The 57,671-nt window shown below is 60.0% G+C and carries 46 protein-coding genes and 2 pseudogenes (1 of these 48 running past the window's edge); 24 read left to right on the top strand and 24 right to left on the bottom strand.

The features are described 5' to 3' along the window. From NKJ46_RS22325 to NKJ46_RS22305, 5 genes and pseudogenes are all read right to left on the bottom strand, one after another. A protein-coding gene (locus NKJ46_RS22325) for a cytochrome P450 (RefSeq protein WP_352667665.1) crosses the window boundary here: on the bottom strand, positions 1-872 show its 5' portion. The gene continues 472 nt to the left of window position 1, outside the view; the window shows 872 of its 1,344 coding nt (coding positions 1-872); it begins with the start codon at positions 870-872; its stop codon lies off the left edge, out of view. Continuing rightward, on the bottom strand, positions 872-1,714 hold the full coding sequence (locus tag NKJ46_RS22320; RefSeq protein ID WP_352578896.1) for an SDR family oxidoreductase: 843 nt from the start codon (positions 1,712-1,714) through the stop codon (positions 872-874). The genes NKJ46_RS22325 and NKJ46_RS22320 overlap by 1 nt, the downstream gene beginning before the upstream one ends. Positions 1,715-1,882: 168 nt before the next feature. Next, positions 1,883-2,008: pseudogene (locus tag NKJ46_RS22315) on the bottom strand (ferredoxin); the annotation flags it as partial. A 1-nt stretch (position 2,009) separates the two neighbouring features. Next, on the bottom strand, positions 2,010-3,299 hold the full coding sequence (locus NKJ46_RS22310; RefSeq protein ID WP_352667662.1) for a cytochrome P450: 1,290 nt from the start codon (positions 3,297-3,299) through the stop codon (positions 2,010-2,012). A gap of 90 nt (positions 3,300-3,389) precedes the next feature. Then, positions 3,390-4,592 carry a cytochrome P450 gene (locus NKJ46_RS22305; RefSeq protein WP_352667660.1) on the bottom strand — a complete coding sequence of 401 codons (1,203 nt, stop codon included), beginning with the start codon at positions 4,590-4,592 and terminating at the stop codon, positions 3,390-3,392. Between the two features lie 202 nt (positions 4,593-4,794). Here NKJ46_RS22305 and NKJ46_RS22300 point away from each other — a divergent pair, with 202 nt between their 5' ends. From NKJ46_RS22300 to NKJ46_RS22285, 4 genes are all read left to right on the top strand, one after another. Beyond that, entirely contained in the window at positions 4,795-5,094 is a 300-nt protein-coding gene (locus tag NKJ46_RS22300) for a hypothetical protein (protein WP_352578881.1), read from the top strand. 1,143 nt (positions 5,095-6,237) lie between these two features. Continuing rightward, positions 6,238-6,771, top strand: a complete 534-nt coding sequence (locus NKJ46_RS22295) for a peroxiredoxin (RefSeq protein WP_352667657.1) — start codon at positions 6,238-6,240, stop codon at positions 6,769-6,771. Between the two features lie 69 nt (positions 6,772-6,840). After that, positions 6,841-8,277 (top strand): RNA polymerase factor sigma-54, encoded by a 1,437-nt coding sequence (rpoN, locus tag NKJ46_RS22290; protein ID WP_352667654.1) that lies wholly within the window; start codon positions 6,841-6,843, stop codon positions 8,275-8,277. Between the two features lie 57 nt (positions 8,278-8,334). Continuing rightward, the gene (locus NKJ46_RS22285) at positions 8,335-9,552 is read left to right on the top strand and encodes an MFS transporter (protein WP_352667651.1); all 1,218 of its coding nucleotides are present in this window, start codon (positions 8,335-8,337) and stop codon (positions 9,550-9,552) included. A 756-nt stretch (positions 9,553-10,308) separates the two neighbouring features. Here NKJ46_RS22285 and NKJ46_RS22280 read toward each other — a convergent pair. The 4 genes from NKJ46_RS22280 to NKJ46_RS22265 all read right to left on the bottom strand — a co-directional run bounded on the left by NKJ46_RS22280 (position 10,309) and on the right by NKJ46_RS22265 (position 21,819). After that, on the bottom strand, positions 10,309-10,557 hold the full coding sequence (locus NKJ46_RS22280; protein ID WP_352516041.1) for a hypothetical protein: 249 nt from the start codon (positions 10,555-10,557) through the stop codon (positions 10,309-10,311). Positions 10,558-11,433: 876 nt separating this feature from the next. Then, on the bottom strand, positions 11,434-14,904 hold the full coding sequence (locus tag NKJ46_RS22275; RefSeq protein ID WP_352667648.1) for an ATP-binding protein: 3,471 nt from the start codon (positions 14,902-14,904) through the stop codon (positions 11,434-11,436). Further along, on the bottom strand, positions 14,901-16,160 hold the full coding sequence (locus NKJ46_RS22270) for a metallophosphoesterase family protein (RefSeq protein ID WP_352667646.1): 1,260 nt from the start codon (positions 16,158-16,160) through the stop codon (positions 14,901-14,903). Before NKJ46_RS22270 ends, NKJ46_RS22275 begins: the two co-directional genes overlap by 4 nt. 70 nt (positions 16,161-16,230) lie before the next feature. After that, positions 16,231-21,819, bottom strand: coding sequence for a DUF3320 domain-containing protein (locus NKJ46_RS22265; RefSeq protein ID WP_352667643.1), 5,589 nt, complete (start codon positions 21,817-21,819; stop codon positions 16,231-16,233). A gap of 537 nt (positions 21,820-22,356) precedes the next feature. Between NKJ46_RS22265 and NKJ46_RS22260 the strand changes: the two genes are divergently transcribed. Further along, positions 22,357-23,184 carry a thermonuclease family protein gene (locus NKJ46_RS22260; protein ID WP_352667641.1) on the top strand — a complete coding sequence of 276 codons (828 nt, stop codon included), beginning with the start codon at positions 22,357-22,359 and terminating at the stop codon, positions 23,182-23,184. Between the two features lie 29 nt (positions 23,185-23,213). Here the strand turns inward: NKJ46_RS22260 and NKJ46_RS22255 are convergent, their stop codons facing one another. From NKJ46_RS22255 to hemP, 11 genes and pseudogenes are all read right to left on the bottom strand, one after another. Continuing rightward, complete coding sequence (locus tag NKJ46_RS22255; protein ID WP_352491527.1) at positions 23,214-24,095, bottom strand: hypothetical protein; 882 nt, start codon at positions 24,093-24,095, stop codon at positions 23,214-23,216. Between the two features lie 126 nt (positions 24,096-24,221). Then, positions 24,222-24,368 (bottom strand): annotated as a pseudogene (locus tag NKJ46_RS22250) (DUF4236 domain-containing protein); the annotation flags it as partial. A 58-nt stretch (positions 24,369-24,426) separates the two neighbouring features. Next, positions 24,427-25,467, bottom strand: a complete 1,041-nt coding sequence (locus tag NKJ46_RS22245) for an OmpA family protein (RefSeq protein ID WP_352491463.1) — start codon at positions 25,465-25,467, stop codon at positions 24,427-24,429. Further along, positions 25,464-26,777, bottom strand: a complete 1,314-nt coding sequence (locus NKJ46_RS22240) for a methyl-accepting chemotaxis protein (RefSeq protein WP_352516048.1) — start codon at positions 26,775-26,777, stop codon at positions 25,464-25,466. Before NKJ46_RS22240 ends, NKJ46_RS22245 begins: the two co-directional genes overlap by 4 nt. Next, complete coding sequence (locus NKJ46_RS22235) at positions 26,777-27,532, bottom strand: hypothetical protein (protein WP_352667638.1); 756 nt, start codon at positions 27,530-27,532, stop codon at positions 26,777-26,779. The genes NKJ46_RS22240 and NKJ46_RS22235 overlap by 1 nt, the downstream gene beginning before the upstream one ends. Before the next feature lie 55 nt (positions 27,533-27,587). Then, positions 27,588-29,021: a hypothetical protein gene (locus NKJ46_RS22230; RefSeq protein ID WP_352516062.1), complete on the bottom strand. Its 1,434-nt coding sequence runs from the start codon at positions 29,019-29,021 to the stop codon at positions 27,588-27,590. An 854-nt stretch (positions 29,022-29,875) separates the two neighbouring features. After that, entirely contained in the window at positions 29,876-30,487 is a 612-nt protein-coding gene (locus tag NKJ46_RS22225; RefSeq protein WP_352491520.1) for a nitrogen fixation protein NifQ, read from the bottom strand. Between the two features lie 323 nt (positions 30,488-30,810). Continuing rightward, positions 30,811-31,011 (bottom strand): ferredoxin, encoded by a 201-nt coding sequence (locus tag NKJ46_RS22220; RefSeq protein ID WP_352491466.1) that lies wholly within the window; start codon positions 31,009-31,011, stop codon positions 30,811-30,813. 40 nt (positions 31,012-31,051) lie between these two features. Further along, positions 31,052-32,269 carry a cytochrome P450 gene (locus tag NKJ46_RS22215; RefSeq protein WP_352667636.1) on the bottom strand — a complete coding sequence of 406 codons (1,218 nt, stop codon included), beginning with the start codon at positions 32,267-32,269 and terminating at the stop codon, positions 31,052-31,054. Positions 32,270-33,121: 852 nt separating this feature from the next. Beyond that, positions 33,122-34,189, bottom strand: coding sequence for a hemin-degrading factor (locus tag NKJ46_RS22210; RefSeq protein ID WP_352667633.1), 1,068 nt, complete (start codon positions 34,187-34,189; stop codon positions 33,122-33,124). A gap of 32 nt (positions 34,190-34,221) precedes the next feature. Continuing rightward, on the bottom strand, positions 34,222-34,326 hold the full coding sequence (gene hemP, locus NKJ46_RS22205) for a hemin uptake protein HemP (RefSeq protein ID WP_023678236.1): 105 nt from the start codon (positions 34,324-34,326) through the stop codon (positions 34,222-34,224). A gap of 587 nt (positions 34,327-34,913) precedes the next feature. Between hemP and NKJ46_RS22200 the strand changes: the two genes are divergently transcribed. Continuing rightward, positions 34,914-35,234: a HesB/IscA family protein gene (locus NKJ46_RS22200; RefSeq protein ID WP_352667630.1), complete on the top strand. Its 321-nt coding sequence runs from the start codon at positions 34,914-34,916 to the stop codon at positions 35,232-35,234. 69 nt (positions 35,235-35,303) lie between these two features. On the opposite strand, the gene NKJ46_RS22195 is transcribed toward NKJ46_RS22200, so the two are convergent. Then, entirely contained in the window at positions 35,304-35,552 is a 249-nt protein-coding gene (locus NKJ46_RS22195; RefSeq protein ID WP_352667743.1) for a hypothetical protein, read from the bottom strand. Between NKJ46_RS22195 and NKJ46_RS22190 the strand changes: the two genes are divergently transcribed. The 17 genes from NKJ46_RS22190 (at position 35,499) to NKJ46_RS22110 (ending at position 51,951) form a co-directional block, all read left to right on the top strand. Beyond that, on the top strand, positions 35,499-35,744 hold the full coding sequence (locus NKJ46_RS22190) for a NifU family protein (RefSeq protein WP_352667627.1): 246 nt from the start codon (positions 35,499-35,501) through the stop codon (positions 35,742-35,744). The two genes, NKJ46_RS22195 and NKJ46_RS22190, sit on opposite strands and share 54 nt — an antisense overlap. After that, complete coding sequence (nifS, locus tag NKJ46_RS22185) at positions 35,695-36,912, top strand: cysteine desulfurase NifS (RefSeq protein ID WP_352667625.1); 1,218 nt, start codon at positions 35,695-35,697, stop codon at positions 36,910-36,912. Before NKJ46_RS22190 ends, nifS begins: the two co-directional genes overlap by 50 nt. Then, complete coding sequence (nifV, locus tag NKJ46_RS22180; protein ID WP_352667622.1) at positions 36,909-38,117, top strand: homocitrate synthase; 1,209 nt, start codon at positions 36,909-36,911, stop codon at positions 38,115-38,117. The genes nifS and nifV overlap by 4 nt, the downstream gene beginning before the upstream one ends. Beyond that, positions 38,114-38,494 carry a nitrogenase stabilizing/protective protein NifW gene (gene nifW, locus NKJ46_RS22175; RefSeq protein ID WP_352503026.1) on the top strand — a complete coding sequence of 127 codons (381 nt, stop codon included), beginning with the start codon at positions 38,114-38,116 and terminating at the stop codon, positions 38,492-38,494. Before nifV ends, nifW begins: the two co-directional genes overlap by 4 nt. A gap of 189 nt (positions 38,495-38,683) precedes the next feature. Further along, positions 38,684-39,535 carry an electron transfer flavoprotein subunit beta/FixA family protein gene (locus NKJ46_RS22170; protein ID WP_352466656.1) on the top strand — a complete coding sequence of 284 codons (852 nt, stop codon included), beginning with the start codon at positions 38,684-38,686 and terminating at the stop codon, positions 39,533-39,535. An 18-nt stretch (positions 39,536-39,553) separates the two neighbouring features. Further along, positions 39,554-40,663 (top strand): electron transfer flavoprotein subunit alpha/FixB family protein, encoded by a 1,110-nt coding sequence (locus NKJ46_RS22165; RefSeq protein WP_352457019.1) that lies wholly within the window; start codon positions 39,554-39,556, stop codon positions 40,661-40,663. A 9-nt stretch (positions 40,664-40,672) separates the two neighbouring features. Further along, entirely contained in the window at positions 40,673-41,980 is a 1,308-nt protein-coding gene (locus NKJ46_RS22160; RefSeq protein ID WP_352667735.1) for an FAD-binding protein, read from the top strand. A gap of 11 nt (positions 41,981-41,991) precedes the next feature. Further along, positions 41,992-42,291: a ferredoxin family protein gene (locus tag NKJ46_RS22155; RefSeq protein WP_023678245.1), complete on the top strand. Its 300-nt coding sequence runs from the start codon at positions 41,992-41,994 to the stop codon at positions 42,289-42,291. A 181-nt stretch (positions 42,292-42,472) separates the two neighbouring features. After that, positions 42,473-44,236 carry a nif-specific transcriptional activator NifA gene (gene nifA, locus NKJ46_RS22150; protein ID WP_352667619.1) on the top strand — a complete coding sequence of 588 codons (1,764 nt, stop codon included), beginning with the start codon at positions 42,473-42,475 and terminating at the stop codon, positions 44,234-44,236. A 238-nt stretch (positions 44,237-44,474) separates the two neighbouring features. Continuing rightward, positions 44,475-45,953, top strand: a complete 1,479-nt coding sequence (gene nifB, locus NKJ46_RS22145) for a nitrogenase cofactor biosynthesis protein NifB (RefSeq protein ID WP_352667617.1) — start codon at positions 44,475-44,477, stop codon at positions 45,951-45,953. Continuing rightward, positions 45,869-46,180, top strand: coding sequence for a 4Fe-4S dicluster domain-containing protein (locus NKJ46_RS22140; protein WP_245274753.1), 312 nt, complete (start codon positions 45,869-45,871; stop codon positions 46,178-46,180). Before nifB ends, NKJ46_RS22140 begins: the two co-directional genes overlap by 85 nt. 99 nt (positions 46,181-46,279) lie before the next feature. Continuing rightward, positions 46,280-46,600 (top strand): nitrogen fixation protein NifZ, encoded by a 321-nt coding sequence (locus NKJ46_RS22135; RefSeq protein WP_352450751.1) that lies wholly within the window; start codon positions 46,280-46,282, stop codon positions 46,598-46,600. Then, positions 46,597-46,809 (top strand): putative nitrogen fixation protein NifT, encoded by a 213-nt coding sequence (nifT, locus tag NKJ46_RS22130; protein WP_352506796.1) that lies wholly within the window; start codon positions 46,597-46,599, stop codon positions 46,807-46,809. Before NKJ46_RS22135 ends, nifT begins: the two co-directional genes overlap by 4 nt. A gap of 36 nt (positions 46,810-46,845) precedes the next feature. Beyond that, a complete protein-coding gene (locus NKJ46_RS22125) occupies positions 46,846-47,751 on the top strand; it encodes an SIR2 family NAD-dependent protein deacylase (protein WP_352667614.1) in 906 nt (301 codons plus the stop codon). A gap of 73 nt (positions 47,752-47,824) precedes the next feature. After that, on the top strand, positions 47,825-49,693 hold the full coding sequence (locus tag NKJ46_RS22120; protein WP_352667611.1) for an ABC transporter ATP-binding protein: 1,869 nt from the start codon (positions 47,825-47,827) through the stop codon (positions 49,691-49,693). Next, positions 49,693-51,588 carry an ABC transporter ATP-binding protein gene (locus NKJ46_RS22115; RefSeq protein WP_352667608.1) on the top strand — a complete coding sequence of 632 codons (1,896 nt, stop codon included), beginning with the start codon at positions 49,693-49,695 and terminating at the stop codon, positions 51,586-51,588. Before NKJ46_RS22120 ends, NKJ46_RS22115 begins: the two co-directional genes overlap by 1 nt. 159 nt (positions 51,589-51,747) lie before the next feature. Next, on the top strand, positions 51,748-51,951 hold the full coding sequence (locus NKJ46_RS22110) for a hypothetical protein (RefSeq protein ID WP_352667606.1): 204 nt from the start codon (positions 51,748-51,750) through the stop codon (positions 51,949-51,951). 246 nt (positions 51,952-52,197) lie between these two features. Here the strand turns inward: NKJ46_RS22110 and NKJ46_RS22105 are convergent, their stop codons facing one another. The 3 genes from NKJ46_RS22105 to nifA (NKJ46_RS22095) form a co-directional block, all read right to left on the bottom strand. Further along, entirely contained in the window at positions 52,198-53,232 is a 1,035-nt protein-coding gene (locus NKJ46_RS22105; protein WP_352491479.1) for an LLM class flavin-dependent oxidoreductase, read from the bottom strand. Between the two features lie 91 nt (positions 53,233-53,323). Then, positions 53,324-54,463, bottom strand: a complete 1,140-nt coding sequence (gene hisC / locus NKJ46_RS22100; protein ID WP_352523374.1) for a histidinol-phosphate transaminase — start codon at positions 54,461-54,463, stop codon at positions 53,324-53,326. Between the two features lie 234 nt (positions 54,464-54,697). Then, positions 54,698-56,470, bottom strand: a complete 1,773-nt coding sequence (gene nifA / locus NKJ46_RS22095) for a nif-specific transcriptional activator NifA (protein ID WP_352853875.1) — start codon at positions 56,468-56,470, stop codon at positions 54,698-54,700. Positions 56,471-57,467: 997 nt separating this feature from the next. Between nifA (NKJ46_RS22095) and NKJ46_RS22090 the strand changes: the two genes are divergently transcribed. Continuing rightward, positions 57,468-57,671 (top strand): cation:dicarboxylate symporter family transporter (locus NKJ46_RS22090; protein ID WP_352667604.1); only part of this gene is annotated, 204 nt, incomplete at its 3' end.

Below are 57,671 nucleotides of genomic sequence, written 5' to 3'. Positions count from 1 at the left end.
ACGCGTTGCGCCTCCTCGACCAGGGCGTCCCACAGCACAGGCTGCCGCGCCAGTTCGATCACCATCCAGGCCATCGTCGAGGCAGTGGTGTCGTGACCGGCAAGCAGCAGCAATCGGATATTGGCGACTAGGACGTCATCGGAGAGCCCATCGTCGCTGCGGTCGAACGCGCTCACCATGTCGTTGATCAACCCGGTGCGCGCGGCATGCGCGCGCGCGTCGCGGACGAACTGGCGCAACTGCGCGTCGATCCAGTCGCGGGCGGCGCGGCCGCGCCGCAAGGGCAGTCCGGGCAGGTCGACCGGGGGCGCGACGATCAACTGCAGCAGTTGCCGGTATTTGCGATGCCATCCCGGCAGGTCCTGCGCGGGGATTCCCATGAGGCTGAAGATGAGCTTGAGCATCAGGTCGCCGGTTTCGCGCAGGATGGTTACCTCGCCGCAGTCGCGCCACGCCTGCACCCGCGCCCAGATGACGGGCGCGAACAGGTCGCCGATGCCGGCCTGGGTCAGCCCCTTGGGCAGGAACGCCGCCTTGATCGCATCGCGCGCCTGCCGGTGCGCGCCGCCGTCCTGGGCAACCAACGTTCCGCCAAGCAATTCGGGCGCGATCTCTTCGATCAGCGCCGAGGACACGTCCTTGTGCCGGAGCAGTGCGAACGCATCCGGATCCACGCAGGTCATCAGGTGTCCGGCAGGGCCGAAATCCAGCCAGAAGTGGCTGCCCAGCGTCCGTTCTGCGCGCTGCAGCAGGCGCGGCAGGTCGCAGACAATGGCGGGAAGATGCCCGACCAGGGGGAAAGCGCCAGGCATGACCGGGATGTCGCAGCGCAGCCGGTGGCGACGGTTGAGTGGGTTGAGCAGCATGTCCATCAGCAGCGCGCCGCCGCCGCCGATTCGGTGTCGCCGGCAGGGCGCGCGGCGCAGCTGTTGCCACCGTCGGCGTATGTCGGCACATGCGCCAGCATGCCGCCATCGATGCACACGACCTGGCCTGTGATAAACGCAGCATCGTCGGAGAGCAGGAACGCCACGAGCGCGGCCACGTCCTCGGGGCGGCCGACGCGCTGCAGGAGCTGGTGCCGGCGCAGATGCCGTTGCATGCACTCGTCCAGCTTGGCGAGGAGACGCTCGGTCATGACGAGACCCGGCGCAACGGCGTTGCAGCGGATCTGCGCATGACCGTATTGGGTGGCGAGCGAAGCCGAGAGCATGTTCATCGCCGCCTTCGACGCGGCGTAGGACGTCTGCGCCGTGTCACCGCTGAGCCCCTGGCACGACGACATGTTGACGATCGCGCCACCGCCGCGGGCGATCATCCGTGGGATGGCCTGCCGGCAGCAGAGCAGCGTGCCGCGCAGATTGGTCGCCATGGTCTGGTCCCAGACTGCCAGGTCCAGGTCGAGGATCGCGCGGTCGCGCGGGGTCAGATGCATGGCGCTCGCATTGTTCACCAGCAGGTCGACCCCCCCGAAGTGCCGCTCCGCCGTCTCGAACAGCGCTGCCACCGCCTGCTCATCGGCGATATCCATGGCTATGGGCAGCGCGTGGCCTGCTTCGGCCGCGATCTGCGCGGTGCAGGCGATGGCCGCCGAGCCATCAATGTCGGCCACCACCACTCTGCCGCCCCCGCGCGCGATGGCGAGAGCGCATGCCTTGCCGATGCCGGCGCCGGCGCCGGTCACCACGGCCACCTTGCCTTCAAACCGTCCCATCGTGTCTCCTGAATTGCATTGGTCTTTCGCAGCATGCCGCTCGGCCTCCGCCGGAGAAGGCGCAGGGTCGGCGCTGGCGCGCTCGTCATGGCCAGCGTCGCTTTCGATCACCCGAATGGCGGCGACCGGGCACTGGCTGGCCGCAAGCCGCACGGCGGCGTGCAGCGCCTGCGGGACCGTCGCCACGCACACTTCGGCCACGCCGTCCGGTTCGCGCTGGCGAAAGGTGCCCGGCAGCGTCAGCACGCACTGCCCGGTAGTTCCGCACAGATCCTGATCGACCAGGATGCGCATCTCAGCCCTCCTGCCCATGCAGCCGCACCGGCAGCGCGCGGAACGTCCTAAGGAACGCGGAGGGCTCCCGGGTCGGCTGCTCGGCCAATGCCAGCGTGGGGAAGCGCGCCTGGATCCGCGGCAGGCTCTCGGCTAACTGCACCCGGGCCAGTTGCGCACCAAGGCAGAAGTGGATGCCGTGGCCGAAGGTCAGCATGATCTTCCCGTCGATCGACATGCCAGGACTGGTGCCGTAGAACCGCACGGGATCGAAGCGGTCGGGATCGGCGAAGGCGTCCGGGTCGCGATTGCCGGCCGCGATCAGCACGCGCACGTCCGCGTTCTTCGGGATCACCACGCCGCCCAGTTCGATGTCGCGCTGGGCGATACGCGGAATGGAGCTGAACATGGCGGGCGCGTCGTAGCGCAGGGCTTCTTCGACGAATGCCTTCACCCCCACGGCATCTCCCTTCAGCCAGTGCCGCTGTTCGGGATGCGCCAGCATCGCCAGGACCGCATGGCCGATGGCCGCGGCAGTGGTGGCGAAGCCGCCCAGCAGCATGCCCCAGAGCATGCTGATCAATTCCGCATCCGACAGCATCTCGGCATCGTCGTCGTGTGCGCCGACCAGCATTGACACGATGTCGTGGCGGGCATCGGTGCGCTTGCGCTGTATGAGGTCGCCGAAGTAGGCCTGCACCCTGGCGCTGGCCGCGTCCCCCGCAGCGAGTTGGGGATCGCTGGCGTGCGGGCTCAGGCCTTCCAGAATGGCGCTGATGCCGGTGACGAGCCCGAGAATGTCGTCCGGGGGCATGCCGAACAGTTCGCCGAAAACCAGCATGGGCAAGGCCAGCGCGAATTCCTGATGCAGGTCCACTGCCTCCCCGCGCTCCAGTGCGGGCGCCATGCCGTCTAGGCGCGCTGTGACAATGCGAGCGATGGTCGGCCTCAGGTTGTCGATCCGGCCGATGGTGAAATCGCGCGAGATCAGCCGGCGCAGACGCGTATGCGTTGGAGGTTCCTTCATCGCTAAAGTGGACGCCAGCAAACTTAGCGACAGGCTGGTCGCCGCACGCGGGAAATAGCGCGCCAGTTCGCCTGGCGCCGGCCCCCGAAAAGCATCGCCCGTGGCCTTGAGCACCCAGTAGATGTCAGCGTGGCGGCTCAACAGAAAGAGGCCCGACGCCGCGCGATGTACCGGATTGTGCTCGCGCAACCATCGCATGAATGGGTACGGGTCCTGAATGCACGCTGGCGACGCCAGTTCGGCGAAGGCGTCCCGGCATGCTGCCGTGGTTTCTTGCACGTCCATCTTGGTCACCTGTAGGCTGGCTGATCTGATGGGCGCGCGGCAGGCGCGCCGGCAATTCGAGAACATCGCGTTCCTGGTGGCGTCCGCGCATCACCAGAGCACCGGGAACTCCTCGAACCCGCCAGTGATGATCTCGTTGCGCAACTTCAGTTCTTCGGGCGCCACGGCCAGGCGCAGCGCGGGAAAGCGCTGGAAGATCGAACCGAACACCGCCTTGAGTTCCAGCCTGGCCAGCGCCAAGCCGATGCAGTTGTGCGGCCCGTAGGAGAACGCCAGGTGCGGGTTTTCGTCGCGTCCGATGTCGAAGATTTCCGGGTCGTCGAAATGGCGCGGATCGAACGACGTCGCCGGCAGGCCGACCAGCACCTTGCTCTCCGCGGGAACATGCACGCCCGCGATGGTCACGTCGGTCCTCGGATAGCGCATGATGCCGTCCCAGCCGGCGCCCGGCGGGTACATGCGCAGGATTTCCTCCACCGCCTTGTCCACCAGGGATGGATCGCCGACCAGGCGTTCGCGCTGTTGCGGATGGCGGAACATGGCCAGCAGGCCGAATTCGATCTGCGCGACGGTGCTCTCGTGCCCCGCCACCAGCATGCCCGCCGCCAGGCCGATCGCCTCTTCCTCGGTCGCCTTGCCCTGGTCGACCGCCGCGAGCAGATCCGTCAGCACGTTGTCGCCCGGATCCTGGCGCTTGTCCCGCATCTTGCCGCGAATGTAGGCGCGGAGTTCTTCCCAGGCCAAGCGCGACGCGCTTCGCGGGCCGCTTTCATGCTGGTGCGTCATCACCTCGTCGGACAGCCCGGCGAAAAAGGCGTGATCCTCGTAGAGCACGCCCATCAGCGCGCCAATGACCATGGCCGGAAGCGGAAAGGAGAGGTGGCGCCGCAGATCGGCGGGCTGGGGCTGGGCCGCCAGCGTCTCGAACAACTGCGCGGCGATCGCCTCGACCTGCTGCGCGAGCTGCTTCACCCTGCCGTTGCTGAAGGCCGGCGCCACGATCGTGCGTAACCGCGCATGCTCGCCCCCCTCGTGCGAGACCAGCCACCCCGGCGAACCGAGAATCACCGAATCCGGGGTGAATGCCGCCGGCGGCATTCCGGAGGGCCGGAACGCCGCGTCGGACAACACCGCCTTGGCCTCGTCGTAGCCTGTGACCCACCAGCCTTCGTGCCCGGACGGGAAGCGCACGCGGTGGATCGGACCGTTGGCGCGTAGTGCCAACATCTCGGGCGAGGGCTCAATGTGATCGACGCGCCACATCGGCAGCGTCGGCAAAGGTTGTTCGGGCATGGTGGCACTTCACTCTATAGCGATGGAAGGGCGGAAGGTGACCGGCGGGCGCTGCGGCAGCGAATGACCTAAGACGGCATACAGATGACGTCCTCCGACGGCCGGCCTGATTATCAAGACCGGCCAACGTGTAACTGTCTAGGCACACCGCGCGGCGAGATGCAGAACTTTATCCTGCACCATCGATTTCAGGATAAGGTCGGTGTGGTGGGCCTTTGAGCCGCCGCCGGCCAAGATTTCCTGCGCAAGGGTCGACAAGGGCGGCGAGCTGTTGGGTAAGGGCGGTTTCGCCGAGGACCCCCTGCCCATAGACGCTATCCGACGCGGATTTGACATTTTGCTTTTCTTTCTTCGTTCCATTCGTGTCATCCACGAAATGAAAGTCGGTCGGCGGCTCCCGGCCCGCAACGAAGGTGCTTCAAATCTCGTGCCAATTTGGCCGCAGCAGAAAAAAATTGTGGCAGCTTCTCAGCGGCCTAGCCTGAGGCCAGAGAAGAGCTAGGCGAAATAGGCCGGTGTCGCGGGCCAACAAAGGCGACGGAACAGTGTCGGACAGAACGCCTCGGGCGACCTTTAGGTCGGGCTTGCGACATTCTGGTCCAGTTTCGAACATAAGAGGGCGGCAAACAGACACGATTGGGAATTCGATCCTCACGGCGCCAGGGCGCTTGCCCAAGAGCGCGCGCTCATGTTGCTGCGACAGGCGCGTGTTCGCGATAGCCGGGCCTGCGCACCCATGAACGCTAGCGGCACACGCTACGCAATGACTGGAGTGCCCGCCAGCCTCAGGTAGTGCATCGGCTCCGCTTCCGGTTCTTCTTTGCCCAGCCGGGGCTGAAGCGCCGAATATCCGCACCCTACAGCATCGTTGTTGCCTGTGTGACGAGGCGGTATAGCGCGCGCCCGATCTTCTAAGACACGGCCTCCGAGAAGAAGGGGGCGGTCCAACAGCACCTCTATTTGAAATGGCACGCCGCTTGCTGCTCCTGGTTAGAGCACCATCAAATCACGATGAAAGCGACTTGCACCATGCCCGACGCGCGAAGCTCTAGACAGTGGCCTGAGGAGACGATGCCCGTTCCCGCTGAACATCGGGACATCGTCTCCTCCGGAAGGCCGTTCTCGGTGGCCGCTTTGCGCATGGCTGGTCCGATGCCGGCACGCCAACACGGGCCGCTCGCGCAAATGCCGTTTACCGGTTCTGTTCAGCATGTGAGTGCCCAAGGGCCCCGTCAAAGGGTCACCCAAGCCAAGGCCGGCGGGTCACTGCCACATATCGACAACACGCTGAACCAGTCCAGTGACCCGAGTCTGCGTGAAGTGACATTTCAGGCCCCCACATGCTTGCGATATTGGCTACTTCCGGCCGCTATCCCTTTTCCAAACGCACGATCGCGAGTGACCGATCCCGCTTCCGGCGCCATAGCCGTGGGAACCAAGCGGCTCGACGGTGTCCAGCTCGCTCAGATCGATTGCGTCCGGGTGGCCAAGACCAGCCGCCAAGACGTTCCTATACGTCGGGAGGGAAAAAGGAGGTTGCGAGCCGCGAGGTCCTCATTCCGTGCCGGGCATACGAGCCTTTGCTCGGTATTGCGCCAGCCTCTGCCAGAATTCAGCGCCAGTTTTCTTCGTTAGGAGCAACTTGATGACAGTTCAAAAGAAAGTTCCCTTCGTCACCTTTCTCACGCGTGTTCACGATAAGTCAGTCCAGGGGCCAAATCCATATCGCTGGCAAGAAAAGACATCTGACGACTACTTTGCCGGCAAGCGGGTCATCCTGTTCTCGCTGCCTGGCGCCTTCACGCCGACCTGCTCGACCTACCAATTGCCCCAGTTCGAAGAGCTCTATGACGAGTTTGAGAAGGAGGGAATTGACGCGATTTACTGCCTCTCAGTCAACGACGCCTTCGTCATGAATGCGTGGGGGAAGTCCTTAGGTCTGAAGCAGGTCGAGCTCATCCCCGATGGCTCAGGCGAGTTCACACGCAAAATGGGCATGCTGGTCGCCAAGGACAATCTCGGCTTCGGGATGCGCTCCTGGCGCTACGCCGCCCTGATCAACAATCGCGTGGTGGAGCATTGGTTCGAGGAGGAAGGTTTCTCCGACAACTGCGAGGCCGACCCCTATGGCGTCTCGTCCCCGCAAAACGTTCTCGAAACGCTGAAAGCCGCCGCATGACCTAGAATACGTCTCAGTGGTGCCATTGCCGGCCCCAAGAGGCTCCTCGACAGGATTTTCGCGCTCACCATGCAATCCTCAGCAAGCCTGCTTCAGCGCCAGAAGCAATCCATGGTCGCATCGCCTCAACTCATTGAGTCGATTCGCCTGCTGCAACTGGCGCATACTGAACTGCATCAGTTCGTGGAGCGGGAAATCGAGAAGAACCCGCTTTTGGAATCTGCATCAAGCGATGGCGGGCCTTTTGACGACGTCTCGATTTCGGGAGCGGATCAGCCTGTCGGCCCTGGCGCAAACGCCGTTGAAGGACCGACCGGGGCAGGGTCGCCTGAACGGCTCGGGCAATGGAAATCACTCGGCAACACGACCAACAACCCGCCGGGCAATGGCCCTTCCCTCGACGAGTTTGCCACCCTCGCCGAAACATTGCACGACCATGTCGCTCGTCAGATCGCCCTCACTGCGTTCACACCACAGGAGCGGCTGATCGCTGGCCAGCTTGCCGCCGATCTGGAAGATACTGGCTATCTTCGGGCAAACCTTTTGGAGCTGGCCGAGAGCCTAAATGTCCATGAGGCTGTTGTGGAACGGGTTCTCGGAACCTTGCAGCAATTTGATCCACCGGGAGTTTTTGCGCGAAGTCTCAGAGAATGCCTCGAGATTCAGTTGCGCCAGCGAAATCGGCTCGACCCGGCAATGGCATCCTTGGTTGCCAATCTTGAAATGCTTGCGCGACGCGATTTTGAGGCACTGAAGCAGCATTGCGGCGTCGATGAAGAAGACCTTCTCGACATGATGCATGAGATTCGGGCGCTCGATCCCAAGCCTGGGAACCGATTCCAATCCGGTGCGTCTGAATCAATCATACCCGACGTCTGGGTCACGCCCTCGCCGCAAGGCGGGTGGCAGATCGAACTTGATCCTGCCACGCTGCCAAAGCTGCTGATCAACCAAAGCTACTATGCCGAAGTCTCGCGTCAAACTCCCCAAAATTCGAAAGATAAAGCATTTCTCGACGAATGCTTGCAAAACGCGACCTGGCTAATCCGCAGCCTCGATCAGCGCGCCAAGACCATTGTTAAGGTTGCGGCTGAAATCGTGCGTCAGCAGGATGCCTTTCTGGAACATGGCGTCGCCCACCTGCGCCCTCTCAATCTCAGAACCGTCGCTGACGCGATCGGCGTGCACGAGTCGACGGTAAGCCGGGTGACCTCGAACAAGTACATGCTTACCCCGCGCGGCGTCTTTGAACTGAAGTATTTTTTCACCGTCGCAATCGCGTCCTGCCAAGGCGGCGATGCGCACTCAGCCGAAGCTGTCCGCCATCGGATCAAAGCGATGATTGCCGCAGAATCTCACGGTGACGTGCTTTCCGACGAGGACATCGCTGCCCGGCTGAAGGAAACCGGCATCGATGTTGCGCGCCGCACCGTCACAAAATATCGCGAAGCAATGAACATCCCCTCCTCCGTGCAACGCCGCCGGGAAATGCGCTTGTGTTTTTAAATTTGGGTCAAGGCAGCCAACATCAGGTTGCATTGCATCAAAGTGGAGACTTCGTTCATGACCCAATCCGCGGCAGGCGTTGTGGACGCTGTTCTGCACGACCCAGAAAAGCCCGTCCCACCGTCTGGTCCCGCATGGGGTGCGGTCATTTCGCTTTCCTTGGGCACCTTCGGGCTGGTGACCGCAGAGTTTCTGCCTGTCAGCCTGCTCACGCCGCTCGCACATGATCTCGGCATCACCGAGGGAGCGGCTGGACAGGCGATGACGGCGACCGCTATCGTCGGGGCGATCTCGGCGCCGACAGTGGCTATCATCACAAAGCGCCTGGACCGCAGGCTCGTCATGTGGGCGATGACGCTGCTGCTGATCCTGTCGGACGTTCTGGCGGCCGGCGCGTGGTCGCTGGCGGTTCTCCTGACTGCACGCGTCGTGCTCGGCATAGCGCTCGGAGGCTTCTGGTCGATGTCGGCAGCACTGGCGATGCGGCTCGTTCCAAGCCACCTCCTGCCGCGCGCTATGGCGATCATCCTCACCGGCGTTTCCGTGGCTACCGTTTGCGCAGCTCCACTCGGCGCTTATGTCGGCGATATCTGGGGATGGCGAAGTGCCTTCATGCTCGCCGCAGTCGGCGGCGCGGCTACACTGCTGGTGCAACTCATAACCATTCCGAGACTGCCTCCGATTGGAGTGGCTAGCTTCCGCAGCCTGCTGAATGTGGCTAAGATTCCGATGGTCAAGGTCGCGCTTGTGGTCGTCCTGCTTGTCGGTTCCGGCCACTTCGCCGGAATCACTTATATCCGCGCCTTCCTCGAGAAGGTTCCCGCTCTGGACGTCGAAACGATTTCGCTTGTGTTGCTTGCTTTTGGCATCGGGGGATTCTTCGGCAATTTGGCCGGCGGGCTTCTGGCCGAGTACAGTCTCAAGGCAGTCGCGGCCCTTGCACCGCTGCTCATAGCGATAGCCGCTGTTTCGCTGCTGATGGCGGGAGCATCGGCCTTCGCCTCGGCGATTGCGGTTGCCGGGTGGGGCTTTGCCTTCGGCGCCGTGCCGGTGGGATTACAGACGTGGATGGTGCGGCGGGCCGTTCCCGAGCAGGCCGAAAGCGCCGGTGTGCTGATGGTCGTAGCATTCCAAGTGGCAATCGCAGCCGGCGCGATTTTCGGCGGAGTATTGGTGGACAATGCCGGGATTACCAGTGCCATTGCCTACAGTGCTGTTGCCACGTTCGCCGCCGCCCTGACAGTGTTCCTGCTCGGCCCGAAGCGCGAAACCTAGACCGCCTGACAGAAGAGGCCTCAGCAGCGCAAGCGGCACGAGAGATGCGAGGCACGGCGCGGCGCGGTCCTCCGCACGATTACTCATGGACCAGCGCAAGCGCCTCGCCGGCTTCACCTCCGGGCCATGGCGACCGACACCGGTTGTCGACAAAGCACCTCGGTGCGCGGCATCTGCCGCACCGTTAAAGCCAACGTACAGCGACCTTAGAGGCTCGCGCATACGCATCTGAGACACTCAAGGGGTAGAAATTTCTCAAAATGCAAGACGATAAGAAAGCCTCTCGGTTTGGCGTTGATCGTTGACACAAGTGCTATATCAGCGGTCTGCGTCACTGAGCTCCACGTCAGAAACATACTGTCGGATGCCAGACGTCCGAATCGACGGACGATGCAGTGTTCATCGAACTGCGCCGCAGACTGATTGAATCTACGGCGTGATATACGCTGAATTCAAGCAATCGTACAAAATTGGCCGCACTGAGCTGGCGCAAAACATCGATGTCGTACGTACGCGATACGATCTCTCCTAAGCAGGTTCGCGGAGGAAAACGAGTTCGTCACAGCTCTGCGCGCCGGCGAGTAAGGACTGATTGCACGATTGCGAAGCATGAGGGACCATTACTACCGACTTGAGCATCGTTTGGAGGACTGCGATATCCCCACATGAGAGATTGGGTTCGGCACCGAAAGCAGCAATGCCGATCCATCGCGACCCTGAGCTTTAGCCTCCGGACGTTCGGCGCTTGCTTGCCAATCAACCAGCGCCGTCGGGCCAGCGGATCTCGAATCCGCCGGTTCCAATGGGCCAGGCCAGGCCAAAGCCGTTGTCAAACGCCAGACTTAGATCGTTCTTGCTCGTCACCTTCGCACCGACGAGAATTACCTGTCGGCCAGTCCACCGCTGATGCTGGCGGTAGTCGAGCAACTGGCCGGTCGCGGCGCGAATCGCGAAGCGCATCGTAGCCGCATCAGCAGGCTTGATCTCGACCATCACTTCCGGCATTGCGTCAACCGCAACCGAAGGTCGTCGCGAAAACAAGCGGGAAAATCAATCCGCGGATATCGCTCGCTGAGAAACGCTACGAACTGTTTGTGCAGACTGTCATGCTGAGGATGGACATTGATCTCGTACTTCCGCACATACCGTTTGTAGACGTCGGACGCTGCCGCTCCAGCCGGTCGGCCACGACCTCCATCATGATCGGGCGATGCCCCGACGGGAGCGACTGGCTCGCCTTCGATAAATGCCTTTACTCTCTTGACGAATGCTCTGGCGGATCGATCTGTCGTATCGTTCGCATACCACCAGCTTGCCTGGCCACTCCACCCTTTGCCACGGTGCCTATCCTCCGGGGGCAGCACGAATGCATTTTCGGCGAGTGTCCTAGCCCTGAACGACCTGATCTTATCCTTGTAATGCTGGGCGGAAGGGTTACGCCCCTTGAAGTGCTGGCGGTGGCGATACAGTCGCGCACCGCGATACCACCCGACCACCACGCGCGGATCTTTGCCTTCCTCCGGAGCCGTCCAAACGATGTCGATCCCGTCGACAAATTCGTCGTGCTTGCCTGAACCCAGTTCTGGATGCGCACCTGCCGATCCAATTCGCCCTTAATCGTCTCGAAGAGCCGTAAACGTACCCGTCATCGGCTGCAACAAAGTTGCATTCCGCGCAATAACCCTGCTTACTCGGAAATGCCCCGCCACCGAGAGGCGGGTCATCCGCGCTCCGCCCGGCGTAGTCGTTCATCCACGCAACATTGCAGAACAAAATAGGCATTTCTCAACCTCTATGGGACGTCATGACGGATTCGATCGAAAGTTCCTATGTCAGACGAGTTGGTTAGTTGAACCGTTTTGAGGCGAATTCTAATCGAGCCTAATCCAGCTGGTGAATGGTAGATTGTGGCACAACAGCCTTGGCGATTTCACATAAGTGCTTGTGGTGCGTGAGATAGATGACCTGACCTGTGTTCGCCATCTCCCCAAACAATCTGAAAACCTCCTCCGAGCGAATATGGTCAAAGGTTTCCATGATGTCGTCGGCGATGAAGGGAACCGAGGGCCGGAATTGCGCGAACTCGTAATAACCGGCGAGCCTCAGTGCCAGGTAGAGCTGAAAGCGCGCGCCCTTCGAAAGCGCGTCAGCGAGCTTGGATTGCCCGTCGCGCTGCACCGCGATGAGAACCTCCCCGCCTTTCACGGGCTGGGTTGTAAGGCCTGAATACTGCCCACGGGTCATTAGCTTGAATGCGTCTGATGCACGCGCCATCATCCCCGAACGGTGGTTCTCACGGTAGATCCGCAAAGCATTTCCAGCCGACATGATGCCGAGCTTCAGCTCGATGTAACGAACGGCCTTCTCCTCGATTTTCAACAGGGTTGTGCGCCGTTCGGCATCCAGGTGTGCAACCGCGCTGTCGCCGCCGATGGCGTCCAGCTTATCGGCCGCGCGTGTCTGCCGGATCAGCTGTTGCTGGATCATCTCATCGAACTGGCGAAGCCGCTGCTCGCCCTCAGCCTTCTCGACCGTGAGGCTGTCGAAATCGATCGCGTCCAGGATCGAGCGTGCCTCCTCGAATCCGTCGACTGCAAGTTCCGTCACTACCCGTTCCTCAAGTTCAGCGACGGCAGCGCGCAATCCATCCCGCTCGCGCAGCAGCTCATCGCGTTCGACTACCTCGGACAAAGTGGCGACGCCAAAAACGCCCAGCACTTCGTTCTTGCGGCGTTCGTGCGCCGAAATCTCATTGTCGAGGATGTCGCGCGCCTCCTTCAGGCGCTTCAGGTCGTGGCCGAGGCTTGCCTTCGTTTCGCGTGTCCGCTCGGCGCGCTCCAGGCGCTCGGCAAGGCGGATGGCCAACTGCTCCGGCTCGCCATCCTCCGTCGGCTCGTCGGCTTCAACCGCTACGGCGATGACCTCGACCAGAAAATTAGCCCTGTCGGCCGCCATCTTGTCGATACGCAGCTGCAGATCGTCCCGTTCCTGCAGGCTTCTTGACAGTTCGGCCAATTGATCGAGCACAGTGCCGACGCCGGATGCTGAGAGCCCGCTTTCGAGCCAAGTTCCCTTGAGTGCTTCGACAATGCCGGCCAGCCATTCCTCCTCGCGACGCTCCGCCACGCCTACGGCAACCCGTCGGGCCGCTAGATCCTCTTCTTTGGAGCCCACCATTCTGAGCGCCTCGGCATACTCTGCGTCCACCTTGCGCTGCCGATCCAGAAACAGCTCAGCGATGGCCATGATTGCTTCGAGGGTGTCGCCGGGCTCTGATACTATGCCGACGCTTTCCAGCGCTGCTCTCATTTCCAAGCGTATCTGCTCGCCGGCGTCAGCGGCTCGCTCCGCCTTCCTGCGGAGAAGTTCGATCTGCTCCCAGGCAGCGAGCGCATCGCTGCGCGCCTCGATCTGATCCTCGATCCTTTCGATCAGGCGCTCAGACGAAGGTTCCACGGCGTCTCCGAGCAGGTCTCTGGCGGCCGCGCGGATTTCCAACAATTGGGTATCCACATCCTTGCCGAGCTGTGTGCGTTGGATGCCGTTGCGTGACAGGTTGGCCGCGACCTCGGCCAGTTCGCGAGTCGTTGCCCGGATCTCGGCAAGATCCGCCGCGCCGGCCAGCCGGCCCGCGCTGGCAATGTCATCGCGCGCCAGTGCCACGGCGAAATCGTCAGCGGTGTCACCGGTCAGCGCTGCGCGGTGTGTTGCCCACGCATCATCGCGGACACGGCGGATCGCGGCAGCCCCATCATCGTCGACAACGTCGACCGAGGCACGAAGGGCATCCAATCCAGCCTTGAGCATGGCACGGTTGCCCTCGTATTCGGCGAGGCGTTCGGCAAGTACGGCGGTGTTTCTTGCCAGTTCTGACGCTACTGTCTTCCAGGCGGCAATGTGCCCGGCGCTCGGAACCGCGACGTTGGCGAGAGCAAGGGCATCTCCTCTCCATGGACGCAAGCGCGCGAGCGACACCTCCCATCGAATTGTTCCCGCATCTTCTGCCTCGCGAGCCGTCCTGATCTCCGCCAGGTGTCCGCTTGCTCGCGCTTTCGACAAAGCCGAGCCCAGCCTTGCCCTGGCAGGTTCGGGCACTGCCCTTTCCTCGCCGACCCGCTGCCTTGCCGCCTGCAGCGCATCGAGTGCTGCCGCCGCCTCGTCGCGGGCGGCGCGCACCCCGGTAGCAATCCCGGACCTCTGCTCGACCATAGCGCGAACGACGCCAACGGTGACGGCAGGCAGAAGCAGCGCGGCAGGATCCGGCTCGGAAGATCGACCCAAGGCGGCTAGGCAGCTTGCCACGGTGTTGTTGAGGATTTGCAGCCCCATCCTGCGAGTGGGCAAGTCAAAGCCAGCCGCGGTATGGCGCACTTTGCTCTCCGCAAGCCCGCGAATTCGTTCGGAAATCGACAGGATCGATCCATCCTCATCGACCGCAGTGACTTTTGCCGCCAAGCGCTGGACCTCGTCGATGTTTGCGGACAGCCGCGTTCTGAGGCTGGCATCGTCATCGATGAGTCCGGTGACACTACCCGTCCACGTGCGAGCTGGGGAGGCGATGTCCGGCAGCTCATTCAGCCGGGCAATCTTGCGCCGGATATCCGCCCGCATCGGCGCAGCACGCACGTAACGAGCAATGGTATCCAGCCTGGCCACCAGCACCGCTCGGTCACTGATGGTCCGGTCGTATTGCTGCGCTGCATCGAGACGTTCGGCCTCCAGGCCCTCGTAGGTTGATGCAAGGGTATCGATCGCATCCCTGCGCGACTTCACGTCAACAAGGCGCTTCTTCAGGAGCGCCAGTTCGGTGCCATGCGCCTGCTTCCGATACAGAGCGTCTGCTTCGGCCTCGAGGGTGTTCAACGTATCACTTGCGTTCCCAAGACCGGCGCTTGCCGTGAAGAGGAGCTTGCCGAGGTCGCCCCGCGACTCCAGAATCGACTTCCCGCCCGCTTCCAGCGTCTCGTCATCGAGTGAGAACATCGTCGTGTAAGCGTCACGCGACAGTCCGGCGAGATGCGCCGTGATCGCCACGTCGCTCACCGGTTGGCCCGTCGCGTTCAATAGCGAATTAGTACGCTGTTTCGTACGCGTGAACGTGTGCTCGGAGCCGGCCAGTTCCAGCACGCCGCCAATGCGCATGGCGCTGTACTCGTGCAGGAAGTTGTAGCGGCTCCGTTCCTCGATGCCGAACAGCAAGTCTAAGTAGGCGGAAAGCGCGGTCGATTTGCCGGCCTCATTCAGGCCGAACACGATATGCAGGTCAGGTCCGGATTCCGGTTTGGGTCCGAAGTCGATCGTGCTATTGGTGAACTTTCCATAGCGAATGAGGTCAAGTCGCCGCAACCTCATGACGATCCACCGGACTTAAGGCGGGCAGTGACCAAGTCCGCACCCTTGGAAAGCACCTGATCGAGGAACTGCTCCAGCCCGGCTTCGTCCTTCCCAGCAAAATCCCGTCCGTCGGCCGGAAGGTCGGTGACCATCTTTTGGACGAACGCCCTCGCCTCAGCGCGGAAGGCCTCCGAGGTGGCATCGGCTCGCATTGATTGCCCGAGTTCGAAAATCGGATCAGCAATATCCTCGTCGGTCTCCGTCCGAGGCGGCGCGAGGTCAAGCTCGAGCTTCTCCACCCACGTATGGCCCAGCTGTTCCGCAGCCTGTTCGGCTTCGGCAAGAAGGAGGTCCCTGTCGCGGATCAGCGCCCATAACAATGGTGACGTCCCTCTCAGGCCAACGCGGGCCACAGCATGACGCGATCGGACGGTGGCCCGCATCTCTTCGAGCGCGAAACGAATACACGCGACGGCCTCGGGCCACTCCACCGCCCCGGTAAGGTCGACGCTCACCCGTTCGAACTGCGCAACGCTGGTCAGCCGTTCCTCGATCTCCACCGAACGGTCGTCGCGCACCGTCACCAGGGTGACTGATTTCTCACCCGCCTCGTTTATATCCCTCCCCTGAGGTATTCCCGGCATCACCACGGTGCTTGCGCCGGAATAGACTTGACGAACATGAATGTGGCCGAGGGCCCAATAGTCGAAACCGTGGGCGTGCAGGTCAGCGATGCTGCAGGGCGCGTAAACGTCGTGACCGGGCGATCCAGCCAGACTGGTATGCATGATGCCTATGTTGACGGCCCCTTCACGAGCAGCCGGATATTTGGTCAGCAGGCTGTCCGGGGCCTTTGGGTTCGCAAAGCTCAAACCGTGGAAAACGATGTCCAGACCGCCGGCTGTCTGCAATACCGACTGAGCACGACCGCCGAAGATGGTAACGGTGTCGGGAAACACCAGCTGTTTGGAAATCCGCGACAAGGCGTCATGATTGCCGCGGATCTTGAAAACCCTGATGCCGGTCTGGTGGAGGCGTGTCATTTGCGATGCCAGAAACCGCGCAGTTTTCATCGAGGTCTGCTCGCCATCGTATAGGTCGCCAGCAATGACCAACGCGTCGACTCGTTCCTCAAGGCAGAGATCCACTATCGAAACGAATGCCTGGCGGCTGGCGTCGCCCACGAGCCCGGCAAGATCGGGATTTCGCATGGCCAGCGAACGAAGCGGCGAGTCGAGATGAATATCGGCCGTGTGTACGAATCGAAATGCCATTCGGCCTCCGCCAGGGAAAGAGGTGTTCTGAGCTCGACTGAAATTGCAGCGAGGTCGCTGCAACGCCCCATTACACTTCGGCTAATTTCTCGCTCGTGGAGTCGCCGACCACCAACAAGCCGTCTTGGGACCGTAACAATCCCTTGGCAACTGAATCGGCGACCGCGGCCGAAATTAGCTGCTTCAGTTGTGCGCTTGTGGCTTTGAAGCCCAGCATCCTCGCAACGCCTGTGGCAATTTCTTCCTCTGTCGCACCGAGATTGGATTTCACGACTTCCATAGCGCCTTGGGCGACCTCGTCCTGCGCAATCATTTCGGGCTTACGCAATCCAGGGGACACGACCGCACTGCGATCTCTAAGACGAACAGGAGCACCCGGCTTGAAGCAGAAGTTGCCTCGACGGGCTACTGCACCATCTCTCTGTGCTATGCCTACACCTCGCTCGATTGCATCCTGAATCCTGCCACCGGCCCGCTGCAGACCCCACGCGTCCCGAATACGCGAAACTATTTCGTCGACATGGATTGGTGTTTCTGTAGCCACGACCTGCTCGACCAGCCCGGCCATGATTCCGCTGGGCGTCTCGTGGAGTTCGAACGATCCCGGTCGCCTTAGCTGAGTCTCTTCGTAGGCTCGATTGGGAGTCTCGGATCCGTTTGTGCTCTCGAGACCGATTTCCGTCACGTTGCCCCGGTCGACCATAACAACCTGAACGGCTACAGCACGATTTCTCTGAACCCCCAATTCGGCCCGCTCATCGAGTTCCTTTCTGGCAGCCTCAATCGCTAGTATGGTTCGCTCCAGCTGCTCATGAGGTCGTTGGAACCAGTCAGCGCTCCAGATCCGATGAATAATCCAACCATGATCCTCAAGGACGGATTGCCGTAGCCGGTCTCGATCTCTGGCCGAGCGCGACGAATGATATTCTGCACCATCGCATTCGATGCCGAGTATATACCGGCCTGGCCTCTCTGGATCCGCAACCGCGAGGTCGATGAAGAAACCGGCAATGCCCACCTGAGCATGAACCTGATAACCTTTTTCGATCAGCGCGTTGGCTACCTGTTCTTCAAAGATTGAATCCATTTCGCGAACCGTGGCCTGGGCAAGCGAAATTCGCCCTGTTCTCGCGTAGTGCAAGAAGAGCTTGAAGGCGAAGATGCCTTTCCCTTTGCCACGCTCCAGGTCGATGTCTTCGTCTGTGATGGACGCGAATACTTCGCAGCTGCGCTTGGCTCGGCTTATGAGGACGTTGAGCCGACGCTCGCCGCCTTCCGCACCAAGAGGGCCGAAACGCATGGCCATGTATCCCTGCGCATTCTTGGCATACCCCACCGAGATCATGATCACGTCGCGCTCATCGCCTTGAACATTCTCAAGGTTCTTGACAAAGAATGGCTCGCTGGGATGCGCGTGAAAGAACTCCTCCGTATCGGGATTTAGTCGCCGCAGCGCTTCGAGTTCATCCTGGATCGCGCGGCGTTGGCTAACCGAAAATGTTGCAACGCCTAGAGTCTCTTGCGGGTTCACCTTCGCATGACGGATGATCGCTTCGGCTACTGCTCTCGCCTCTACCGGATTGGTTCCTGTGCCACCGGAATCGAAGACCCCCTCCGGCACATGATGAAACCGCAACCCCATGCCTGCCTCTTGGGTATAGGGGCTTGGCACGATGAAAAGCCGGTTCTCGTAGAACTGGCTGTTCGATACGGCGATCAGAGATTGGTGACGGCTACGGTAGTGCCAGCGGAGCATACGCTGCGGCAAGCCGCGGGCCGTGAACAGGCCGAGGATGCTTTCGATGTCGGCGACCTGCGCGCCCTCACCCTCGTCATCTTCAGACTGCGAGCCTGTCATCTTCGCGAAGAATGTCGTGGGTGGCAGTTGGCGTTCGTCGCCAACAACGACCACCTGATTGGCCCTGGCGATCGAGCCAAGCGCGTCCACAGGCTGTATCTGAGACGCCTCGTCCATCACAAGCAGATCGAAGGACATCCTGCCGGGCGACAGGAATTGGGCCACCGAAAGCGGGCTCATCATGAACACTGGCTTGAGTGCCTGGATGGCAGGCCCTGCCTTCTGCATCAACTGCCGGATAGGCATGTGGCCCCGTCTGCGCGCCATCTCAGAACGAAGCAGTCCGACTGGTCCAGCTCCGCCGTCTCTTGAAGGAATTTTTCGGTGATGAGCCGTCACAACTTCGATGGCACCGGCCTTGATCCTCTGTCGGTCCAGATCCGCGAAGTCACGTACAGCCCTGGAATGCAGTTCCCCGTCGAACCTTGCCAGCTCCGGCTCATCGGTCGCCATCGCTAGAAACATTCGTTCGTAGTAGGCCATATCGAAGACTGATCGCGCCGATCCTGTTGTAATCTGGCCGTCGGCTAGGCCGTCTATCAACTGTCCCAGTCCAGCCTTTCGGGCCGTTTCGGATCGCTCTTCATAGGCAACCCATTTCGAGAGCTGTTCCTGATGATCGAGCCACCCCTCCAGTCGAGAAACAACCTCGACTATCGCGACGTCTGGAAAATCGTCTACTCCAAACAAGGAGGGAGCATCGGCTTTCAAATCCCCTGCAAGCGCCTTCAATTCCCGCGCTGCCGCTTGGGCCGCTTCACGCGCTGAACGCGCCAAGTTTGCGATCTCTTTTCTTTCAGGCAACCGCGCAGCCAAATGCCGGATTGAGCCATTTTCTCTCAGCCAAAGTTCGGCTTGCGCGAGAGCGGCCCAATCGGATCCTCGACCGAGCCACGACGAGCCGAATGCGAACTTGCCAAGGCTTTCCCCGTCGTCGATCTCTTGAGCAAGCGCTTGTAGTCTGCCTAGTCGGCGCAGTATCTCCACCCGCTCACTGATCAGATCTGGAACGTCAGTCAGAACCTGTCGTGACGCGTCATCGGCTTGAGCTACAGTGCTTGCCTTCGTTTCCATCAGTTGCAGCGAGGCCCGCTCGGCGGAAGCCACGTCACCTAGCATGGATGACGCAAGGTGGCCTAAATCGTTCCAGAACCCCTCGATAATCGGCTGACCGATGTCGATCACCTTACGAACTCGGACCGCACGCGCGCCCGCTTCAGAGCGCTCCGCCATCCGCCCGGCTATAATTCGCGGTTCCGAGCCAAGTCCCCTCAGCGTGCGCATCCACTCCACTAAGGCCTGGAGTGGTGCCGAAGACGATCTCTCCCCGCGCCAATCGGCTCCGAAGGCGGAACGGCCAAAGGCGTCGCCTTCGCGCACTTTTGCTGCGGCCGCCTGGCCCTTCATCAGAATGTCGAGGAGACCCACTATCTCCGCCGCAGGCGCGCTAGGGGCTACCAAAATAGTCCGCACAAGTGCAGTGGCGCGACGGTAGTCGCCATTCAATGCTTTCAATATTCCCGTGTGCGTGGCGAGCGCTTGCCGCGCCGCGGCCACGTTGGTACTCCACGCGGCATCAACAACCTTGCCCTGAAGCTCGGCTCTAGCAGTCTCTAGCGTTGCTACGCTGTCGGCAAGGTCACCAGCCTGTTCCAGCCCGGAGTCCCAAACTGTGGCTGCGAATGCCTCAGGGCTCGCATCGGGGGCTGCCGCAACTCTCTCGCCGGTCATCACTAGCCTGAGGAGTCCTGCAAGCGTGTCCGGTAAAACCGTAGACCCCAGTTCTTGATTTAGCCGCTCAGCTTCTTCCCGTAAGCGTGGGAGCAACACGGTTAGCTGGCGCGCACGAACGAAACCATCTTTCGGAAAGTCTGAAGGAAGCTTAGCAAGCTCTGTCTCGAGACCTTCGATTGGCGTGTCGATAGCCGTCGCCACCAACTGCTCCGACAGTTCCTCGGATTTGCGGTTGAAATCCGTTCCTGTCCAGAGAAGCGATGCAATGTCCTTTGGACGCTCATCCCAAACCGGCGAGACTAGCGCCTCGGCAGGAAGTCCAGGTGCGGACGCGAGAAGCTCAGCACGATCTTCTACCTCGCCGCTGTCGCTGAGGATTTGCGGAGGCTTCGCCTCGATCCGCTCAGCAATATCGGCCAGTTTGGCGTGCAGAGCCTTTGCTTGATCCAGCGACGACGCAATGCGTGGGACGAGCCTCTCAATAGTCGTTGGTAGAACGACATCCAGGCCAACTCCCCGCCATGGGTGGTGGATCGGCAAGCCGATCTCGTTGATCCGCTGAGACACCTCATCGAGAAGTTTGCGACGTTGCGAGACACCGTCATTCGTCCAAGAGGTGGCATCCTCAAGTTCAATATCAACTGGTTTTTGCCCGTTCTGCCTTAGTCGGGTTAGCTGGCCAAGAACCTGGTATGGAGTGAGTTCGGACGTTCCAAATGCAACGTGCATTCGTGCAGCATGTGCATTGAGTTTATCGCGAGCCTCCAGCAAGCGCTCAGTCAGGGAAGAAGGAAGCTGTCCCCTAGGCGATCCGAGTTGCCAGGTGCGCCGCAGCTCCTCCAGCATCATGCGCTTGTTCGCCTTGTTACTATGGAGCTCGAGGCAGGCGTCCCCCACTCCGGCAGTATCAAGCCGTCGCTTCACGACTTCCAGCGCAGCCATTTTTTCGGCCACGAACAGCACGGTCTTTCCGTCGGCAACGGCCGACCCGATAATGTTTGCGATCGTCTGCGATTTTCCTGTCCCAGGCGGACCTTGGATAACGAGGTCGCGACCTTTTCTTGCATCATGGATCGCCAGCGTCTGAGAACTGTCACTGTCGACGATATGCAACATTTCGGCAGGCGCAATATGCGGATCAATCGCATTGTCGTCCGACATCAGCGGTTCGCGTGCGTCGAAACCATCTGAAAGAAGCGAGCGGATCTTCGGTTGTTCGATAATCTTTGCGCCATCCGGCCAGAGATCCGGATCCAGGTCACGGTACATCAAGAACTTAGCGAACGAGAAGAAGCCGAGCACCATATCATCGGCAAGCACCTGCCAACCCTCTTTCGTCGACACTGCTTCGGCAACGGCATCGAGATAGGCCGAGACGTCGAAGTCGTCTCCCACTTCAAAACGCGGCAGGGCGAGCTTGCGGATGCGGTCGAGATAGAGTTCCAAGGAGAGGTTTGCGGTAAGATCTTCCGGACGAGCTCGCAGCCGAAACTTTTCTCCAGCGGCCCCTCGCTCAAGCCGTACCGGCACCAAAATGAGAGGAGCCTGACGGATGTTTTCTTTGTTGTTCGGGTCAATCCACTTCAGCATGCCAAGGGCCAGAAAGAGGATATTGACGCCCTGCTCTTCCTCAAGTGTGCGGGCATCGTGGTAGAGATCAAGGAGCCGGCGCTGCAGCCCCGTTGGGGTCATCCTCGTCTGAAGCTTGGTGTCAGAATGTCGCGCAGATACCCCTCTATCGTCGAATCCTTCGTCCTCAGGCTGAGCAAGAGCAACGGGGGAATAGTCGATTTCCTCGTCTGGAGGGCTGCTTTCAACCTGGCCTGCCTTCGGCCGATCCGGCTTGCCGGCCAGGAAGGTAAAAGCCTTTCCTTCGCTCACCAGCAATCGATAGATCTCAGACGACCTCTCGTCGACAATATCGATCGTCTTCGCGCTCTTTGAAAACCGTGGCACATTCAAAAGTCGGTTGCGAGCAGAAAGGTCGAGCAATTCCATCCTGGCTCGCTCGAGCTTTTCCTTTAAAGGCAGATCGCTTTGGAAGACCGATTTTTCAACTTCCGACACTCACACCCCCCTGATAGGCTGGACACATAGAGCCTACACAAGGGCTGTCCGCAACATAAAATGCTCGTTTTTCAACTTCGAATGGCTGCCACCAACACTTCAATCGTTTTAGTATTGTGAGCACCGCAGCTTAGTGGAAAATTGCGGATGTTTGTTTAATGTTCCGGACACTTCGCATCCCCACCTTGATCTCGAGGTTCCCTTTCGGACAAAATGCCATCATACCTCTGGACGAGGTGTTGGCAGCTCTGGCATCTGCCTCGCCGGCCACGACCAACTGGCGCACAAGCCGACTTCTTTTTCAATCGGCCCTCCTAATTGCATTCCGAGAAAACTTGTAGGCTCCAGCGCGGAAAGATGGTCGTGTTCACGAAAAGGGCAACTACAAAGTCGTGACTTCGGGCTGATCTGCGAAGGCACCATGGTGTTCAAAGCGCCGAACTACAAGGCAAACCAGCGCCAGCGAAAAAGGCGCCTACGAAGCGTGCAGAGGCACGTTAGAAATCATGCAGCCTGCGTTTCGCAAAGGATCGGAAATTGAATAACAATCGCTATTCTCATCGTCGCCGCGCGCGACCAAGGCGCGGCGCGGAACCAATCGTCCGCAGACGTTTCTTTCCAGATGTGTCCTTGCCTCTGATCCTAGTGATCGTGGTGGCCTTGGCTGCTTACGCCACCCACTATTTTACAGGGCCGGGCGACCAGTTACGTGGTCTGGATATAGCAAACTCGACCGGGTCGAGACCGGCGCCGATTGTCGGCATAGCATCGGTGGTTGATGGAGACACGATAGAGATCCACGGGCAGCGCGTCCGCTTCAACGGCATCGATGCACCCGAAAGCCGCCAATACTGCAATGACGCGAGCGGACATCAATACCCCTGCGGGCGCCAGGCGGCCGAAGCACTGGCGAATTTCCTTGCGGCTTCGCGGCCTGTCCAATGCACATTTGTTTCATGGGATCGGTACCGTCGCTTCGTCGGTGATTGCCGTCGCGCGGACGGTGTCAGCGTCGCGTCCTGGATGGTTGAACATGGTCGAGCCTTGGACTGGCCCCGCTACAGCCACGGGGCCTATGCGCAACAGCAAACTAAGGCTGAAACCGCTAAGGTCGGAATCTGGATTGGAACTTTTGACAACCCTTGGGATTGGCGCGAACAACATTCGGAAGCTACGAACCCAACCAAAAGCCCACTTGGGCTCATCAGCCGTCGCCAAGTAGCACAGAGCTACTCATGCCAACCTCGCCGCTTTTGCAGGCAGATTTCATCTTGCGAAGAAGCGCGTTGGTATCTCGCCAACTGCTCATGGGGGAGCAAGTTGGATCGAGATAGCGATGGGATTCCATGCGAAGGCGTTTGCTGACCTGGCCATGCTTTGAGCCATCGCCACTATCAGTCCCTTGAGTGCGCGTTCAGCGTTATGGATTGGCGGTCGGAGCTTCGATGCAATTGCGCGAGTGCCGATAGAGCCTGGCAAAAGGGCTGGCTGACGTTTGTCTTGGAAAATTCCACCAGCTCGTTAAGTCCGGACGGGCTAGAAAACCGCAACGCTTCGTAGCGGCAGACAGGGATCTGCCGATTGTCTTTGAAACGCTTGTCGGGCCCGCCGTTTTTGTTTGGGTGAGCCCAAGTGTAGCTCACGATCTCCGCATCAGATGGAACTTTGCCGGTCTCGATAAAATTACTCGGGGCGAATTGGGTCTGCAGATCGGCATATCCGACTGCGCCGTATCGGTTTCCGTCCTTCACCAGCACTAGGTCAGGCATGAAGAAGAGCACCTGCCGACCCACATGGATTGAAGGCGGAGTAACGTTGCTGCGCACAACCTTCGGCAAGGAGCTTTCAAGTGTCGTGGGCTTTTTATCGACCAGCATGCTGGCCCCGGCATTTCGCTTCCAAGCCGTCAGATCCTCTATCTTGCCGCCGGCAGCGACATGCCATCTCCCGCCGCAGCCGGTGAGAGTTTCGAACGCGCCGACAAGTCGCCCGTAGGCGGCCTCCGCGTCTTTTTCCAAATCGTAATAGAGCACGCTTACCCGGCGGTAGCTGTCAAACCATTTGCCAATGAGCATACCCGGCACAAAGGCACCGATGCCCAGCACCGGTGCGGCACCTCCGAGCTTGGTCCCCACAAGGAAACCTGCAATCCCGAACAGAACCGCGAGTGCTACGGACAGCCGCGTCTGCGATTGCCTAGCATTGATTTCATCGAGTACATTGGCAAATGTCTCGTCACGCATCTCCACCACATCGCGGGACTCGATTTCCCTCATTACGACGCCGTCAGAGACGTACTCCGGGGGCGAGGATTGTGGACGGGGTTGCGGCGCAGATCGGGTTTGAGAGAGCTGTACTACCTTCTTGGCGCTAGCCTTGCCTAAAGTGCCACGATAGTAGAGCCCACCGACGCCGGCGTGGATGTAGTGACCTCGTGGCCCAGTGCCGATGCGGAGGCCCTTCACGCCAACGGAAGCGCCAACCCCGCCGGACGAAAAGTTAAAGCGGAATGGTCCCGCACTGATCGATTTTCGAACGTAAAACCCCATAGCCCAATCCCCCAACTCAACTGCCGTACCGGCTAAGGCGCCAGTCTCTCGTCCCCATTCATGGCTTGGCGCCACCAACCGGCGCCAATTTTGATCGCTGCCTCACCCTAATCTCGATGCGCCTTCGAGCCCGCACATCGCCCATCTGCGCTCCGTCGGTGAGATGATCGCCGGGCAGGATGAGCTGACCACCTGACATCGGCAAAATCGTAAACCCCTTTAATGCGGGCATGTCACTGAGCACACTCGTGACTGAAATCGCGCGCGCCAGACCAAGGCCGGCATTGTCGGCGGGATGGAGTGAGCCGATTTCCACTTTCCCTGACAAAACCGGTTGGAGCCCTTTGTCCATGTTGGAGGATTCGCCCGCCATTGCCTGTTCGTCCGTGTGTCCAATCACCTCAATCACGTCGACACCGTAAGAGGTCGCAGTGCCGGCGATTGTCTTCGCAAGATCGCGCAACTTTGTTTTGAACGGATCCGAAAGCTCTGCGCTTCCGGTATCGAAATTATAGCCATCCAGTTCGCTGAGACTAATGATCGGCGGCCAATCGTGAGGTTTTGCTGCTTGCGTCGGCTCTGCAGCCTTCTTGAGCACATCAGCCAGATCCTGCAGCCCTTTGTCGGTGCCGATGTAACCAAATTCTTTCAAGACCTTCGCCGCATCTATCATGGCCTTGGCCTGATCAACGCTTATGTCGTTGTCCGCAAGGACCTTCGCGACAGGGGCATTTCGCACGACCTCCTCCAGGGAAATACCTGCTTCCTTGACCGACTTAACAGCATCCTTGGCCAGGACCAGCTCGCGCCATTCTTCGTCGGGAACGGTTCCTCCGCTCGCGGGCTGAAACACCGCTTTTATCTGAGCCAGAAGCCGCTTGTTTTCGGCTTCGAGCCTCTGCACGTTTTCCTTGTTTGATTGAGCGGCTCGCAGCGCCTCATCGGTCTCTTTCTGCTTTTTCGTGATGATAGCACCGGCTGCTAGCAGCAGGCAGAACACCAAAAGCAGCATCGTCTCGGCCATGGTCAGGCCCAGTATCAAACCGCGGCCGTAACCCTTGCGCTCGAAGGCGACCGAAGTTCCGCCAGCGTCACTCACCTGCCCCACCAACTGGTTCGCTTAGGCGGTTCCGTTCGTTCGGCGGGAGGCTCGCTTCCCAGAGTTTGGAAAGCGTCTGGTTGGGGCTCAGGCTCGACCCTAATCGGTGCGCTCTCGACGGTGTCATTTGCGGCCAGATCTGCCAGTGGCTGTTCGATCGCGATAGGAGCGTTGAGAGGGGGAACAGGCCTCGGCGCGTGGAGGCTTCTTCCTGCCAAGGTTGCGACAAGGTCTCCGGTGTCCTTGCTTTGCTTTTGCACCACTGCAGCAAGCGCCTGGGTCAAGCGCTGTTGCGCTTGGACACTCTCCGCTGTTTGCTCTGCGGCTGCCACAGCCCTTTCCACACCTGCGGCCACTTTAGCCACAGCATCAACGATGCCCGCCATGCGGGCTTGCTGTTCCTGCGAAGCCGTCTCTGTTTTGACAGCATATTGGGCGACCGCGCTGCCAAGGAGTTTCACCATCGGCGCCAGATCGTTCTTAAGGACCTCATCAGGGACGACAACCTTCTCTAACTTGGTGGCTACGCTGTCGGCCTGTTCACCCAGTCTGCCAACTGAAGAGGACATTGAGCTGTTGGCCTTGTCGAGCAGATCGGCTGCCGCCTCGACGCGCTGTGCGATCGACGAGAACTGACTTTCGATCTGCCCAAAATTATCGCTCAAAGCATTGCTGAGCTTTCCCGAGGCCTCTTGAACCGGTTTGATCGATTCCATCGCGATTTTATCCAGCGCCGATCTTATGTGCTCTCCGTTCCGCTCCGCTTGAACGGCAATTTCGGCAAAACCCTCCTCCAACATCTGATTGCTGACGCGGCGAAAGTCAGCGAATTCCCTGGTTACACTTTCCATCTCAGCTCTTACACGACGCGTCATATCGGCGAGTTCGTGCCTGGCCGTCCGTTCGATGTCGGCAGGATCGCGGCGCATCTGATTGTAAAAGATCCGCAGAGCAATGCCCGTGATCGTCGACGTCACCGCGATACCAAAGTTCCTCACGATTGTGTCGGTGGATCCTTCGGAACCAAACTGAAACAGCGATACGCCGAGACTCGTCAACGTAAACAGGAAACCCATGTAGTAGAGATTGTCGCCAGTCTGCTCATCGTGGAGCCGCAGCTTGCCGGTGAAGACGGACGCGGCAAGATAGATGAGCATCAGGCATACCGGTGCGCTCGCCGCCATTATCGGGTCTACGCCCGACAGCTTGGCTATTGCGATGAACACACAGCCGCCCAGGGTTAGTGTCGCAAAGACGACAAGGGGCAGGCTCGGATGTCCCAAGAAGGACTCCCCTCGCTTCTTGGCCATCAGTTTAACCCCTCCAACCCTACCAGCTTCTCAAACTCGCCATGATGAGCTTGAACCCACCGGGTCCAGAACTCTGCATGTCCGAAAGAGCCAAATGGCTTCTTCGCCCTATCGACATAGAGTATCGTAACCCCCACGCCATCAAGCGATGTCCCGTAGGTCCTGTCGGCCGAACTATCAAGGTACTTCTGGTAATCGAGACCCGAACGATATTGTGAGTACAGCGCCGTATGTTCAATCATATCCGACACGACTATTATTCGCTTTGCGGTCTTCTCTTTCGCCAAACCGCTATCGAATAATGACAGTTTGATTTTTTGCATTCCGGCCATGATTGGAGATTGGCTAGCGGATTCTCCATTGGGAATCTGGTCGGGAAGCTTCGTCAGAGGATCCTCGAATGCATCTTCCCATTTCTTCTGCCGCCGGGACGGATTGTTCGTCCAGCTGTCGACCGTCGAGCCATCGCCCGGGTTGCATCCATCAAACATCACAGTCAGGTCGCCGGGGGTCGGGCCCAGCGTCAATATCCTCAGATAGCCGCCGGGCTCGACGCGCCCAATGGTCTTACGGAATTCATTCTTCAAATCGGCCATGGTTATTGGCGAAATCGGGTCGGTGGCGTCGATCAAGACCGCCGTCAGGCTTACAGGACCGGCCAACGGGCAATTCGTGCTGGCGTCGATTTGGTCCTTCCCGGATCTCGACCACATCCAAACAAAACCGGCCAGCATCGCAGCCGACAGCACGGCCAATCCAACTGCTGCCACAATGGTGCCGCCACTGCCATTCTTTCTTCTGCGGCCCCGCCTAGCCATTCACGCTGTCCGGATGAAGCTTGTCGAGATCTCGGTACTGTTCGATCCCCCGCTCGCATTCCAGCCCGATGAGCCGCACCTGAGCGTTGAGTTCTTCCTGCGCGTCACGAATTGAGGCGCCCAGGTCCTTCTCGCTCCATTCATCGTCGGACGATATCAGGGGTTTTATGCGCTCGAGTCTGTAGGGCGTGGCAAAATGTTTTGGCGCTGGCTCTGTGCGGGCCTGGATATTGGCCTCCCTGTACTTTGCGAGAAGCTGGTTGCAGGCTCGCTCCAGCTGGTCTTGATGCTGCACAAAGAGCGTCAGCAGCCTCGACCGATGATCGATGATCGCCCGATGCTCCCTGCGTCTGCTCCCCAGCCGCTTGACGATGTCCTCCACCTTCTCGTTGTGCTCATCGCGCACCTCTTGCAGAGCCTCGATGAGCTCGCTCTTGCGCTCGATGTAGTCTTCCCTGCGAGCGACCAATCTGTTTTCGACACCCGCATAGCCTGGGTATGGGTCGAGAACGAACCAGCCGTCGATAAATGCAAAAATCGAAAACATGAGACCGATGCCGAACAGAAGCCAGGATTTCACATCCATAAGGCCGGCCGGATTGGCGAGCATGCTGCGCACAACCTCGACACCGGCTCCGTTCACAAAGGACCCGCTGACCTCGCGGTAATGTGCAAGCGCTAGGTTTATGGTCAATGCCAAGCCGATGTATGCCACTATCGACAACGCGCCGATCACCTTCACGAAAAACGATCTGTGAGTCACCAGGCGTGCACAGAATATTGCGAAAAGCAGAGCGGCGCCGATGTTCAAAAACGAGAACGCGGCGGCTTCGAGGAGTCCGCCAAAAAATCCCTGTTCATTTCCCTTGGCAAGGAAATTTCCGTTCATCGCCGTTTCAATCAGAAACAGGAAAATCAGCAAGGAAATTCGGAAAACGTAGGCTGCTCCGTGCTGAATCCTAACGGCGCGGACAAGCCCGTGCTTCTGTTTGAACCAGGCGTGCTCCTTCTCCGCGTCGTTGAGCGATTTTCGCAATCCGTGAAGTTCGTCCAGGCCTACCGCGATCGAGGCCTTGAAATCAGAAACACTGGCGGCGTTCGCCTGACGGATCAGACCAAATTGCTCTTCAAAGTCGAGGCCCGCCAAACGTCCGGAGAGAAGCTGCAGGCTATCCTCGAGGGTGTGGTGTGCCGCCTTTTTTTCGTCCTCGACCCTCTCGATGACTGCATGCTCAACGTCGTCGAAATTCTTGGCCGCCTTCGGAGGTTGGTTCGCCTCGCCCCGCTGCTTTCCGCGATCTCCAAGATCCATTTCGCGATCAATTTTCGCGACATCCAAGCTATTGAACAATTGGGTGCTGGCGCGGAAATCGTGATTTGCCTCTAGCAGTGACTCTCGCAGTTTATTTAGCTTTTCGAATTTTATTCCCACAGCACCGCACCCAGATTTTGTACCTCTGCCCGCACAAATGGCTTCTATGCACAGTAGAAGCAAAGGGCAACTGCGTCTTCGCAACTCTGCGGTCCACTGCTCACGAGACGATCGTCTGATGTAAAAATGACCACGATAGCTGCCGTGGCAAGCGGGCTTGGGCGAATGAATAGGCCAGGCAGCATACTCTTCTCCGCCGGGCTTTGTGGCGAAGGAACTGAAGATCACGCCAACGAGCTGATAAAATCGACTCCAGAGGCGTTTGCGCAGTAGCAGAAGCGCGCGCCCTATTTGGCTGGGACTAGACTGCCGACCCCAATGTCCGCCGTCCTGTGAAACCGGCTACGACCTCGATTGCTTCGTCGGCGACGTTGATTCGTTTGAGGCCAACAGAATTAGTCTTGAGCTTGATCGCCAACTTTTCTGCATCCTTCAACCGGGCCAACTGCTGCTCCAACTGGGCTTGCAGCTTTGCAATTTCCGGTTCAGGTCGAAAGTCGCCTTCTCTTCGAGCGCCTTTCTTATCGGCCCGCTGAAAATCGGTCGAAGTCTGGCGTTACCAGGTATAATGCTGACGTCAACAATGGACGCTTCGATATACCCGTCCACGTGGCCAGTTCCGTTCGTTCTTGCCGACTGGTTCTGCTGGGCGCAGTTATTTATGGCGCCTTGCTTGCCGCAGGGGCCATTCGCAGGTCGCGGCCAGTCATCTTGCCCAGGAGGCCGAAAAGAGGGCTATCGCTGCCGAAATGGCCGTCTCAACGATGGCGTCCGTCGAGATTTGACAACAGACATATGGCGCGGCGCGAGCGCTGACGCTGTACGACTGACGCAAGCGGCTCTCAATCCTAGGCGTTGTCCTTGGTCCGTGTGAGGCGGCTTTCGCCTTCATCCGGGCCGAAGCAGCTTTCGAAATCATTGCAGTCCCGGCAACTGGGGGCGCTGCACAGCGAAAAACCTTCGGCCTCGCAGAGCTTTCGGTAAAAGTATTTTTTCCATTTCATGTTTTGGGTGTTGCCGGCCGCCAGCGTCGGAAAATGCGAGGCGAGCAGGCGGCCGAGGTCGGTTCGATTAAAAAGGCCAAGGTCCTGCCAGAGGTGGTCATTGCGCATCGCACGCCGGGCGATGATCTTGGCGAAGCGGGCGCTCGCCGGGTCGCCATGTCGGGCATGCGCCAGCAGCAGTCCATGCAGAAGTTCTTCTTCCAGATCCGGCTCGGGCTCGCTCACCTCTTTCAAGGCAAACGCGTTGATAGGAAAAGCAGGGAAACAGCGGACCAGGACATCGCGCAACTCGGCGCGCGAAAGTCCGGTTGCCTCTGTCGCCGTCGCCTCGCCGGCCTCGATCTCCTCGAGCGCACGTGAAAGCACACAGGCAAGCACATGCTGGTCGAACCTCCTCTCCAGCTCGATGTGCGGCCATTGGCCGGTGCTGAGCCGGGCATAATGTTGGGCAAATATGGTGCGTTCTCCTGGTTTCGTCCTATCAAATCATGCAGAGACCCGGCCTGCCGCAACATGGGTCGGGCAGTTCTTCGGTATGGCACTCCGGGTCGCCTCGCGTCGAGTAGTTCGGCAATTCTCGTCTGGTCCGTCGGCTCTGACGCAAATTCTGTGATTGGAAGAGGTGTTCGCGAACCCCTGCCCTGCCGTTTGCGCCTCACGGGGAACACTGGCGCCGGAAATGCCCCTGCAGAGTTGGACGTGAACCGTGCGGGACAGAGGTCGCGTGCTGAGTGCGGCCACATGGTTCAAGCCCGCCAGACTCTCGGTTGAATGAGTCCTCAAAGCGCGCAGCGGGTGAGTTCCAGCGCACGTTCAGGACAGGATCGCGCGCCCCGCGATGCAGGCAGTTCCTCCCCTTCCGCAACTTCAATGTCACCGGGCAGGATGTAGCCCTCGTCATCAAGCTTGAAGATGTCCGGCGCTTGCGCCGCGCATCGCGCGTGACCCTGGCATTTGGCCTTTTGGACGATGATGCGCATTGCGCTGCCTCCATTGTCTGTGCCCCGGGTCGGGGCGGGCCTAAGACCAGTCCAGGATCAAATTTTCGATCCCGAACACATGGCCGCCAGAAGTTATCGGTGCCGTACCCTGCTTGATCCTGAAAGCCGGGATGCGCGCCAACCACTCCTCCAGGCCAATGACAATCTCCCGCCGGGCAAGGTGTGAGCCAAGGCAACGGTGGGGACCATAGCCAAACGCTGCGTGGCGGTTGTCCTCCCGCTCCAAATCGATTGTGTTGGGGCATTCGAATTCCGCCGGGTCACGATTGGCAATCATCGTGGCGCAGGAAACATAGTCCCCCTTCCGGATCGGCGCGCCTTCGAAGTCGATATCTTTCGTAGCCACGCGGATCAACTGAATGGGCGGATAGGCCCGCAGCAATTCTTCGGTTGCGAGCGGGATGCGGTCCGGTTCGCTCCGCAGCAATTGCTGATCTTTGAGGTTGCGCGCGAGGTACGCCAAGTCAAAGCCTATAGCTGCTGCGACCGTGTCGAGCCCAGCGACGAAGACAAGCACGCCGATGCCGCGGACTTGGGTGTCCGTCAGCCGGCGGCCCTCGACCCGTGCCTGCACGATAAAGCTCATGAAATCGTCAACCGCCTCCTGGCGGCGCATGGCTGCAAGTTCGTCGATGAATGCCACGATCGTCCGGGCAGCCACAGGTCGTTCCTTATCGTCGCCGTGGAGCAGATCTTTCCCCCAGCCGACGAATGTATCGAGTCGGTCATCGGGCAACCCCAGAAAGCGAAGAAAGGTGCTCACCGCGAAAGGAAAGGCAAAATCCTTCATCACGTCGCAGCTTGTGGCCGACGCGGCGATCCTTTCGATCAGCTCGACCGCCCGTTCGCGGACAGCCGGTTCCAAAGCCAACACCCGCTTTGGCGAAAGCAGCGGATTGAGCAGTGAGCGAAAGACGCCATGGGCCGGTGGATCGAGCTCAAGCGGGATCGTCGGCCAGTTTTCACCCAGTATGGAGGAGAAGATGCTGCGATGGCTGGAAAAAGTCTCTGCGTCCTGCAGCACCTTCCGCTGGTCCGCGGCACGGGTGATGACCCAGGTACCCCGGCCATCTTGCGTGTTGTAGCGGGAGTAAAAGATCGGAGGCCCGTCATGTACGCAAGCGACAGCTGCGTGTGGATCCCCGTTGGGTGTTGGTGGCATCCCTGGCGATGTAAACAGGCTGAAGTCCCTCACCATTTCGGGCGGGACATGATCTGGAACGGGGTTGGTCGCCATTTTGTTTTCTCTACATTGGCGTTCATGGCTCGATTGAGATTGCACCGCTGTTCATAAACTCGATTTCCAGCATGGGCACGTCTCTTGTCGGGCGCCTTCTAGATTCTGTCGCCTGATACAGCCCACCTGCACCAGCGCGGATGAGATCGGTTGCGAAGTCGATCAGAAGGGGCATCTCCGCCGCGCTGCGGGCATGAAGCAAAGCCGCCGCTTATCCCCGTTAGGGTTGAGAGGCTGGTCAATCACCTCTGAGCTCCGTGACGCACTGCTGATGCCCTGCTGATCAAATTGTCGAAGCAAGTCGCGTGCCGGATAGGCGTACCCATGGCGCTGCACCAAGCAATGCCAGCCTGCACTAGGCCCGCCGCTGATGATCACCTGTCCATCATTCTTAGGACAACGTCCGACAACCGACATCCGTGGTCGGTTTTGTCGAGTCCGCGACATCGGGCTGTTCGGCTTGGCTGCTGCTGCACAGCCTTCCGGTCGACGAGCGAGGAGATCGCTCGCACGGCCCGGATTGAGCAACGACGCGATCCAGCGCAAGGTTCGGGTGCGGTCCGACAAGACCCGGCCGCGCTTCCGCTTCGGTTCGGCGCTGATGGCATATGCGTTGTTGTAGCCGCTGCAAGGATTTCCGGTCAGACGAGCGATGCACTCGTGCGCAGCGATCCGGCCGGCGACGAGCCTGACTGTATCGATGCGGTCAATTCCGGCGTGCACACCTGACCGTGCGTATGCGCTAACACGGCAAGCTCTATCGCACATGGACCTATATTTCCTCGCGAGCCGCTGTCGGAACGTGGCGCCGAGCCCTATGGCGGCCGGTTCAATCCTACGGGCCTGCCGGCTCTACACATCCCTGTCGGTCGGACCGGGAACGCGTGGCAGACTCTCGGCCAGAAACCGCCAGTCGCTGCGCTCGCGTTCGCCTTCCTTGCGCGTGCCGAAGAACTGGATGATCATCTTGCCGTCGGCGCCATAGGCTTCAATGGACGTGACGTGACCATCCCTCGTCGGCTTGCGCACGGCCCAGACCTCGCGGATGTGATGGGTCCTAAGATGCAGATGGAAGGTCTCGTCGAGCACATTGATCCGCGGCCCGATCTGCTTGACCGACTTGATCGGGCCGGAATGGATCTGGATGCAACCATGATTGCCGACAAAGCACATGATCGGCATCTCGTCTTCGGCCGCCTGTTGGAACAGGGCGCCAACGGCATCATTGTCGAGCAGCCAGGCATAATCCTCGTCGGCCATACGCATCGCCTGGCAGCGGCTGAGCTTCAGTGCCTTCAACATATGGTAGAACTGATGCACGTCGCTCAGCCGGCTCCAGTGCTCGCGTAGGTCGTCGACCGTGGCGGCTTGGTCTGGACTCACTGCGTTATCGCGCGCCCCGCTCGCCTCGACCGATATGATCGGCTCCTGGTCGGAGGATGCGAGCTCTGCCGCCAGATGCTGATAGGCCTGCAGGTTCGAAGCGGGCCTGAGATGTACTTTGTGCATCGCCTCGCCGGTGGCATCAAAGAATTGCAGGCTGCGGCGGATCTCGGCTCCCTCGCGCTTCTCGACGGCGAAGCCATACGCCCACGCTTTCGGGAAGATGCGCAGGTCGATCTCGTCGCCGAGCACCATGGCATGCGGGTTGCCGGTGACCACTTTGTCGTAGACGCCGATCTTTTGGTGCACGGCACTTTGGTTGCGGGTGACCGCCATCACCTCGCCGACCGCTTCGAGGCCGGTCAGCAGATCATCGACGCGCGGCTCGATGCGCACCGCGCCGTGACCACAATGCGCCGCGACCAATTCGGCTTCCGAAATGCCGAATCGAGCGGCGAGATCATGCTCCCGGATTTTCGGGTTGTCTTCGCACGCCCGCCGGATTTCGTCCGGCGACGGTTTCTCGCGCTGGTCCATGTCTTACCCCTGCTTCCACCTACGTGTGAGGATCAGCTGCCCTGCCGGTGAATCTTCAGCCGATAGGGCGCGCCGTAATGCTCGACCCTGATCTGCTGCTGGCCCGTGAACAAAGTGTCGCTGGACAGCGTGCGCACATCGTCGCACCCGCGCGAAAACCGGGGGTGCTATCGGAGCGGCGAGACCCGAGTGACACGAGCAGGCACATGTTGATGGAATCACATCGAGCCGGTCGGTGGCCACCGGGCGGTGGTGAGCGATTGTGGGTGTTGTCGCAATCGGCCAATCGGTCATTCGGATGCCACGGGCGGCGCTGCTTTGCCAAACAAAGCGTGTCTGACCCAGTCCTGACATGTTGCTCCCTTGCTTCGGCGCATCGATCGCGAGGGCACCCACGACACGATTGTGGATCGGCAGTCTCTTGCCGCCTCGCCAGTGGAGCTTCAAAAACCGTGCCAATTGCGCCGAAGCAAGCTCAGAAGGAGTCTTCTGTAATGGTCATTGGTTTAATGTGAGTTCAGCCAACAACTCAGGCTTAACATCCCGCGTGGCGGACCCGACAAACCCGACAGTACGTGTCGGTTGGCCGACACCTTCGCAGCAATGGACTCACAAGAACCACCGCAGGGTCAGAGATGCCGCGCTGTGGTGAAACGGTTTTCGCTTTGGCACGGTGCATGCAGCGTGATGCGCAAGCAGGTCCCGGACTGAGGAGAATGGAGCCATGATTACGCTCACCGAAAACGCTGTTGCCGCCATCAAGACTGCTCTTTCCCGCGCCAGCGAGCCGGCGGAAGGCTTTCGCATCATGGTCCAGGCCGGCGGCTGCGCCGGCTTCAAATACTTAATGGGCCTGGAGAGCGTGTCGCGCGAGGGCGACGCGATCACCGAGACAGATGGGATCAAGCTGTTCGTGGACGCGGGCTCCCAACCCCATGTCGCCGGCATGACCGTCGACTTCCTCACCGGGCTCGAATCTTCCGGCTTTGTCTTCGATAACCCCAACGCGCGCGAGAAGTGCGGCTGCGGCAAGTCCTTCAGTTGATCGCCCGAAGCGCCTGTGCGGGTCCATGAAGCGATTGCCGACAACGGACTGTTTTGCGGAAGAGGAGGCTTACATGGCCGGCACAACAGATGTCCCCGTCCTCAAGAACAAGGCAAGGTCAAAGCCGATCTCGGGACCGGCAATCGCTTCCGGTAGGATGCAAAGAACGTCGCCTGCCGAAACAGTTCGGTTCCTGGTGGCACCCGAGCTGCTGGCGACCAAATCGCGCCGCTGCGCCAAATTCGGCTTATCGATAACGTTGTCGTGCTCGGGCGTCCTTGCCTGCGGGCTGACGGCGGCGACTGCGGACTTGTCCATGTCGACGCCGATCCGGTCTACGTCAAACTCTCGGGCGTCTGCGCCGGCTGCCAGTTCGGGCCCATCATCATCAACGGCATACGCCAGAGGCTCAATGAGGCGGTCGCGCGCTCGCGTCATTCCGGTCAACTGAGGATCGCACATGAAACCTGTCTACCTCGACAACAACGCAACCACACGGGCCGATCCTGAGGTCGTGCAAGCGATGTTGCCGTTCTTTAGGGATCAATTCGGCAACCCTTCGTCGGCGCACGCTCTTGGCGCCTCAGTCAGTGCGGCGGTGAGAAAGGCGCGGAGGCAGTTGCAAGCTCTGATCGGCGCGGAGTTCGACGATGAGATCACCTTCACCTCGGGTGGGACAGAAAGCGACAATGCAGCGCTTCTTTCGGCGCTCGAGGCGACGCCCAACCGAACCGAGATCGTGACGTCCGCGGTCGAGCATCCCGCCGTGCTGACGCTCTGCGCGCATCTTGAGAAGACCCGCCGCGTCAAGGTGCACAGGATCCCGGTGGATTGCCGTGGCCGGCTCGACCTCGACGCCTATATGGCCGCCCTCACCCCACAGGTGGCAATCGTCTCGATAATGTGGGCGAACAATGAGACTGGTGTGATCTTCCCCGTGGCCAGGCTTGCCGAGTTGGCCAAGGAAGTGGGCGCCCTTTTCCATACCGATGCTGTGCAGGCGGTCGGCAAGCTTCCGATGGACCTGAAGTCGACCGCAATCGACATGCTGTCGCTCTCCGGCCACAAGCTGCATGGGCCGAAAGGGATCGGCGCGCTTTTCGTAAAACGTGGCGTCAATTTCCACTCGCTGATCAAGGGGGGCCACCAAGAACAAAACCGGCGTGCTGGCACCGAGAATACGCCCGGCATAGTCGGGCTCGGCATGGCGGCCAAACTCGCCTTGAAATTCATGGACGACGAGACCACACGGGTAAAGTCGCTCCGCGACCGTTTAGAGGACGGGATTCTCCAGCGCATCCCAAGCACCTGTGTCACTGGTGATCCCCTGGAACGGTTGCCCAACACCGCAAACATCTCCTTCGAACATGTCGAAAGTGATGGAATTCCACTTCTCCTCAGCCGCGTGGGCATCGCGTGTTCCTCCGGCTCCGCCTGCACCTCCGGCTCGCTGGAACCGAGCCATGTCCTGAGCGCGATGAAAACGCCACACGCGGCAGTCCGCTTCTCCTTGGCGCGGGACAACGGCGAAGCGGACGTCGACCGGGTGCTCGAGGTCATGCCGGCAATCGTGGAGAAGCTGCGTGGCCTTCCCAGTTCTGGGCCGGGTAACCGAACCTCCGAAGACGGTCAATCCGGTCTATGCCTGAGCGGCAGCAGAACCGGCTACCGTTCATGACCCGTCATGTCTTTCTCAACGATACGACCTTGCGCGATGGCGAGCAGGCGCCCGGCGTCGCCTTTACCACGACGGAAAAGCTGGAGATCGCCGAGTCTCTTGCGGCGGCCGGCGTCACAGAGATCGAGATCGGCACGCCGGTCATGGGCGCCGACGAGATCGAAACAATTCGCGCCGTGGTCGCGCGGTGTCTCCCGGTTCGGCTCATGGCCTGGTGCCGGATGACGTCGCTGGATCTCGATGCAGCGATCGAGAGCGGCGTCCACGCCATCAATCTATCGCTGCCTGCGTCGGACATCCAACTTGCCGCCAAGCTCGGCCTCGATAAGGCGGGAGCGCTCCAGGTCATCGAACGTATGGTCAGGCGCGCAGCCGCCGCCGGCTTCTTCGTCGCGGTGGGCTGCGAGGACGCCTCGCGGGCCAATCGGGATCATCTCGCCCGCGTCATCGAGACGGCTGCACGCGCCGGCGCAAGCCGCGTCAGGCTAGCCGACACAGTCGGCGTTCTCGACCCGTTTTCGACCTTCGAACTTGTCGCCCAGCTCGTGCCGCAGTCTCCAATCGAGCTTGAATTTCATGCGCACAACGATCTCGGACTTGCTGCCGCCAACACGCTGGCCGCGATCCGCGCAGGCGCGCGCCATGCGTCCGTCACCGTCCTGGGGCTCGGCGAGCGTGCGGGCAATGCCGCGCTGGAAGAGGTGGCCGCCGCGATGGCGGTCCTCGACGGCGCGAATACCGGCATCGAGCTGACCGCATTGCCCGACCTCGCCGCCCAGGTGGCTTGGGCCTCCCGCCGGCAGACCGCTGCCATTAAGCCGGTCGTGGACGCCGATGTTTTCACCCACGAATCCGGCATTCACGTCGCAGGGCTGCTGAAGGACTCGCGTACTTATCAGGGGCTCGATCCGGCTCTCGTGGGCCGCTGCCGGCGTATCGTCATTGGCAAGCATTCCGGCGCCACTGCGATTGCCCATGTGCTGAGCGAAAGCGGTCGCGATCTCGACCCGGATTTGGCAGCCGCGATGGTGGCCCGCGTCCGGCGCGAGGCGGCCGAGACCAAATCGACCGTCACTGCAACTCAACTGGTCGAGCTCTACGATGAAATGTGCAGCGAGGCATCCCTCGCGGAGCTGTGCGGGTCCAGGTCAGCCGTGCGCGAGCCCACCGACACCACAGTTTTCCGACCAGGGAGAATGCAATGAATTGTTCCGCTGACAGCCGCCCCATCGATGTCACCGACATCCTCGCACGACTGAAGCGCCTGTCGGCTGCGGAGGAGTTCTTCGCAGTCCTTGGCGTCTCCTATGATCCGAAGGTGCTGAATGTCTCGCGGCTCCATATCATGAAGCGCGTGGGCCAATACCTTGCCGAAGAAGATTTCTCCGGTCTGCCCGACCAGGTGATTGCCGCGCGGGTGCGCGCGACGCTCGAACGCGCTTACGAGGACTTCGCGGTTTCCTCGCCGCTCACCCATCGGGTCTTCAAGGTGCTCAAAGACCACGATCCGAACAAACCTGCCACGCCGGGCCGCACCTTTGTCCCGTTCGACTCCGTACTGAAGCGGTTCGGACAGGAATGACCGCGACACGGGTTGCGACGCGACAATGTCGAGAAGCCGACAAATCCGGTCATCACCACGGCGCCCTCAGAAGCAACCAAGCGAAGTTCTAGGAATTGGGGGCAGCGCAAAACAGTTGGCACGAATGATGCAACCCAAGGAGATGAACCGCCAAGCCCGCATCCGGACTGGAGCCTGGAGAAACCGCCAATGCACATCGTAATCTGCATCAAGCAGGTGCCGGACTCGGCACAGATAAGGGTCCATCCGGTGACGAACACGATCATGCGCCAGGGTGTTCCGACCATCATCAACCCTTACGACCTGTTCGCCCTCGAAGAAGCCCTCAGACTGCGCGACGCCTATGGTGGCGAAGTCACCGTGCTCACTATGGGTCCGCCCATGGCAGAGGACGCGCTGCGCAAGGCGCTCGGTTACGGCGCCGACCGAGCGGTGCTCTTGACCGACCGCTATTTTGCCGGCTCCGACACGCTGGCGACCTCGTTCGCCCTTTCCCAGGCAATCGCGAAGGTTGGCGAGACGTTCGGCACGCCAGACCTCGTCTTCACCGGCAAGCAGACGATCGATGGCGACACCGCCCAGGTCGGGCCCGGCATCGCCAAGCGCCTCGGACTCCTGCAACTGACCTATGTCGCGAAGATCGCCTCTATTGACCTTGCTGCGCGCGAGATCAAGGTCGAGCGCCGCTCCGAAGGCGGCACACAGATGCTGAAGAGCAGGCTCCCTTGCCTGATCACCATGCTGGAAGGCACAAACGAGATCCGCCGGGGCTCGATCCAGGACGCCCTGTGCGCTGCGCGCAGCCAGGTCTTGAAATGGAGTGCGGCCGACGCCGGCATTGAGGATCTCACCAAATGCGGCCTGCGCGGTTCACCGACGGTGGTCAAGCGCGTTTTCGCGCCTCCTGCGCGAGCGGAAAAGGCGGCAAAAATCGACACCGCCGAGATGGCCTTGCGCGATGTCGCTGACGAACTCATCACGGCAATTTTCACCCGCCAGCCGGCATTGGAACATGAGCTCGCCTTCAACGGCGGCGCGTGAGAGGGCAAGGAGCAGACGATGTCGACCGCGAACCGAGAAACCCCTCGCCCTGCCGCCGGCCGTGCCGGCATAAAGAAGGAGCTGCCCGCGCATTTCAAGGACTACCGGCACGTTTGGGTTTTCATCGAGCTCGAACGCGGCCAAGTCCATCCCGTATCATTCGAACTGCTCGGCGAAGGCCGCAAGTTAGCAGACAAGCTTCAGGTCCAGCTTGCGGGCGTCGTGCTTGGACCGCCGGGAGAGGCCATCGGGAACGCCGTTGCCGAAGCGTTCGCTTATGGCGCCGACCTTGTCTACATCGTCGAGGCGCCGCTGCTCGCCGACTATCGGAACGAGCCATTCACCAAGGCGATGACGGATCTGGTCGATACCCACAAACCCGAGATCCTTCTTCTCGGTGCCACCACACTCGGCAGGGATCTTGCCGGCTCCGTGGCGACGACCTTGCAGACAGGGCTCACGGCCGACTGCACCGAACTCGATGTGGATACCGACGGTTCGCTCGCCGCCACCCGTCCGACTTTCGGCGGTTCCTTGTTGTGCACGATCTATACGCTCAATTTCCGCCCCCAGATGGCGACAGTGCGACCGAGGGTCATGCCCATGCCGCAGCGGGCGGATAAACCGGTCGGGCGTGTCATCCGGCACAAGCTCTCGGTAGCCGAGGACGAGATCGTTACCAAAATCCTCGGCTTCCTGCCGGATAGTCAGTCGGCAAAGGCAAATCTTGCCTATGCCGACGTCGTGGTTGCGGGAGGCCTCGGTCTAGGCGCGGCGGAGAACCTGCAGCTTGTGAAGAATCTCGCGCGAGCAATCGGCGCCGAGCACGGCTGTTCGCGCCCGTTGGTCCAGAAGGGCTGGATGCCAGCTGATCGGCAGATCGGCCAAACTGGCAAGACCATCCGGCCGAAGCTTTACATAGCGGCCGGGATTTCCGGCGCCGTCCAGCATCGGGTTGGCGTCGAGGGGGCGGATCTCATCGTGGCCATCAACACCGACCCGAACGCGCCGATTTTCGATTTCGCTCACCTCGGGATCGTCACCGACGCGATCCGCTTCCTGCCCGCACTGACGGAAGCCTTCACCCGGCGGCTGTCGCCCCACAGTCGCGACAAGCTTGCGAGCTAAGGGATGGACATGATTGAGGAACAATTCGACGCCATTGTTATTGGGGCCGGCATGTCCGGAAACGCAGCTGCTTACACCATGGCCAGCCACGGCCTGAAGGTGCTGCAGTTGGAGCGGGGTGAATATCCGGGCTCCAAGAATGTCCAGGGTGCCATCATGTACGCGAACATGCTGGAGAAGATCATCCCGGATTTCCGGGACGATGCGCCTCTCGAGCGGCATTTGGTTGAACAGCGGCTTTGGGTGATGGACGACACATCCCATACCGGGATTCACTATCGGTCGGACGACTTCAATGAGGCGAAGCCCAACCGCTACACGATCATCCGTGCCCAGTTCGATAAATGGTTTTCGCGTAAGGTGCGCGAGGCCGGCGCGACGGTTCTGTGCGAGACGACCGTGACGGAACTCATCCGTGACGCCAAGGACAGGGTGATCGGCGTCCGCACAGACCGGGCCGGCGGAGCCATCTACGCGGACGTGGTCGTCCTCGCAGAAGGCGTATGCGGACTGCTTGGCACGCGGGCCGGCCTGCGCGAGATACCGAAGCCGCAAACCGTGGCGCTCGCCGTCAAGGAAATGCATTTCCTGCCCGAAGAGGTCATTGAGCAGCGGTTCGGCCTCAAAGGCGATGAAGGCTGCGTGATCGAGGCGGTGGGCACGACCTCCCGCAGCATGGCCGGGCTCGGCTTCCTCTATACCAACAAGGAGTCGATCTCACTGGGCATTGGCTGCCTCGTCTCCGATTTCGCCGCGATGGTCGAGAGCCCTTACGTCCTCCTCGACGCCTTAAAAACCCATCCTTCGATCCGGCCGCTGATCGCCGGCTCGGAAGTGAAAGAATATTCCGCGCATCTCATTCCCGAAGGCGGCTACAAGGCTATTCCGCAGCTCTTTGGCGACGGTTGGGTCGTGGTCGGCGATGCCGCGCAACTGAACAACGCCATTCACCGCGAGGGTTCGAACCTCGCCATGACCTCCGGCCGCATCGCGGCTGAGGCAATCATCGAGGTCAAGAGCCGCAACGGTCCTATGACCAAACGGAATCTCGCCCTTTACAAAGCCATGCTGGACAAGTCCTTCGTGGTCAAGGACCTAAGGAAATACAAAGACATGCCGGCCTTGCTCCACACCAATTCCTGCAATTACTTCACGGCTTATCCGCGGTTGATGTCGCAAGCCGCGCAGAACTTCATGCGTGTCGACGGCACGCCGAAGATCGAGAAGGAAAAGGCGACCACGGCGGCCTTCATCAAGGCGCGCTCGCGCTGGGGGCTGGTCAGCGACGCGGTCCGCCTTGCATTGGCGTGGCGCTGAGGGGAGACGAAATGACGATCGCAGTGACGAAGTCACGTGTCGAGGACAAGCTTTACCAGAACCGCTACTTGGTGGATTCTGGCCGTCCGCATATCAAAGTGCGACCGCACGAGAGGCCAAGCGCGAACTTGCTCGCGCTGACCCACGTCTGCCCCGCGAAATGTTATGAGTTGAACGACAAAGGTCAAGTGGAGATCACTGCCGACGGCTGCATGGAGTGCGGCACCTGCCGGATTTTGTGCGAGACCAGTGGCGAGATTGAGTGGAACTATCCACGCGGCGGCTTCGGAGTCCTCTTCAAATTCGGATGAGGACGCACGCACCGCATCAAGAGGGTCAATCTTGGTACACCTGAGGTCGCGACCAACGCCAAGTCTATCTTTGCTTGAATTGCCGCGCCACGAAGAGAAGCTCGTGAATACTGTGCTTTCACAATTCAGACTCAGACACGAAAGGAGGAGCACTCTGGACGACAACCGCTGAGGTGTTTCCATGGCTCACGTACCGCAAGATCGGGTCGACGAGGTAGCACCTCGGGATACCCGCCCTGAACCGCCCATCAAAAGCATGCCCCAAGCAGATATCGCGCTCAGGGGACTCTACGAGATATCGAAGGTGCTGACCGCCCCCAGCGAGCTGGAGATTACGCTCGCCAATGTCGTGAACATCCTGCCTTCGTTTCTGCAGATGCGTCACGGAGCAATCGTCCTCCTGGACGCTGAAGGAGAGCCGGAGATTGCCGCAACTGCCGGCAATACCCACGCACCTCAATCAGGCACTCGCCGCGTCATACCACAGGCCATAACAGATCAAATCGTCGCTACGGGGACGCCGCTCTTCATACCGGACGTCCGCAAGTCCCAACTATTTCAGGCTGACCTTCAAACATCTTCGAGCAGCGGCACCATCCCAATTGCCTTTATCGGTATCCCGCTAAAGGCTGATCATAAAATCCTTGGGACATTGTCGATCGACCGCGCCGGAGACGGCGCCACCGACTTTCGCGACGACGAGGACACATACTTCCTGACGATGGTCGCCAACCTTGTCGGCCGGACGATCCGTCTCCATCGCATCCTGAGTACAGATCGTCAGCGGTCTGTCCATGAGCAATGGAGACCGGAGAAATCGCCCAACGAGGGGAGGACCTACGACCCTGCCCGGCATGCGGATGTCAAAATCGACGGGATCATCGGGGAAAGCCCCGCACTCAAGCAGGTGCTCGAAACCGTCTCGGTCGTAGCAGGGACCAATTCCACCGTGCTACTGCGGGGTGAAAGCGGCACCGGCAAGGAATTCTTTGCGCAAGCCATCCATAAGCTCTCACGTCGGAGGAAGAAGTCTTTCGTCAAATTGAACTGCGCCGCACTGTCTGAAAGCGTTCTGGAGTCAGAACTGTTTGGGCATGAAAAGGGCGCTTTCACGGGTGCTATCTCCCAGCGCGCCGGTCGTTTTGAATTGGCAAATGAGGGAACGCTGCTACTTGATGAAATCGGCGAGATTTCGCCGGCCTTTCAAGCCAAGCTGTTGCGTGTCTTGCAGGAAGGCGAGTTGGAGCGAGTCGGCGGCACCAAAACGCTACAGGTCGACGTGCGCCTCATATGCGCCACCAACAAGGATCTCGAGACGGCCGTCATAAAAGGGGAGTTCAGGGCCGACCTTTATTACCGCATCAATGTGGTGCCAATTATCCTGCCTCCGCTCAGAGAGCGACCCGGCGATATTCCACGCCTTGCGAACGCCTTCCTCAATCGATTCAACAAGGAGAACGATCGCGCACTCGCCTTCGCGCCGTCGGCGCTTGACCTGATCTCGCAATGCTACTTCCCTGGTAACGTCCGCGAGCTGGAGAACTGCGTCCAAAGGACGGCCACACTTGCGCGTTCAAGGACGATCACGCCATCCGATTTCGCCTGTAAGAAGAGCCAGTGCCTTTCCTGGCTCCTCTGGAAGCGAGCCGACCGCTCGAATGGCGGCAATACCATCGACGATCTCGCACGGGTCAACGCAGTGCCGGTCGGATTGCGGCTGCCGGCCAGTCGCATCGGTGCCTCCGCAGGCAACGTATCTCCCCTTGCGGCCGGCGATCCAAACGATCCCGCTTGTCCCCCGCGTCTGACGGAACGCGACCGGCTGATCGACGCGATGGACAAGGCCGGTTGGGTTCAGGCCAGGGCGGCTCGTATCCTCGGCCTCACGCCGCGGCAAATCGGCTACGCGCTGCGCCGATATGGCATCGAGGTGAAGAAATTCTAGACGTCGTGATGACGTCAAACGTAAGCCCGGAGTAGTCTCCCTCACACCCTTCGCGCCCAAGGCTGGTAGCCTTCGCGACCCGATTTGCTTGTCCACTGTCGGAAGCCCGACAAAGGTGTGTCGGAGCAATCCGACGGAATCCGACACGAAAGCCAATTCGTGAACCAAAACCGCTCTTTGAGCTGGCATAGCTCTTGCGGTTTGAACTGCGACATTCACCTAGCAACGGAGCCGTTCGATGTCCGCACCGGCAATTTCGCTTGAGAGCCTCAGCACGACATTCGGTGACCAGTTGCTTGCCACCGTGAAAGCCGGTGGCTGCGCGTCTTCGTCCTGCGGCTCGTCGATAAAGCCGGACGACACGGATCCGGCTATCTGGGAGAAGATCAAGGATCACCCCTGCTTTTCAGAAGAGGCGCATCACTATTTCGCGCGCATGCACGTCGCGGTCGCGCCCGGCTGCAATATCCAGTGCAACTACTGCAATCGCAAATATGACTGCGCGAACGAAAGCCGGCCTGGGGTGGTCTCCGAAACGCTGACACCCGACCAGGCGCTACGCAAGGTGGTCGCGGTCGCCAACGAGGTGCCGCAACTCTCCGTGCTCGGCATCGCCGGACCGGGCGATGCCTGTTACGACTGGAAGAAGACGAAGGCAACGTTCGAACGAGTTGCCAGGGAAATCCCAGACATCAAGTTTTGCATCTCCACGAATGGGCTCGCGCTGCCGGACCATGTCGATGAGCTTGCCGACATGAATGTCGATCACGTGACGATCACCATCAACATGGTCGACCCTGAGGTCGGTGCAAAGATCTATCCTTGGATCTTTTACGACCATCGCCGCTACGTCGGCATCGAAGCCGCCCGGATCCTGCACGAGCGGCAGATGTTGGGTCTGGAGATGCTGACCGCGCGCGGCATCCTCACCAAAATCAATTCAGTGATGATCCCCGGCGTGAACGATGAGCATCTGATCAAGGTGAATAGATGGGTGAAGGAGCGAGGCGCGTTCCTGCACAACCTCATGCCGCTGATTTCGGACCCGGCGCACGGCACGCACTACGGACTGAGCGGGCAACGCGGCCCAAACGCAATGGAGATGAAGGCTCTTCAGGATCGTGTCGAAGGCGGCGCCCAGTTGATGCGCCACTGCCGGCAGTGCCGGGCAGATGCCGTCGGCCTGCTCGGTGAGGATCGTGGCCAGGAATTCACAGTCGACCGAATTCCCGGCGAGGTCACCTACGATGCCAGCAATCGCAAGGCCTATCGGGAGCTGGTCGCGGAGGAGCGCCGTGATCACGTGGCGGCTAGGAGAGAAGCGATCGGATTGGTCAAGGCAGCGAGCCCCGGCAAGTCCCTTCTCTTCGCGGTGGCGACCAAGGGCGGCGGCCGCGTCAATGAACATTTCGGCCATGCGAAGGAATTCCAGGTTTACGAAGCCTCGCCGAGAGGGATCAGCTTTGTCGGGCATCGCAAGGTCGAGCAGTATTGTCTCGGCGGCTGGGGCGCAGAGGCCACCCTGGATGGCGTCATCGCTGCGCTTGAGGGCATAGATGTCGTGCTGTGCGCCAAGATCGGAAACTGCCCGCAGGATCAGCTCGCCGACGCTGGAATCCAAGCCACCGACGCATATGCCCACGACTATATCGAAACCGCAATCAGCGCGATTTACGCGGCCGCGTCTGGGACCCCCGCACTCGCGGCGACGGCCTGAGCGCGTCTCATCCATTCGGACCAGGAGTTAAAATGGCTTTCAAGATCATCGCATCCCAATGCACCCAATGCGGCGCCTGCGAATTCGAGTGTCCCTCCGGCGCGATCAAGTTCAAAGGCGAGAGCTATGTGATCGAGCCGCAAAAGTGCACCGAGTGCGAGGGGGTCTTCGATGCGCAGCAATGTGCCTCGGTATGCCCGGTGCCGAAGACCTGCGTTCCTGCGTGACGAACATTGGGCTGCCGACATGGTCGGGGATGCCTTCGCAGGACGCCTGGAACGCCTTTGTTCACAATCTGCAGCCTCAAGAGAAATCAGGGAACGGACATGTCGCTCGGACGCGAAGAGGAGGTCGAAATCCGCAGGCCTCCACGATTCATGCCGGGAGAGCGGGTACGTGCCACTCGCCACATAAAAAATGACGGCACCTATCCTGGCAGGGAGATCGGCGAAAATCTCGTGCGGAAGGGCGACGAGGGATATGTGCGCGACATTGGCACCTTTCTCCAGCAGTTCTTCATCTATGCGGTCGAATGGATCGACCGTGGCACAGTCGTCGGCATGCGAGCGCGTGAACTGATGAGCCTCGACAAAGCCGAGGTGCCCTGCAGTGCTGATAGCAATACCAATGAAGGGACGGCCAGATGAAAGTCATGATCCGCAGGACCGATGCTGGCTTGTCGGCGTATGTCCCGAAGAAGGACCTCGAAGAGCCGATCATCAAGCTCGAGAAGGAAGAGTTGTGGGGCGGAACTGTGACGCTCAGGAACGGGTGGCGGCTCCTCCTACCCGATCTTCCACGGGATACGCGTCTGCCGATCACCGTCGAGGCAAGGAAGATTTCCGAAGAGGACTGATGCTGCCCCTTGATAGGTGCGTCGCGAGGAACGAGCATGAACACGATCCTGACATCGGGCCACCTGGTCATCGTGCGGGACAGTTTTGCCGAAAAGCTGCTTGACCTGGCGAAGGAGGCGCTCGCCGCCGATCAGGTGATCCCCTATCTCGGTCCGGGTCTTCTTGGGTTCAACTGTGCGGAACCGCCTGTGCCGCATACGCCCGAGGTCGTTGCCGCGGCACTCAATGCACGGGCGCCAGCCCCTTCCAGGATCCGCACCAATATGTGGTCGGTTGCGCAGTTCATCGAACAGCGCCGGCATCGCCGGACGCTTCAAGCTTGGATGACCGACATATTCGCAGCGCCGGTGGCGCCTACCCTCCTTCGCGCCTGGCTCGCAAGGCTGCCGCTCTCCCTCATCGTCGACAGCTGGTACGACGGCGCGATGCGCACGGCTCTCGTAGAGACCGGCCGAACGGACGTCGTTGAGATACAAGGCGTCACGCGCGCGAACGAAATCGGTAACATTTGGACGAAAACCTACGATTTGTCCGGGAGGGAACTCGACCCCCGATCGGGGGCAAAGACGGTTCTCTATACACCTCACGGGAGTATTAGGCCGGCGCAAAACTTTCTCGTCGCAGATTCGGACTATGTCGAAGTCCTGACCGAAATCGATATCCAGACACCGATCCCAGACGTGGTGAAGGAACGGCGCATCACCCGTGGATTTTTCTTCGTTGGCTGCCGCTTCAACGATCAGATGCTGCGCACCTACGCCAGGCAGATCATGAAGCGCTCCCGAGGTCCATATTGCGCGGTAATGGACGCGGAAACGCTGACCAGAAACGAAGCGCGTTTCCTTGCGGCAAGCGGAATCACGGTGATCGACATGCCAGTAAGTGAAGCCGCGGCTCGGCTTATAGGAACGCGCCCTGCTGCAGGTGGTGGACAGGATTAACAATGGCGGGCCCCTTTGATGATTGGTCCTTCGGCTTGCCTCGAAGGCGCAAAATGCAGTCGGGAATACACCCGTGAGCAGTGATGCTATCGGCAGCGCAACGAACGCTCTGAATTCGTTGACCCATGTGGAAGCGGCGCGCTGGGGCCGGGATTTGAGTACGCTGTTGCGCATCACGCGGATGAATTTGCGGCATCCCTGGCAGGTCGCCTTCGCTATGGGCTCGACGATCATGGCGGCAATCCTCCAGTTGCTCATTCCCCAGCTTCTCGGCCGGGCCGTCGACCTGACCCAGACAGCCATCGGGGGCGGTGTCGCGGGGACCGCGGCAGGACAAGCGCTCTGGATCCCGGCTCTCCTGCTGCTCGCCGTCAGCGCGCTACGCGGCCTTTTCACGATGGCGCAGAACTATTTTGCCGAAGCCGTCGGGCATCATGTCGCGTACGAACTGCGGCTCGCCTACTACGACAAGATCCAGCGTCTCAGCTTTTCCTTTCACGACCGGGTCCATTCAGGCGATCTGATCACCATCGGAATGCTCGATCTCCAAGGCGTGCGGATGTATTTTTCCACCGCGCTCGTTCGCGTGCTCCTGCTCACCATGCTGATCGGGATCGGCGCCTACATGATGATCTCGACCGATCCCATGCTCGGCCTGGTCGCGCTGAGCTTCGTGCCTTTTGTCGCCTGGCGCTCATCGGCCACACAGCTTAGGCTGCGCGCCACCTGGCTCGACCTGCATGAGCGGCTTTCAGTACTAAGCCGCGTGATGGAGGAAAATCTCGCAGGCATCCGCGTGGTCCGCGCTTTTGCGGCTCAAGCCTATGAGATGCTGAAGTTCGACGGCGCTTCCAAGAACGCGCTCGACCTCGCCCACGACCGAGTTGACATCTACGTGCCCAGCACGTCGGCGATGACCTTGTCCTTCTTTTTCGCAATGGGATTGGTGCTCTGGATCGGTGGCAGCAAGCTCGTCGCTGGCGAGATAAGCGTCGGAACGGTGGCGACCTTCCTGACCTTCATGACAATCCTGCAAATGCCAGTCCGCCAGATCGGCCTCATGGTCAATGCCTTTGCCCGCGCTTCTAGCTGCGGTTCGCGGCTTTTCGGTCTCCTCGACCAGGAGATCACAATCAGGGATGCTCTCGAGGCCAGACCGCTCGAGATAAGCGACGGCACTCTGCGCTTCCACAATGTCTCGTTTGCGTACCCCAGCGCCGAAAACCGCGCCATTTTGAAGAACCTCAGCTTTGAGGCCCGTAGAGGCGAGACGATCGCGATCGTCGGTCCGCCGGGTTCGGGCAAATCGACGATGGCTCATCTGGTCCCCCGCTTTTACGACGTGACCGGTGGCGCCATCACGCTGGACGGCCAGGACATACGCAATGTCACCCTCGCGACGCTTCGCAAGGCGGTCGCCGTCGTACAGCAGGATGCATTCCTATTCACAACCACGATCGAGAACAACATCGCTTATGGCGATCCCTGGGCGAAGAGACAGCGAATAGAACGCGCTGGCGAATTTGCCCAACTCCACAACTACATCCTCGGGCTCCCAGCAGGCTACGAGACGGTCGTGGGCGAACGCGGCGTCTCTCTCTCTGGCGGCCAGCGCCAGCGTCTCACGATTGCTCGCACCATGATGCTGCGCCCCTCCGTCGTCGTTTTCGACGACTCAACGGCCGCGATCGATGCCGGCACCGAGCAGCGCATCCGCGCGGCGATGCGGCGCTTCGCCAAGGATCGGGTGACGATCATCATCGCGCACCGGCTGAGTGCGCTTATGCATGCCGATCAGATCCTTTTTGTCGATAACGGCGAAATCGTAGAACGCGGCACGCATCAAGAGCTTTTGGAGAAGCGGGGACGCTACAGGGCCCTTTACGATCTCCAGACGCGCCCGGGTGATGACATTATGACCCAGTATGGGGGCGCCCGCTGATGGCGCAGGGCCGCGCCGGCGAACTCGAAGCCGAACGTGACGACCGCAGACGCCCTCCGCGCGCCGTTGTCGGCTCGCACCGCATCGAGGAGGAGATGTTCGGCCGGGCTTTCGACAAGAGCATCCTCCGGCGCATCTGGGCCTTCGTCCGTCCCTATCGTGCCAGGGTAGTCATCACGATTGCAGCAATGCTGATCTTCACCGGGACGCAGCTTCTCATCCCGTTGATCATCCGCTACGCGATCGACCAGGGCATGAACCCGGCAAGGACCGATCGCTCAGCCCAGCTTGCGGCCGTCGGCGCGTTCGTTTTGGCGATTTTGGTCAATTTCGCTGCCGGCTACATGCAGGAAACCGTGGTTGGGAAAGTGGCCGAAACTGTCCTGTTCGACATCCGCCGCGCCATGTTTGGCCATCTGCAGAAGGTTTCGCTCTCCTTCATGGACAAGACCGAGGTCGGACGCCTCATGTCGCGCCTGCAAGGCGACGTCAACTCCATACAGGAATTCCTCGAAACCTCGGTATATTCCGTAGGCGATGTTGCGCTTCTCTTCGGCATCGTTTTCGTAATGCTGTCGCTCGACTTCCGCCTCGGCCTCCTGACGCTCTCGGTTCTGCCGGTCCTGGTGATCGTCCGCATTGTCTGGCTGCCGCGTGCCCGCGACGCCTTCATGGCTGCACACGAGACTAATTCCGTCGTCAACGGCGCGCTGGCCGAAGCCATTCACGGCGTGCGCACCGTCCAGTCCATGGACCGCCAGCAGGTGAATTCCCTTCTTTTTGAGGACAAGGCCCATGCCAACCTGAGGACCCACCTGATCGCTGCCAAATATGCACTGGTCATGGTGCCTATCGTCGATGGCCTCACCGGCCTCGCCATGGCCGCCGTTATTGTGGTCGGCGGCTCGATGGTCATGAATGGCCGCATAGATGTGGGCGTATTGGTTGCCTACCTATTTTACATCCAGCGCTTCTTTGACCCGATCCGCTCACTCACCCTGCAATATTCGATCATGCAGCGCGCCATGGCCTCAGGCAAGCGCCTGACCGATGTGCTCGACGTCAAGATCGATGTTCAGGACAAACCCAATGCCAAGGTGCTTTCGCCCGAAATGGACGGCTCGGTCGAGTTCAGGGACGTCAGCTTCGGCTACAATCCCAAGTGTCCGGTGCTGAAAAATGTCTCCTTCCGGGTCAATCCCGGCGAGACGGTCGCACTGGTCGGGCCGAGCGGTTCTGGCAAATCGAGCGCGATGGCCCTGGTCCACCGCTTCTATGATGTTCAGCAGGGCCAAGTGCTGGTCGGCGGACATGATGTGCGCGATCTCACCCAGGAATCGCTCGGCCGCCAGGTCGCCATGGTGCTGCAGGAGCCGTTCCTGTTCACCGGGACGGTCTTCGAGAACATTCGATACCACAAGACGGAAGCCACGCGCGACAAGGTGATCGAGGCCGCCAAGGCGGTCGGCGCCCACGACTTCATAATGAGCCTCGCCGACGGGTATGAGACCCAACTTGGCGAACGCGGCGACAACTTATCTCTCGGCCAGCGCCAGCTTATCAGTTTCGCCCGCGCCCTCGTCGCCGACGCCAAGATCCTCGTGCTCGACGAAGCTACCGCCAACATCGACAGCTACACGGAAATGCAGATTCAGAAGGCTCTGATAAAGCTGCTTGAAGGGCGCACTGGCCTCGTCATCGCCCACCGTCTTGCCACGATCCGGGGTGCCGACCGCATCATCGTGCTTCAGAATGGCCAAGTTATTGCGACTGGCAACCACGATCAGCTAATAGCCATGGGGGGCCTGTATTCCAAACTCTACAATCTCAACTACGCCTCCTTTGACGATATTCCAGAACACGATACGACCGTACAAGCCGGCTCCCAGACCTGACGTCTTGGCGGCCTTGTGGTACTGACATTGACTTCGGGCGTGCCGGCGGACACTCAGGCCGCCGCAGACGAGGAAGCAGGCAGCATTCATGCAAAGCACTCGCGCGGATCGTGAAGACCGGCTGCGAACGATTTCCTCCAGCGTCGTTATCCGACCGCGGTGCACGCCGCGACATCGGGCGAACTCGCTCCAGGTGGTGTCGCTCGGCGTAGCAAAGCCGCTCGCGAGCGCACCCTCAACAGCGCCGTAGCGAGTGACGGCTTTGCTACCGCCGAGCCGCTGATGAAGCTGGATGCGGGAGCCGCCACCGGCGCCGCCCCGGTCGAGAAGAACCTCTTGCGGCGGGCTATGGGCAACGACTAGCGCGAGCGCGACGAGCAGATGCGTGCCGGCATCGTGACGCGCTCGGCCATCATCTCCTTAGGATCGTGCAGTCTCACACCGTGCCCAGATGCCGGCCAACGCACAAACCTGGTAATCTGTGCCGCCGGCTCGTCGTCAGTTTGGCCTCCCTCACGATTTCCCAATCCCCACCACGTGCACGCTCGAGCAATGTGAGGGAGCGCTGTTACAACGATTTACCTTCGGATCAGACCGCGAATTTCATGGTCAGCCAAGTCGAGCCATGATTTCGGATTGAATGGTCGTCGCGGTGTACAGGGAAGCATCTAGCGGCAGATTCCCAAATGCCAGTTGACAAAGAAGGTAGTTAGCACCTGCCTCTTCCAACTGACTGAGCAGAGCTTCTCGCACAGACGCTGCTGATCCTACCACGCACAATTCACTCTCGACTGCCGCATCGAAGGTCAGCGGCAGGTTGGGTGGAGTGGGGATAGCGTTAAGCTCGTAAAGGAATTGGAAGCTCTTGAGCCATCGTTCGTAAGCAGGTGCCGCGAGCGAATAGGCATGTGTGTCACAACGCCCAACCACGACCATGCGGAGCAATCCAATAAATGGCGCTCGATCGCCAGTGTTGTCCTCTTGATAGGCGCGGAACGCATCAGTAGTTTTGCGAACAGAAGAGGAAGGTCCTACACACGCGATATTTGCTCCATTCGCAGCGGCCCAGGCTGCGGACTCGGGTCGATTGGCGGCGACCCATGTCGGCGGATGTGGACGCTGATGAGGTCTTAGCGTCAAAGGAACGTCATTGAGCTCAAAATGGCGGCCTTGATAGCACAGCGTGCCAACCTTCATGGCATTAACAAGTATTTCAACAAGAATTTCGCTGGCTTCCGCATAGCGGCCCGGCACCGCGTCCGCACCAATCCCGAAGTAACCCAATTCGATCGGGAGAGCACCGCGCCCTATGCCCAGTTCGAGCCTGCCACCGCTCAACTGGTCCAGCATACAGATCTCTTCGAACGCACGCAGCGGATGATAAAGCGCAAGCAGCATCACCAAGGGTCCGAGACGCAGGCGCCGGGTGCGCTGGGCGACGCTCGATAAGAACAGATTCGGCGATGGACCTCTCCCATGGGGGGTACAGTGGTGCTCTGCGAGATGATAGGCATAGAACCCTAGCTGATCGCACGCCTCTGCTAATATCAGGCGATCTTCGTACTGCCGGGCGATATCGAGGCCGTCCTCGTCCAGATGATCGAAGATGCCGAAGGCTAGGTTTGAAGGAAAGACGTTTGTCACTCGATATTGTCCCTGATTTTAAAGAAAAATGTTGTCGTGCTTGGGTGACCAAGCAAGTCTAAAGATAGCAATGTGTGATATCGGATTAGCGTCAGCGTACCGAACGAGCAGAGCCTGACGCTCCCCTGCCCGTGGTGCTTGGTATGTTTAAGCTTCCAACTATATCGCGAGCGGCAGCAAGAAATGCATCCAATTGCTCTTTTGTGCCGATGCTGACGCGGATGCAATGTTCCAAACCATTGTCCGGAAAGTAGGCAACGAGTATCTTTTGCCTTTCCAAGGCTGCTTGCCACCATGAGCCGTCCTGTCCCGCTGGCACACGGGCTAGCAGGAAATTTGCGTGGGAGGGCGTTACGGAAAATCCAAGTTGCGACAGTGCGGCTGTCACTCGCTGTCGTTCATGTCTGATGTGCTTGTGGTTCTCTGCGTAGGCGCCGCGATGCGCAAGCACGCTGATACCAACCGCATGCCCGATCACGTTCATGTTGAAGACGTTCTGGATGTTGCGCAGCCTGCCAATAATCTCAGGGTGACCGAAACCGAAACCGACGCGAATGCCGGCGGCGGCATAGCTCTTCGAAAATGTTCTCAAGATCAGAAGGTTCGAATAACGGTTGATGAGGCGCAGCCCGTGATCGGGTGCAAAGTCGACGTAGGCCTCATCAAGGACGACCAGGCGATCCGATTGTGCCACGAGGCGTTCGATATTGCTTATCGAGAGGAATGTTCCGGTCGGATTGTTTGGATTGGCCACCAGAATGAACTTGGCGTCTTTTGCCGGACCGGAAAGCAATTGCTCCATTGGCAGCGAATGAGTTTGACATCCGATCTCGAGAAACTCAGCACCATGCAACATGGCAAGTTTGCGGTTGAACGAAAACCCTGGCGATATCATCGCCACCTTGTCGCCAGGGGCGAGGAAAGCTCTGTAGATGAGTCCGAGCAGTTCAGACGACCCGTTGCCTGCGATGACCTGATCCGTGGATACGCCATAGGTATTGGACGCTGCTTCCCTCAAGCTGATGTTATCGTCGTCCGGATACAGATACTGGCGCTGGAGGGCCGCCACTGCACTTTGCATTATGATTGGCGGCAACGGAAACGGGTTCTCATTCGTATTCAGCTTGACAAAACTTTTGTCCGGCGCTGGTCCGTTGGACGGCAGAGCATCTAACTGTCGCGTCCCTTGCGGAAGAGACGAAAGCACAGCTTGCAGTTTTGCATCGGACATATTTTATCTCCGTTTCAGTCGCACAGGGCATGCGTATGAGCTCGCAACGAGAGCAACATGGCGGACGGATTGACGATGGCAGCGTCGCCTTTCACAAGATGGTCGCAACGCCGGCTGCCACGGGAATTCGGCCAGGCTGTCCTCGGTCGGATCGACTTGACGCGGACGCGGATCTGCATCCCTGCGCGGGCCAAGCCGCTAAGCGGTCTCAGCTAATCCGCCTGAGTCATGCTTTCACAGACGCTTGACCTCGATGCCGTATTTCCTCAGCACGTAGCCAATCTGGCGCGGGGTCAGTCCAAGCAGGCGCGCCGCCTTTGCCTGCACCCAGCCACATCTTTCCATGGCAGCAATGACGCGCTCGGCGTCGGTGGTCCTCGCGCCCAATGAGTGGGTTGCTCCGGCAGGCGGGACTGTGGTGGCGGCCGAACGAGCGGCCGCATCCGGCGGCGTGGCCGGATTCACTGCCTCTGGCAGGATTGGCGCTGGTTGCAGCGCGGCCTTGCCCGATCTGCTCTTCCGCAGCGCCTCGGCAAAGCATTGGTCGTGGGAGCACGCAAAGTCGTTTCTCCCGATTGATCGTCCCTCCGCCAGGATCGCTGTCCGGTGCACGCAATTTTCAAGCTCGCGAATGTTGCCGGGAAATTCACATTTCATCAGTACTTCAATCGCACGCGCATCGAAGGTCAGCGTACGGCCGTTCTCATCGTTGAAATTCTTGAGAAACTCAGCTGCGAGGAGCGGAATATCGCTGCGCCTTTGGCGTAATGCCGGCACCAGCAAGGGAACCACGTTGATGCGATAATATAGGTCGGCGCGGAACTCATTCCTTGCAACCGCCTCTTCAAGGTTCCTGTTCGTGGCGGCAATCACGCGAACGTCGACCTTGATGGTCTGGTTGCTGCCGACGCGCTCAAACTCCTGCTCCTGCAGCACGCGCAGTAGCTTTGCCTGGAAGGAGGCCGAGATCTCGCCGATCTCATCCAGAAACAACGTCCCCTTGTCGGCGAGCTCAAAGCGACCCTTGCGGGAATTGAACGCGCTTGTGAAGGCACCCTTCTCATGACCGAACAATTCGGATTCCAGGACTGTCTCTGGCAGCGCTGCACAATTGAGTTTGATGAAGGGCCGCTTGGCGCGCGGCGACAACTCGTGAATTGCCTTGGCGACCAGCTCCTTCCCGGTACCGGATTCGCCTCGCAACAGAACCGTGGTCTTTGCCTTAGCTACAACTGCGATCTTCTCGAGCAGCGCGCTTAGCGCCGGACTATCGCCAATCATTCCCTTGACGTGAACCTTCTTGCGCTGCGGTGCAGGGTGCTTGACATCAGAGAATTGCGTTTGCAGCCCATCTTCCACCTCCGTCGGTCGTTCGCGGTCGCCCGCGGAGAAGCGGTGCAACTTGACTGTCTGTCCCACCATGTTGGCTATCATGGTGAGCAGCCGGACATCATAATCGAGCCGATACGTTGACCTGCTGTCCAAGGCGCGGTCGATAGTCAGCGTGCCTACGGCGTTCCCATCAACACGAATGGGAACGCCGATGAAGGACACGGTGTCGGAGGCCCCAAGCACCTCTATGTCAGCGGCAGTGAAGGCCGAATGCACCGCTATGTTCTCGGCGACGAGCGGCGTGTCCGTCGTCACAATCAGATCGATTGCCTTGCGCGGCAGGCGCATCCGGGAGCGCTCATCGCTGTTCTCGTCGCAGCCGGTGACTACGGTGATGTCCAGTACGCCCTCAGCGTCGAAGAGAGCGATGATGCCGTGCCGCATCTGCACAAACGAGGGCAGGAGATCGACGACCTTGGCCAACGTGACTTCGAGCCGGGCGGGGTCGGTGAGTACTTTCGATATTTCGAAGATGCCGGTAAGCGCGTGCTCGTGCGATGGCACAAAAGGGACCGCGGTGTTCATCTCGGACTTTGGGTAAGCCCTTTTCGCATCCGGAAGCGAAATGCGGCACTCGCTGGCATTTTGTTCTGATTTGGGAATGTTGTGGTGCATATGATCCTCGATCTCGCGCCATGAAATGCATGCCGGCGGCATGTGCGCCCGCGACGTCGCGGGCAAGCGCGAAAATGCTCTGACGTGAACTCGTGCCACCGCCGTGTGGTCGAGTGCAAAGCGGGTCGACCCCTGACGCATCGCTTGGCTCTCCCTCCACGAAGCTTGGCCACGTTCTCGGCTTGCACGGGGGCAACCACACGTTGATTTTCAAAAGACTGGAGCGAGGCGGGATAGTCAATCGAGCTTTCTTTCATTCGTGAAAGGAAACCTCGCGGCCTATGATAGAATTCATCAGTTCTAATTTTTGTCGGCGATGTTGAACGACAGAAATACGGCGCCGGCGATGCGGTGCCCGAGCGGCTGACCGCGCCGAGTTGCCGGGCCGTGCCAGTCACCAGCGCCTGCGAACCAGGGGCGGGAGCGATAATCACTGCCGACGACACTGGTCGGTCGCGGCAACCGCCATTTCCTCGATATTGATGACACAGATAAGGCGGCGGCGTCGCGTGTGAAGGCGCGAAGGTGGCGGTCGAGCGCGGCTTTCTCGGCGGTGCTCGGAACTTCTGAACCGCATTGTCGCGGTCAGCACCAGCGGCGTCAATCCCTACGTCTCGACGTCGCTTTCAAGCTGTCGCTGCAGCGGGAGCGCGGCAAAGAACGCGGCAATTCTGCGCCCTCGTGCCAGCGATGCGGCCCTTCCCAAAGTCGGCAAACCGAGGAGCCCGCCACGATGTGCAGCAAAACCGCAAGCCAGAGAGATCGACCGGCAATCTGCCGGAGAACATCAAGCGCGTGCTGGACGGCGGCCTTGTCATTCCTGTCTTGTGCCACCGCTCATCCCATCATTGGCGAGCCCAACGTCAGTTCAGGTCATGCGGATCCATTTGGCATGGGTATTGCGGCGGCCTTGGTGCAGCGTTCGACCGGAGCGCCGCGATAGGGAGAAGCCCGGGAGAAGTCACGCCACCTCGATCCGGTCAGGGAGAGAGAAACAGTGTCAGCTGCACAAGTCCGCGGCGCGAGTCCCGCGCCCCGCAAACCCTTCTATGCCAAGCTTTACGCGCAGGTGCTTGCCGCCATCGCCCTCGGCGTCGCAATTGGCTATTTCTATCCGGGGACCGGCGAGAGCCTGAAGCCGCTGGGTGATGCCTTCATCAAGCTGGTCAAGATGATCATCGCGCCTGTCATCTTCCTGACA

This window comes from Mesorhizobium sp. M0166 (assembly GCF_040322255.1).
Lineage (GTDB): Bacteria > Pseudomonadota > Alphaproteobacteria > Rhizobiales > Rhizobiaceae > Mesorhizobium.
Note: the sequence above shows the minus strand (reverse complement) of the source record. Positions and strands in the feature narration are given on the sequence as shown.

Coding starts and splice junctions, on each gene's coding strand:
- NKJ46_RS22320 (WP_352578896.1), bottom strand. CDS start 1,714: ATGGGACGGTTTGAAGGCAAGGTGGCCGTGGTGACCGGCGCCGGCGCC.
- NKJ46_RS22310 (WP_352667662.1), bottom strand. CDS start 3,299: ATGGACGTGCAAGAAACCACGGCAGCATGCCGGGACGCCTTCGCCGAA.
- NKJ46_RS22305 (WP_352667660.1), bottom strand. CDS start 4,592: ATGCCCGAACAACCTTTGCCGACGCTGCCGATGTGGCGCGTCGATCAC.
- NKJ46_RS22295 (WP_352667657.1), top strand. CDS start 6,238: ATGACAGTTCAAAAGAAAGTTCCCTTCGTCACCTTTCTCACGCGTGTT.
- rpoN (WP_352667654.1), top strand. CDS start 6,841: ATGCAATCCTCAGCAAGCCTGCTTCAGCGCCAGAAGCAATCCATGGTC.
- NKJ46_RS22285 (WP_352667651.1), top strand. CDS start 8,335: ATGACCCAATCCGCGGCAGGCGTTGTGGACGCTGTTCTGCACGACCCA.
- NKJ46_RS22280 (WP_352516041.1), bottom strand. CDS start 10,557: ATGCCGGAAGTGATGGTCGAGATCAAGCCTGCTGATGCGGCTACGATG.
- NKJ46_RS22275 (WP_352667648.1), bottom strand. CDS start 14,904: ATGAGGTTGCGGCGACTTGACCTCATTCGCTATGGAAAGTTCACCAAT.
- NKJ46_RS22270 (WP_352667646.1), bottom strand. CDS start 16,160: ATGGCATTTCGATTCGTACACACGGCCGATATTCATCTCGACTCGCCG.
- NKJ46_RS22255 (WP_352491527.1), bottom strand. CDS start 24,095: ATGAGGGAAATCGAGTCCCGCGATGTGGTGGAGATGCGTGACGAGACA.
- NKJ46_RS22240 (WP_352516048.1), bottom strand. CDS start 26,777: ATGGCCAAGAAGCGAGGGGAGTCCTTCTTGGGACATCCGAGCCTGCCC.
- NKJ46_RS22220 (WP_352491466.1), bottom strand. CDS start 31,011: ATGCGCATCATCGTCCAAAAGGCCAAATGCCAGGGTCACGCGCGATGC.
- NKJ46_RS22215 (WP_352667636.1), bottom strand. CDS start 32,269: ATGGCGACCAACCCCGTTCCAGATCATGTCCCGCCCGAAATGGTGAGG.
- NKJ46_RS22210 (WP_352667633.1), bottom strand. CDS start 34,189: ATGGACCAGCGCGAGAAACCGTCGCCGGACGAAATCCGGCGGGCGTGC.
- NKJ46_RS22200 (WP_352667630.1), top strand. CDS start 34,914: ATGATTACGCTCACCGAAAACGCTGTTGCCGCCATCAAGACTGCTCTT.
- NKJ46_RS22195 (WP_352667743.1), bottom strand. CDS start 35,552: ATGGACAAGTCCGCAGTCGCCGCCGTCAGCCCGCAGGCAAGGACGCCC.
- nifS (WP_352667625.1), top strand. CDS start 35,695: ATGAAACCTGTCTACCTCGACAACAACGCAACCACACGGGCCGATCCT.
- nifV (WP_352667622.1), top strand. CDS start 36,909: ATGACCCGTCATGTCTTTCTCAACGATACGACCTTGCGCGATGGCGAG.
- nifW (WP_352503026.1), top strand. CDS start 38,114: ATGAATTGTTCCGCTGACAGCCGCCCCATCGATGTCACCGACATCCTC.
- NKJ46_RS22170 (WP_352466656.1), top strand. CDS start 38,684: ATGCACATCGTAATCTGCATCAAGCAGGTGCCGGACTCGGCACAGATA.
- NKJ46_RS22165 (WP_352457019.1), top strand. CDS start 39,554: ATGTCGACCGCGAACCGAGAAACCCCTCGCCCTGCCGCCGGCCGTGCC.
- NKJ46_RS22160 (WP_352667735.1), top strand. CDS start 40,673: ATGATTGAGGAACAATTCGACGCCATTGTTATTGGGGCCGGCATGTCC.
- NKJ46_RS22155 (WP_023678245.1), top strand. CDS start 41,992: ATGACGATCGCAGTGACGAAGTCACGTGTCGAGGACAAGCTTTACCAG.
- nifA (WP_352667619.1), top strand. CDS start 42,473: ATGGCTCACGTACCGCAAGATCGGGTCGACGAGGTAGCACCTCGGGAT.
- nifB (WP_352667617.1), top strand. CDS start 44,475: ATGTCCGCACCGGCAATTTCGCTTGAGAGCCTCAGCACGACATTCGGT.
- NKJ46_RS22135 (WP_352450751.1), top strand. CDS start 46,280: ATGTCGCTCGGACGCGAAGAGGAGGTCGAAATCCGCAGGCCTCCACGA.
- nifT (WP_352506796.1), top strand. CDS start 46,597: ATGAAAGTCATGATCCGCAGGACCGATGCTGGCTTGTCGGCGTATGTC.
- NKJ46_RS22125 (WP_352667614.1), top strand. CDS start 46,846: ATGAACACGATCCTGACATCGGGCCACCTGGTCATCGTGCGGGACAGT.
- NKJ46_RS22115 (WP_352667608.1), top strand. CDS start 49,693: ATGGCGCAGGGCCGCGCCGGCGAACTCGAAGCCGAACGTGACGACCGC.
- hisC (WP_352523374.1), bottom strand. CDS start 54,463: ATGTCCGATGCAAAACTGCAAGCTGTGCTTTCGTCTCTTCCGCAAGGG.
- nifA (WP_352853875.1), bottom strand. CDS start 56,470: ATGCACCACAACATTCCCAAATCAGAACAAAATGCCAGCGAGTGCCGC.